Raw genomic sequence first — 41,181 nt, forward strand, 5'->3', positions numbered from 1 at the left:
GGCCCGACCGGAGCAACAGGCCCAACCGGAATAACAGGCCCAACCGGAGAAACGGGACCGACCGGAGCAACAGGCCCGACTGGAATAACGGGGCCGACCGGAGAAACGGGGCCAACCGGAATAACAGGCCCAACCGGAGCAACAGGCCCTACTGGGGGTATTGGTCCTATCACAACAACCAATTTGTTATATTATACTTTTGCAGATGGAGAGAAACTTATATATACAGATGCCGATGGGATACCTCAATATGGTACAACGAATATATTATCGCCTAGTGAAGTTTCATATATTAATTTATTTATTAATGGAATAATGCAACCACAGCCATTATATGAGGTGAGTACTGGTAAATTAACTTTATTGGATACTCAACCTCCATCGCAAGGATCTTCAATTATATTACAATTTATCATTATTAATTAAAAGGACAGATCCTTAATGAAAAGGAATCTGTCTTTTTTTGTTTTATATTTAAATAGTTAAAATTAAGTGAAGGTACATTCAATTTCTAGCTGTCATAAATGGTTGAATGATAGGAATTTTAACTTCAATCCTTTTCACAGTGTATTGGAATAAAATATAAAATGAATTTTTCAATATATTATATGAGAGTTCTCTATAATACAAACGGCTTCATGCTTAAAAAGAGAACACAATCTTAGTAAAGAAATAATGTATATTTATATAAAAAAATAGCACTGTTAATTGTTGAGTATATTCAAATTAATATGTGTATTTAAACCTAAGAGATAAACGTGGAAAAATAAAATAAACCCGTAAGTTTAGGTATTTAATCTAAGCAGTCAATTATTAAAAACATATAATTAATATGTGAGTCATGAACATAATTAAATAGCGTTTGTAAGTTTAATTATATTTCATGTTTCCTATTTTAAGTCAATATATAACATATTTTTTTACAACTTTATGATCCTTATAATAGGAAAAACTCAAATATAAAACAAGTAAGGAGGACATAAATGACAAACAATAATTGTTTTGGTCATAACCACTGCAATAATCCGATTGTTTTCACTCCAGATTGCTGTAACAATCCACAAACAGTTCCAATTACTAGTGAGCAATTAGGTAGATTAATTACTTTACTAAACTCTTTAATAGCGGCTATTGCAGCGTTTTTTGCAAATCCAAGTGATGCAAACAGATTAGCTTTACTCAATTTGTTTACTCAACTATTGAACTTACTAAATGAATTAGCACCTTCCCCAGAAGGGAATTTCTTAAAACAATTAATTCAAAGTATTATTAATTTACTACAATCTCCTAACCCAAATCTAAGTCAATTACTTTCTTTATTACAACAATTCTACAGTGCTCTTGCACCATTCTTCTTCTCTTTAATTATTGACCCTGCAAGTTTACAACTTTTATTAAACTTATTAACTCAATTAATTGGTGCTACTCCAGGAGGCGGAGCAACAGGTCCAACAGGTCCAACAGGTCCAGGAGGCGGAGCGACAGGTCCAACAGGCCCAACAGGAGCGACAGGTCCAGCAGGTACTGGTGGAGCAACAGGTTTAACAGGAGCAACAGGCTTAACAGGAGCGACAGGCCCAACGGGAGCAACAGGTTTAACAGGAGCAACAGGCTTAACAGGAGCGACAGGTCCAACAGGAGCAACAGGTTTAACAGGAGCAACTGGTGCAACTGGTGGCGGAGCTATTATTCCATTTGCTTCAGGTACAACACCATCTGCGTTAGTTAACGCGTTAATAGCTAATACAGGAACTCTTCTTGGATTTGGATTTAGTCAGCCTGGTGTAGCTTTAACTGGTGGAACAAGTATCACATTAGCATTAGGTGTAGGTGATTATGCATTTGTAGCACCACGCGCAGGGGTTATTACGTCATTAGCTGGTTTCTTTAGTGCAACAGCTGCATTAGCTCCATTATCACCTGTTCAAGTGCAAATACAAATATTAACTGCACCTGCAGCAAGCAATACGTTTACAGTACAAGGCGCACCTCTTTTATTAACACCAGCATTTGCCGCAATAGCGATTGGTTCTACAGCATCAGGAATCATACCTGAAGCTATTCCAGTAGCAGCTGGGGATAAAATACTGTTATATGTTTCATTAACAGCAGCAAGTCCAATAGCTGCAGTTGCTGGATTTGTAAGTGCAGGTATTAATATCGTTTAATTTGTTACAATGTTTAGTAGGAAATTAAACAGGGGTTTGCATATAGTCCTTCCTAATAAATTTAGGAAGGACTATATTTTTTGAGGAAATAAGTAATAAATCAATTGAATAATTACTCTTTATTAAGTTCGTATAAAAAAGTATAATTTACCCTTTCTCATTTAAGGCATAAGTTATGTAACTTTAAAAATTTCCGATCAGCAAAAAAAGATGAATTCTTTTAAAAAAGAATTCATCCATAAAATAAACTATTTATTTTTATTGCAGTTACATCCTTTTTTCTTTACATAGCCTTGCTCGGCTAAGTCTCTTTGCGATTGGGAATTGGAAGATTGAGAATTGGAAGATTGAGAGGATGCTGAAGAGCTACTATTTTTATTATAAGAGTAGTTTTTTCGATAGTTATAATTACTCATAGTACTATCACCTCCAATTTAATATATAAATATTATATGTATGTACACTATCAATTGTTACTATTTTTAATAGGAAGAGAAGATACAATAAAAAAATCTCCTCGGTATTTTCCTAGGAGATAAACTGTGTTTTTTTGAAAATTTACAAATTAATAGCCCCAGTAAAGAGGAAAGTAATAAGAATCTTGGTGATGCGGATTATGTTGTTGAGCGAGGGGCTGGGTTGGATAATTTTTCGTTTCACGGTTTTGATTGCAGTTTGCCGGAGGACCAATTACAGTAGTTGATTGAATAGGGGAAACCGCTTGTTTCCATTGTTGTTCATTGAGGCAGTAAGTATGGGCCATCATATGAGCCGGAGTTAATCTTAAAATATCAGAACTGAAAATAACTTCTGGCGCTGGGGCATTGAAAATAGCTAATAAATGAGTATTATCTGCTGTAGCAATTTCATAATGCCACCACGCTTGTGGAATGTTGGCAACTTGCCCCGGTTTTATCGGTAAGTTTAAAATTTGATTCGTAAATGGATTAAGTAAAGAAACAACAGCAGACCCTGAAATACAATAAACAAGTTCAGCTGCATTTTGATGAATATGTGGTTCTACAACATTTCCTGTACTTAAATAAATATCTAATAAAGAAGTATTTTCTAAAGTATTTAATTGTTTAATACCGAGTACATTTATATAATTTTGGGCATCTTTCCGAAAAAAATTACTTTTATTTACATCATAAGTAAAATTGGTTGAGGGAGAGGTATAGTCGATGTTGGCAGTCAATTGTATTACCCGCCTTTCTATAGGGAAGTTAGGTTACAAAATTAGGATATGAGTCTAGTCTTTGTTTTGTGCTGTTGTCGGCAGCTTAATAAATTCACTTATTTCATAAAGAATAAGGTGTTAATACTAAACTATATTCGTATTCCCATTCATACTTTGGATTGATGGAAAAAAGTAATGAAAATGTTAATTTAAAAGTACATCAATCATTTATAAGGAGTGAATGTTCATGTCATTTAGTGAAATGATTAGAAATGAAGTACTCAGCTGGGCGGGTGTTTCTGAAAAACCGCATCGATTTGGTGGTATTGAAATAAATTATGGTAAGAAAGAACTTGGCCATCTTCATGGTGATAAATTAGCTGATTTACCATTTCCGAAGTTAAAGCGAGATGAATTAGTGAAGCAAGGATTGGTAAAACCACATCACGTATTACCTGAATCAGGATGGATCAGTTATTATATAAAGAGTGAAGAGGATATTCCATTTGCAATTGAGTTATTTCGTATGCAATATGACCGAATTAAAAAGTAATGAAATAAAGTAGGGTAATAAAAATTTATTTTCATGTCACATCCCTCCTTAATCGTTCGTCTTGTATGTAGAACGATAAGGAGGGATTTTATTATGAATACATTTGATGTAGCAATTATTGGCGGTGGGCTTGCTGGATTAACTGCATCTATATATTTAGCGAAAGCTGGAAAGAAAGTGATTGTATTAGAAAAATCCAGTCAATTCGGTGGCCGAGGGATGACTATAAATAAAAATGGAATCTGCATGAATCTTGGTGCACATGCTTTATATAGAGGCGGAGCAGCGTTTATAACTTTTAATGAGCTCGGTTTGAATCTTCCAGGTGGAATACCATCTACAAAAGCACATGGAATATGGAAAGGGGATATATTCACCATCCCAACAGATTTTCGCTCAATTTTATCAACACCACTACTTTCGTGGTCTGCAAAAGTACAATTCTCACGTCTTATGATTCGTTTAGGAAATTTAGATGTAGGAGAAGTTCCGAAAATGAGTCTAACTACATGGGCAGAAAATGAAATAAAAGATCCAATGGTTCGCAATATATTTTATGCGCTATGCCGGACAACAACATATACGTTTGCTCCTACAATACAATTAGCATCATCTGTACTAAAGCAAATACAGCTTTCTATAAAAGCAGGAGTGCTTTATGTAGATGGTGGTTGGGAGACGATAATAACAAAATTAAGAGATTTAGCGAATGATGTCGGGGTAAAATTTTTGGCTAAAAAGCATGTTTTGGAAATAGAGCATTATGAAGATAAACAAAGAATACATTGTGTTGATGATGAGGTTTTTGAAGTAGGTACAGTCATCGTGACGACTCCGCCAAAAGAGGCTTGTAAAATAATAAAAGGTGCAGAAGGAACAAGTTTGCATAGATGGAGTGAACAATCGGTACCGGTTACTGTTGCTGCATTAGATATTGGCTTGAGACAATTACCCAATCCTACACATCAATTTGTATTAGGATTAGATCAACCTATATTTTTCACAAATCAATCGAGAGCAGCTAAATTAAGTGAAGATGGATCAATTGCAGTGAGTCTAATTAAGTACCATAATCCTATGCTAGAGATGAATCATATTCATGAAGATAAAGAACAGTTGGAAAGTACGATGGAGTTGTTACATCCAAATTGGAAAAGAGAAGTTGTTGCACAGCAATATTTACCGAAAATAACAGTAGTACATGATTTTCCTCATATTGACCGTGTTGAAAAGCCGGGTCCTAATATACCTGAAATGCCAGGTGTTTATGTTGCAGGAGATTGGGCAGGGCATGATGAAATATTAGCTGATGCTGCGGTAGCAAGCGGGAAACGTGCAGCGTTACACATTTTAAAGCAATATGAAAGTGAGGCAGTTCATCATGGAAACGGAGCAGTTATATGAAGCGTATCAACCATTATTATTTTCGTTAGTATACAGAATCCTTGGGAGTGTTATGGATGCTGAGGATATCGTTCAGGATGTATTTATCTCGCTAAATAATATAGAAGATCCTCAATCTATAGAAAATATGAAAGCATATTTATGTAAGATGGCGACAAATCGTTCAATTGATAAATTACGATCGGCAGCGCATAAACGTAACGTGTATGTAGGGATGTGGTTGCCAGAGCCAATTGTAGAAGAGAGTGATGAGCCATCAAAGTCATTTATAATGAAAGAATCCCTTTCCACCGCATATTTATTACTTTTACAACAATTATCTGAGGTAGAAAGGATTGTTTTCATATTAAGAGAGGTTTTCAGTTATGAATACGAAGAAATAGCTTCAATTGTTGATAAGAGTAGTGTGAACTGCAGGAAAATCTTTCAACGTGCTCGAAAAAGCATGTTGGAGAAACCGAAGCAATCAAAATTAAGCACGGAGAAAATGGCTTCTTATGTTGAAAAGTTTGTATCATCATTACAGTGTGGGGATGCGGAAGGTATGTTAGAAGTATTAAAAACAGATGCTATACTCAAAGCTGATGGTGGTGGTAAAGTTACGACTGCTATTAACCCGATTTATTCTGCGGATCGAATTATACGTTTGTTCTTTGGGATTGCACAACGATTGACAGAAGAGTACACTGTTGATTTCAAAATGGTCAATGGTATACCAGGAGTTATAGTTACAATAAATAATAAAGTAACTTATGTTCTTTCGTTTGCATTTGAGGATGAGAAAATTTCAAATATTTATATGATGGTTAACCCTGAAAAACTTATGCATTTAAATGTAAAAATATAAAAAAGCGCATTTCTTCAGAAATGCGTTTTTTTATTATTTTTCTAACATTTCAAGAGGTACATCTTTTTCGCCAGCTACCTCAAATTTAATTTCCCCGTCCTCTTCATAAATACGTGTAATAATCGGTATAGTAATCATTAATTTTTTATGCTGCTTTCGTTTTCGAGCAGCATCTAAGCTAATCACGTTCATTTGTAAGCATCCTTTCTTCTGGAAATATATAAACAAAGAAAATGCGTCCGAAAAGGGCGCTTAATTGAATTTGAAATACCGATTCATTTAAATGGGGTTTATATAATTTAATAACTGCAATTTTAATATGAAATAATATGAATGGAATAATTGCACGTAGAAATTAACTTTACCAAAAAACGAAACAATATGCTATAAAAAATTATAAATCTTTGTCATATAACAGGAAAAAGGTTTTTGTTTCGCATATAATAAAAAGTAGACGGGCAGCAAGAGCTTTTTCATCATATTGCTTTGGAAAGGCGATGAAAAAAATGGATACGTTAGATTCATTATTATTTCAACTTGAACAATATGGAGAAGAGCATGATCGAAATAAAAAAACACGGGAAGAAAAATTACGGAATATTACTCGTGAGATGGGGCAATTTTTATCAATTTTAGTAAAAGGGTGTAGCGCAAAAAACATTTTAGAAATCGGAACTTCTAATGGCTATTCTACATTGTGGTTAGCTAATACGGTAGAAGAAACAAATGGAAATGTAACAACTGTAGAGCTTTCTTCAGAACGAGTTGGAGAGGCACTTGTCAATTTTGAAAAGGCAAACCTTTTACAAAGGATTGATGTTCATAATCAAGAAGCAGGGGCATTTTTAGATGCGCAATTAGATCATTCATTTGATTTTATTTTCCTAGATTCAGAGCGTACGCAATACATGTGGTGGCTTGAGCATATAAAACGCATTTTACAACCAAAGGGTTTTCTTGTTGTTGATAACGCAACCTCTCATGCGAGTGAATTAGATGAGTTTATAAAAATGATAGAAGAAGATGAAATGTTTGAAACGGTTTTATTGGCATTTCAAAATGGAGCATTTGTAGCGCATAAGAAGAAATAGGGTATAGCGTAATATAATTATCACATTGAAAAAGGGTGTATGTCAAAAGATTGAGTACAGAAGGATAGAAGAACATAATTTATATACGTAACATACGAAGAATCCGCCTTCAGCATGTCGTTCTCTAGGTCTTAAGTCTGAGGAAAATTATGTTGATTACAGGTATACTTATAGTAAGAAACAGGGAATGACTGCATAAACAGGCATTTCTAAAAAAATCGATTTCAAGCAGTCAGAATGTATATGAAATACGATATAATTGATGAAATATAGTGCATATAAATTCGCACATATAAATAAAGGAGCGATTTTGTTGACTGAATTCGAGAAAAAAGAACCTGTATCGATCGTGAAAGATAATAATGTAGAAGTAGTGGTTGATACAGTTATAAAAGATGCAGAATTAGAGGAACTGAATAAAGAAGCTGATCTTTATGTACAAAAGTTAAATAGCGAGCAAAATACAGATTTATCAAAAGTATTGTCTCAGCTAGGAGATTTAGGAGATAAAGAGCAACAAGCAGCAGGACAAACGTTGTCAGCATTAAAACGTCCTGTAACAGCGATGATGAATGGAAAAAACGAAGAAATTCCAAATACATTGTTAGAATTACGAAAAGTGGTATCAGAACTTGATCCGAATTCATTAAAAGCAAGTGGTATGAAGAAAATTATGTTTAAAGTATTCAAGAAAAACCTACTTGAAACATACGTGCATAAATATCAATCTATAGATAAGCAAATTGAGGAGATTATAAGATCCCTTCTAATTGGTCGTGACAACTTACAAGAAGATACAGTTGGTCTTGAAATGCTTAAAGAGCAATCGCATGATAAAATTCACGCTCTTGATAAGCAAGTATACTTAGGGAGAAAACTTGCTGGCATGCTGGAAGCTGAGAAACAAAATCCAGAACGTCAAAGAGATATTCCATTAATTAACGATGCGTTAGAAAAGATACTTGTACGTACACGTAATATGCAGCAAGCGAAAAGTGTTTTATTACAATCTATCGCATCTGTAGACATTATTAAGAAAAATAATGAAAAGTTAACAGAGGCAATTCGTAATGCAATTACGATGACGCAAAACGTTGTAACGGTTTCAGCTGCTATTCAGTTAGCGTTAACAAATCAACGGAAAACAATCGATGCAGTGAATGCGACAAATGAAGCAATTGAATCGATGGTATTAAGTAATTCTCAAGCGTTAAAACAAAATACAGAAGAAACGACAAAATTGCTTGAAAACCCTGCTATTAGCATGGATAAATTACGTGAATCATTCCAAAATGTGTTCGCTGCAATTGAAGCATCTGAAAAATCGTCAGAACGTATTATCGAGTCAAGTAAGAAGTTCGTTATTGAACTAGACACATTTAATGATGAGATGAAGCAGAAACTCATTCAGCGTCCAAGGAAATAACGGATTATTAGAGGAGGTGAACAAATGAGTTTCATTCAAACAGTATTATTACTACTCGGTACATTGCTTTTAATAGCATTTACTGTCGTTGTTTTAGTGGTATATTTCGGACGGAAGCTGTATTTTTCATGGACGAAGCCATATAAAAGAGCGCAAGATTCTTTAGACAAGTTATCAAACAAATCAATACCGTTTCTACAAGAATTTACACAACATCCACTGTTTTATCGTTGGATTCACACTGAAGGAAAGAAAGAACAAAATACATTAAATACTCTATTTTGTGCATCAGGTCAACGTACGAGAGAACAAGTCTTCTCGATGTTACCGAAGGAAAAGCAGAAAAAAGTGCATGTAATGGCAAAAACTACGAAAAAGCTTACGAATGAAGATATTGATGTAGCTGCGATGAAAGTGAAAGATTTCTTAAGACAAGAAACACAGCAAACTGTAAAACCGACAGACTTATCATTTTACAAATTGTATTTTTATGACCGTTATCCAGACGCATTAAATACAATTCAAGCGTATAAACGCTCAATAAATCCTTCATTACAAAGAACGGTTGATGATATTACAATTTCAGTATTGAATGCACTTCCGTACTATCAAGAGCAACGCATGTTTGAACAACAACATAAACTTGAAACGTTCTTAATGAAAGATTTAACGGCCATGTTATCGTTGGTAGTACAATTACCACCTTCACAAAGACCAGAGAAGGAAGAAGAACTGAAAATCTACTTGGAAAATTTCCAAAAAGAAATGGAAGTAGTAGAGCGAGATATTCGCGACTCAATTGATCACGATTTAAATGTGAAGATGAGAGCAGCGACTGAGAAGTTTAAGAATAAATAGAAGAGATCGCCTAAAAAGTTGAATGTTTCAGCTTTTAGGCGTTTTTTTTGAATTGAGGGAGTGTAATCTTTTGTGAAATTGTATATACAAACGTTAATAAATGGTAAAATATAGAGTGTTTTTTTATACTTTGTGTAAACAATTATTATAAAAGGGGTATGATATTGTGCTATTTGAGTTAGTCATACTATTTGTAATTCTATTTTTATTTCTTGGCTACCCTATTAGTAAAGCTTGGGATAGTTTCCAATCGAAGAAGGAGAATTCCTCAAGTATACTAAAGTTCGAGCCGCAGGAAATATTATCAATGGGTTTGAGTTATTTTATCTTTGGTTTAGGTATTATGTGGAATGCAAATGATGTAAGAGCAGGAATACCATTACATAAATTTGAAAAGAACGGAATGATGTCTGATCAATATGCTTCTTTAGCCCATGACTACATTGCGATAGTAGTTCTCTTAGTTATTTTAGGTGGAGTTTCGTATTGGAGATTAACAACAGGATTAATAAAACTTTCACCAATATTTTATATTTTTTATAGTACTTTAATGATAGTAAACATTGTATATACATTCATCTATATTACCCATACAGGCTTTGCCTTTTATACGGAATTAGGAGGATTGAGATACATTCCAGTCTTTTGTATTCAAGTTGGAATGCTTGCCTTTAGTCTATTATTCTTAGCTAAATTAAGAAATACATTAGGTTATTTCATACAATCTCAGAATGAGAAAGATTATACGCAGAGCAACAGAATTATATTATTGCTGTATCGTATTTCTTTTGGATATCAAAAAATGGCTACAGTCTGGATGATAAGTTTATTTCCTGTCTTGTTAATTGTTCAATTTATTTTAATACTGTTTGGCCAAAAACCAGATAGTTTTATAAGAGTGTTTATGGAAACAAGTAGTTTTAATTATTCTAAGATTCCTGCCCCAAGTCCTCAAATTGTCTCCGGCGATGGGCATTATTTATGTACAGTTTCTGTGAAAGGCCATAAAAACATCGTTAAGCCATTACGAGCAGGAATTAGGCATGGGGAAAGAATTACAGTTAATCGACAGTTATTAATTGCGAACGCTTTTGAAAATGTAATTGAGGAGCGGGTACCAAAATGTCATAAAGTTATTCGTAATTTTTATGATAAATACGGTTATCCGATTAGTAAACATATTAATACGAAATGGTCGGCTGATTTTGTTTATATTTTAATGAAGCCACTAGAATGGTTCTTCTTATTTGTACTTTACACAGTAGATAAAAACCCTGAGAATAGAATTCATATTCAATATAGTGAACTACGAAAATAAAAGTAAGAGCCCGCATTCAAAAAAATGGGGGCTTTTACTTTTATTTTGCTTGAATAGTAGATTTACTAGAAGCCACACTTTCATTATGCAATCGATCAACTGCAGTTACGACATACGTATACGTTTCTCCAGAAATAACTGTTTTATCTACATAAATTTCTCCAAGTTTTGTTTTTCTTACAGTAGTAAGTAAATTTTTCGGATTTTGTATATCCACTTCATTTTTCCCATTCGCGCGGTAAATAGCGTAATAAGCAGAATCATTATCTCTATTGTCAATGATACCGATTGCAATACCTTCATCTCTTGGAATGGCGCCTTTTAAAGTCGGTTGTTTTGGTGGATCATGATCAAGCCAAGGCATAGGCGGGATTAATGCAGGATATTTATATATGTCTTTTGAGAGTCTATCTTTAACTCCAAGTGGATTGTTATTAATATCTTTTAAGCTAAAATGCATACTACCTTTTATTTCAGGATATAGCCGGTTTAATGCAATTTGTCTTGGATATTCTTCTGGATCAGACCAAGCAGGGACGGAGTTATTATTAATTTTATAGGCCGCTTGACCGATGTATAGGTGAATCGGTTTGTTATTTGTTTCTTTAACCCACCAATCTACTAATATGTCATATGCAGCTGGGGTGAAACCTATATTCCAATATATTTGCGGTGTAATGTAGTCAATATATCCTTTTTGTATCCACTCACGTGTGTCAGCATAAAGGTCATCATAGTTTCTTTGGCCTGCGGTTGTGTTAGAGCCAGTCGGATCGTCAGCTATATTTCTCCATACGCCGAACGGACTAATGCCAAACTTTACATATGATTTTTCTTGTTTTATAGCAGTATTTAAATCTTTTACAAGTTCATTTACATTGTTACGTCGCCAATCTTCTATATTTGTAAATCTACCGTTATTATATGTTTCGTACGTTTTCTGATCTGGAAATTCTTCACCGGCTACTTTATATGGATAAAAATAATCATCCATATGCAGCGCATCAATATCGTAATTTTGCACGATTTCTAAAGCACCTTCTGTTATAAATTTTTTCACTTCTGGAATACCGGGATTGTAATATAACTTTCCGCCATAAGAGACAACCCAATTGGGATGTTGCCTTGCAGGGTGATTATTCGATAATCGATTTATATCGGTGTGATTCATCGTTATTCGGTATGGGTTAATCCAAGCGTGGAATTCTATATTTCTTTTATGAGTTTCTTCAATCATAAATGCAAGCGGGTCATAACCAGGATCTTTTCCTTGTGTTCCTGTAATGTATTCAGACCAAGGACCGTAATTTGAAGGATAGAAAGCATCAGCGGTTGGTTTAATTTGTACAACAACTGCATTCATACCAGTGCTTTTTACATCGTCTAATAATCTTATAAATTCTTGTTTCTGTTTTTCAATGGGTAAGCCAGTTTTTGAGGGCCAATCAATATTCAGAACAGATGCAATCCATACAGCACGTAATTCATGTTTTTTGTATGCAGTATTTACTTCAGCATAAGTAGAGTGAGGGGGAATGAAAGAGAAAGGGATGAACAAGATGACGATACAACATATCATTAATAAACGTTTAACGATCATTTATACGCCTCCCTATCATATGGTTATTTAAAATAATATAGGAGGCGAGGTTGACTTTGCAATAGAGAAAATTGCATATTGAAACATTAATTTAATAGGAAAAATATTTTTAATGAAATTTACTTTCATTATAACTAAATTCATTTACTACTTCATATGCTTGTTAGTAAAGTGAAACTTCCTTTCATTTGAAGGGTAATAAATTATAAGTATAGGAGGATTAATAAATGAAAGTTTTGTTCGTCTGTTCTGGAGGAATGTCCAGTGCAATTGTTGTAAACGCTTTAAAAAAAGAAGCGGAGAAAAATGGTGTGAACATGGAAGTGCATGCAATTGGAACGAATGAGGTAGAGGAAGAAGTAAAGAATGACTGGGATGTCGTAATGGTGGCACCTCAAATAAGACACCGATTTGACTCTGTAAAAAAATTTGCAGAGGAGGAATCTATTCCGTGTGGCATCATTCCACCGCAAGCGTACACGCCACTTGGAGGCCCGACTTTATTAAAAACTGTAAATGAATTAATTAGTTAGGGGGAAGCGTTATGAATAAGTTTGTCACGTTTCTTGATAAAAACTTATCTGGCCCGATGGCAAGGCTTTCTGAGCAGAGGCATCTACAAGCAATCCGTGATGGAGTTATTTCGGCGTTACCATTTATTATAGTAGGAAGCTTTTTTTTAATAGTAGCATTTCCACCACTGCCGAAAGATAGTTTCATATCGGTTTGGGCATTAAAGAATCAAACAAGTATATTGATACCATATCGTTTAACTATGTTTATTATGTCCTTATATATAGCATTTGGAATAGGATATAATTTAGCGAAAAGTTATAAATTAGATGCTTTATCAGGAGCACAGCTTGCGGTATGTTCACTACTTTTAACATTAACGCCTGAGTTAATTGATAAAAAAGGATTCATGCTTCCGATGACAAATCTTGGAGGTCATGGATTATTTGTGACGATGATCGTCTCTATTTTATCAGTTGAGATTTTAAGATTTTGTAAGAAGAATAACGTAACGATAAAAATGCCAGAACAAGTACCACCGTCAGTATCACGTTCATTTGAAGCACTTATACCTGCAGCATTCGTTATTATTATTATGAGTCTTATTACAGTCGTTTTTAAAGTTGATTTACATTACGTTGTAGATAAACTAGCCGCACCGTTAGTAAAAGCTGGTGATAGTTACTTTGGCGTTATTATACCTGTATTTTTAATTACGTTTTTCTGGTCTTTCGGGATACACGGAGTATCAGTTGTAGGTACTGTGGCAAGGCCACTTTGGGATGTGTATTTAGGAAAGAACGGTGAAGCTGTAGCAAGTGGAGCGAGTCATTTTCCGTTTATTGCACCAGAACCGTTTTATCAATGGTTTATTTGGATTGGTGGTTCGGGTGCAACGTTAGGGCTTGTGTTAGCTATGATTGTATTTGGTCGATCAAAATATTCGAAAGCATTATCGAGAACATGTATTGTCCCTGGGATTTTTAATATAAATGAACCGGTTATATTCGGTTTGCCGATCGTATTAAATCCAATTTTAATTATTCCTTTCGTCATTACACCGTTAGTAACAGCTACTATAGCGTATGCTGCAACCGCAATGGGATTTGTAACACCAACGCATATTATGCCGCCATGGACATTACCTGCTCCAATCGGTGCATATTTAGCAACAGGTGGAGATTGGCGTGCGATTGTATTAGTTTTTATAAATATAGCAATATCGTTCCTTATTTATTTACCATTCTTTAAAATGTACGACAAAAATATGCTTGAAATTGAAAAGAATGGTGACGGAGAGTCGGTTAATCCTTAATCTGCATGCTGTTATTTTGAGTGATAGACTTTTTGTCTATCACTTCTTTCACATTAAAATTAGAAAGGGGGAAATTGAATGAATATAAAATTTAGTTATAAAGGTGTGTTTTTATTATTATTTGGAGTGATTTGTGCAAATTTACTTTTTGTCCCTTTATTAGGCATGCTAAATTTATCACAAATGCATAGTATCTGGCTCGTTACAAGTATTGCGGCAAGCGTTTTGCTTACGGTAGTTGTTTCTTTCATTGATGGATCGTTTGCATCGAAAGCTCAGTTGTTTTTTAGATTTATATTGTTTTCGATTGGTTGTACGTTGGTTACTTACATGATTGTTTTTTAGTAAATAGGAGGTCATGCACGTTATGTATATTGCAGGGGTAATGTCTGGTACTTCATTAGATGGAATAGATGTAGCGCTCGTTCATATAGAAGGAAGTGGTGTAGATTCTAAAATCGAACTCATCCATTTTACTACTGTTCCATTTTGTAATGATATGAAAAATGAGATCCGACAAGCGTTATCAATTGAAACTTCGAATGTCCAACTTATATGTAGCTTGAATTTTAAACTTGGTTTATGCTTCGCCAATGCTGTAAAGGAAGTTTGTAAAGAGGCCAATTTTCCTTTGAGACAATTAGATTTAATAGGCTCTCACGGACAAACGATTTATCATCAGTCAAAGCAAGAAGAAAATATTATTTCTTCAACATTGCAAATTGGGGAACCAGCAGTAATAGCATATGAAACAAACACGACGGTTATCTCGAATTTCCGAACGATGGACATGGCGGCAGGGGGACAAGGTGCACCACTTGTACCATATTCAGAGGTTATTTTATATCGGCATCAAACTAAAAATAGACTACTACAAAATATTGGCGGGATTGGTAATGTTACAGTTGTTCCAAGTAAACGAAGTAAAGAGAGTGTTATTGCTTTCGATACTGGACCAGGCAACATGGTAATCGATGAAGTATGTCAAAGATTATTTCATGTACCATATGATCAAAATGGTTGGATTGCAAAGGAGGGGGTAGTTGTAGATGAAATTTTAACATACTGCATGAACCATCCATTTTTGAACATGAAACCACCAAAATCAACAGGTAGAGAACAGTTTGGAGAAGCGTTTGTGACTGAATTATTGAATCGATTTAAAAAGCATAGTAAAGAAAATAAATTGGCAACTGTCACGATGTTTACAGCATGTTCAATTGTTCATCATTATAAGGCGTTTATTTTGCCGTATTATGAAATTGATGAGGTGATTTTAGGTGGTGGTGGAAGTTATAATAATACACTTGTTGAAATGTTACGGAATGGATTAAGAGAAGAGAAATGTAGCATATGTATACAAGAAGATATTGGTCATTCTTCAGCAGCGAAAGAAGCAATTGCATTTGCTATTTTAGCAAACGAAACGTATCATCGTAATCCGAGTAATGTGCCGAGCGCAACAGGTGCTAAGAATTCCGTAATTTTAGGGAATATAACATTCCCTCCATACGCAGATGAAAATGAGGCGAACATATGAAGTATATGATTGGAGTAGATGGCGGGGGAACGAAGACCGAGGCAATCGCATTTGATCAAGATGGAAATGAAGTTGTAAGAGGTACGAGCAGATTTGGAAATGTATTAATAGATTTTGATCAGGCACTTTTGCATATTATGGAAGCAATTAATCAATGCCAGAAGAGTTTAATAAATGAGCATTGCGTTTGTATTTGTTTAGGGTTAGCTGGTATAAGCGGAGCGAATACAAATGAATTAACATTACGTTTAAAAAAGAAATACGGAACAAAAATTGAAATTTTTAATGATGCAATGATCGCACATGCAGCTGCTTTAAAAGGTAAGGATGGAATATTAACTATAGGTGGTACAGGTGCAATTTGTATCGGAAAGAAAGGAGAAGTATATCAGTATAGCGGTGGATGGGGACATATTTTAGGAGATGAGGGGAGCGGATATTGGATTGCATTACAAGCTTTAAAGAAAATGACAATTCAGTTCGATCAAGGAATCAGTCTTTGTCCATTGAGTTTGAACATTCAAAGGCAGTTTCAACTTTTGACACCGTCTCATATAAAAAGCTTAGTATATACTTCTTCTAAAGATAAAATTGCAGCAATCGCGCCATTAGTTATTCAGGAAGCGAGAAATGGCAATGATGATGCGCATGAAATTATGATGCAAGCTGGAAAGGAATTAGCAAGGATTACAGTAAATGTTTATAACAAGTTGAACTTTAAGTACTCAACGCCAATTGCAGTAAGTGGCAGTATATTGCGTTTAGTTCCTGAAATATTTGCTGTATTTAAGAAATGCTGTGAAGAAAGTATGAAAGAAATTACATTCGTATCACAAGCAGAAATGGCAGTGAAAGGAACATATTATTTAATGAGGGATATATATTTTTAAAAATAGTGTATGAGAATTTTTGTATGATTTGTAAAAATATGATGTTAAAATGTATAAAGGGATGTATGTTAAAAACGTACAATATACGTAGTAATTGAATATTGTATATGTAATCCCATGTAGAAAGTGAATGATTACATGATTAATAGTATGCAGTTTTTGTATTTGGTGGCTTCTTATTTAATTGGAAACATATTGATCGCTTATATAGTAACAAAATTGAGACATAACGTTGATATTAGGGATGAAGGAAGCGGAAATCCTGGCGCAAGAAATATGGGGCGCGTATATGGAAAAGGGTATTTCATCGCTACATTTTTAGGTGATGCGATTAAGGGGGCAATCGTTGTTGCTGTAGCAAAATATCTTTTTGAAGATCCTACATTCGTAATGTTAACATTATTGGCCGTTATTATTGGACATATTTATCCAGTTTTATTTAAAGGCAAGGGCGGTAAAGGTATTTCAACATTTATAGGAGGACTAATCGCATTTGATTATTTGATAGCGCTTACCCTCTTAGGCATTTTTATTGTATTTTATTTAATATTTAAAGGGTTTACGAAGCCAGGACTAATTACAATTGCTTGTTTACCAATTTGTATGATTCTTTATTCTTATTCTATTGTTACCACTATATTAAGTGGAATGATTATTGTACTTATTCTATATGTGAATCGAGAATAAAATGAATGTTTAATAAGTGGGGATAATCTCCACTTATCATTTTTTATTAAATAGATAAAGGAGATAAGGCATGGGGTTAATTTATAAAGTTGCTGATCAAGATTGGGAATTTGAAAGTATACATAAATTAAATTATAAAACTTTTGTAGAAGAGATACCACAACATGAAGAAACGAAAGACCGCTTTCGTATAGATCGGTTTCATAAAGAAAATACATATTTAATTTGTATAGATGAGGATAGATTAGTAGGTATGGTCGCAGTGCGGGGAAAACGACCATTCTCGTTAGATTATAAAATCTCAAATTTAGATGTTTATTTGCAAGAGCATGGAGAAAAAGTGAATGAAATTCGTTTACTTTCAGTAGAACGTGAATATAGAAATGGAAGAGCGTTGTTAGGATTAATTCGTTTTCTACATCGTTATTTGCTTCTAAACGGATATGAATTAGCGCTCATTTCTGCAACAACACGTGAACTAGCTTTATATGAGCAAATGGGATTCAAATCTTTCCATACGTTAGTTGGTACAGAAGAAGCAGCCTTCCAGCCAATGTATGTTACCCCTGCTATGTTTGAAGAGTCGAGTGTTGGGGGGATTATGACGAAAGAATATACGTTTTTACCGGGTCCAGTAGATATTGAAGAGAACGTTCGAAAGGCATTTTCTACGAGGCCTATTTCGCATCGCTTTAAGTCATTTCAAGTGATGATGGACAATGTAAAAAAACGGTTATTTCACATGACAAAAGCAAAACATGTACAGCTTATGTTAGGAACAGGGACGTTAGCAAATGATGCGATTGCTTTACAGTTACGTTCTTTAAAAGGGAAAGGACTAGTATTAACAAATGGAGAATTTGGAAATAGATTAGTTGGACATGCAAAACGAGCACGGTTACATTTTGATACTTATAAAAAAGAAATGGGAGAGCCGTTTATTTATAACGAATTAGAAGAAATAATAACAACTGGAAATTATGAATGGATTTGGTTTGTTCATCATGAAACATCTACTGGAATGTTAAACGATTTAAACGAGCTAAATACTCTTTGTAACGAGAATCAAATGAAACTATGTGTAGATTGCATAAGCTCAATTGGAGCAATACCATTAGACTTGAAGGATGTGTATTTTGCAAGTGGTGTTAGCGGTAAAGCAATTAAATCATATACAGGAATTTCTTTCGTTTTTCATAACCACATTGTAAAAATAAACGAGGCTGTGCCGGCCTATATGGACATTGGCATGTATGAAGAAAATGAAAGTATTCCATACTCACAATCATGGAATTTAATTTATGCATTGCAAGAAGCGTTGAAGAGATTTGAAGATGAAAAGGCATTTGTAAAAATTAAAGAGACATTCGATTATGTTGAAGAAGTTATTACTGATATGGGTTTAAAGCTTGTTTCACCTAAAGAACATGCCGGGCCAATTATACTTACTATTGTATTGAGCGAAGATCATTCTTCTAAAGTAGTAGGCGATGCATTAGCATTACAAGGATACATCGTTCATTATGAGTCATCTTATTTACAAAAGAATAATTGGATTCAAATTGCATGTTTAAATCATTATAAAGAACGTGATATGAAGAGAATGTTAAATTGTTTGCAAATGTGTTTATTTCAGAGTGGGGTACATATATAAAGACTTTTTCTTTTCGTATAAAGGAGCTACGACTTACGAAAACTTAGAAATAGAACAGTGGAAGAGGTGTCAGTATGATAACTAGAAAACTACGATTACATATAGACGATATTAAAAAAGCTCACAAAATTCTAGATAGAAATGCTCGTAAAACGCCATTAGTAAAATCTTTTTACTTGACTAGTAAAACGGGCGGAGAAATTCATTTGAAATTAGAAAATATGCAATTAACGGGTTCGTTTAAATTCGGTGGCGCATTTAATAAAATGTCGCGGCTCACGGATCAAGAAAAAGAAAGAGGTGTAATTGCATGTTCAGCAGGTAATCATGCACAAGGAGTTGCATTATCTGCTCATTTACTCGGTATTAAGAGTAAAATTGTTATGCCAATTTCTGCACCGCAGGCGAAAGTTGAAGCAACAAAAGGATATGGATCTGAAGTGATTTTACATGGTGAAACCTTTGATGATGCAAAGGCAAAATGTGAAGAAATTATAAAGGAAACAGGTGAAACATACTTACATCCATATGATGATGTAGAGGTAATGGCTGGTCAAGGTACAATTGGATTAGACATTCTTGATGATATGTGGGATGTAGATACTGTCATTGTACCAATAGGTGGAGGCGGAATTATTTCTGGTATTTCTGTAGCATTGAAATCTTTTAATCCATCCATTAATATAATTGGTGTCCAAGCAGATAATGTTCATGGAATGAAGGCATCTTACGATAAAGGCGCAATCGTAGAACATTATGAGGCGCCTACTATTGCAGATGGTTGCGCAGTTAAAATACCAGGAGAATTAACATTTGAAATTGTAAAAGAATTAGTAGATGATATTGTAACTGTATCAGAAAAAGAGCTGGAAGTAGCGATGAAAGATTTATTACAACGTGGGAAAGCTGTTGTAGAAGGTGCAGGTGCATTAGCAACTGCTGCACTTCTTGCAGGAAAAGTTGATAGCTATATAAAAGGAAAAAAAGTAGTAGCGGTTATATCTGGTGGGAACGTAGACTTACAGCGCATATCAAGTGTATGTGAGCACTTTTTTGTCGCTAATGAAGTGAAATAGCTTTATAAAAGAAGAGCTAAGAGAAATAGTCTTAGCTCTTACTTTTTGCCTACTGTTTACTGTAAGTAGCAATAAAATTGCAAAATTTGCTGTTTAAAAATTATTTTATTTAAGCGCCTATTTTTACACATATCTTTAATGTTACAATAATTATTTCAATATTGTCGAAACGTAAGCAGAAATTTAATATAATAGTTTTAATGTGCTAATGAGCGGTGAGGAGGGCAGGTCATGAATAAAGAAGAACAGGTCATGAACGGTTTCAGGGAATTATATAATAAGCTGGTTTGGCTTAATAAAGATAAGATGGAAGAAGGTCTTAAAGGTTTTAAGTCTTCTGAAGTCCACTGCATTGAATATATTGAAAACAATGCAGATTCTAACGTGACGCAACTCGCAGAGGCTTTTTATGTGACTCGCGGTGCTATAAGTAGAATGACTAAGAAGCTCATACAAAAAGGCCTTGTTGAAAGCTACCAAAAGTCAGAAAATAAGAAAGAAATTTATTTTAGGCTTACCGAACAAGGGAAAGAAATTTATAAAATCCATGAAGATCTGCACAAAGAGTTTCAAGAGCGGGATAAAGCTGTATTTGAACAAGTAACTGAAGAAGAATTCAACAGTATAATTAGCTTTGTGGAAAAGTATAGTAGACATTTGGATGTAGAAATAAAGAAACAAGGTATACATATTAAATCGTAAAACATTTTAAGAATAAATGGCAGCCTTACTCTAATATGAGAATAGGCTGCTTTTTTATCATTTCATTTTTGTTGACTAATCAACAAAACGGAGTTATCATTTTGTTGACAAAGCAACAAAACATTTTAAGGAGAGAAGTTAAATGTCTATATTTAGAACACAAAATGAAAGGGAAACTGAAAAAAGCATAGATAAACATGCTTTACTATTCGGACTTATTTCTGTATTTCTTTGTGGTATAGGTTTCAGTATCATCATGCCTGTAGTCCCATTCTTAGTACAGACATATACAAGTAATCCGGAAGAACAAGCATTAGTTGTTACACTACTAACTTCCGTATATGCGGCCTGCGTGTTTTTAGCTGCTCCAGCACTCGGGGTTTTAAGCGATAAGTATGGCCGTCGTCCATTACTTTTAATATGCTTATTTGGTTCTGCAATTGGGTACTTAGTTTTTGGCATAGGAGGAGCTTTATGGGTATTATTTGCTGGACGGATAATAGAAGGTATAACAGGTGGGAGCATAAGTACTATCTTCGCATATTTTGCAGACATCATTCCGAAAGAGCAGAGAACGAAATACTTTGGATGGGTGAGTGCAGTTGTAGGTGCGGGAACTATTATTGGACCAACTCTTGGGGGCTTACTTGCAAAGTTTGGTCATTCTGTACCTTTATACTTTGGAGCGTTCATAACTTTATTAAATGTTTTATATGGTATGAAATACATGCCTGAGAGTCTTGACAAAAATAACAGGTTAAAAGAGATTACTTTTGTAAGGTTAAATCCTTTTGCACAGCTAGCAAATATACTTTCCATGAAAAATTTAAAATGGTTACTTGTCTCAGCGTTTTTACTTTGGATACCTAACGGATCTTTACAAGCAATTTTCACGCAATTTACAATGGATACTTTCAGTTGGAAACCTGCATTAATCGGACTTATGTTTTCAATTTTGGGCTTTCAAGATATTGTTTCACAAAGTTTTATAATGCCAAAGCTTTTAATCAAGCTTAGTGATAAACAAATGGCAATTCTTGGGGTGGTTTCGGAGATTATAGGATACAGTTTTATTGCAGCATCAGCTGTATTTTCACTCTCTCCACTACTTATCGTTGGAATGCTAATGTTTGGTTTTGGGGATTCAATTTTCGGTCCTTCATTCAACGGGATGCTTTCAAAGTCTGTCAGTTCTAATGAACAAGGAAGGATTCAAGGTGGAAGCCAATCTATTCAAGCTTTAGCAAGAATGATTGGTCCGATTATTGGAGGACAAATCTATGTATCATTTGGTCATGCCGCACCTGCTTTTATGGGTATGATTCTTATAGTAGCGGCAATGTCAGTTTTGTATAAGGGAATGCATGCAACTGTATAACAGATAGATATAAGAACAAATAAAAGGGAGTCAGAACTTAGGGACAAGTGCTGATTCCCGATTTGTTTACGGTTTGAGAGCTAAGAGAAATGCTTTTGTTTAGGAATTTATTCTGCTATGCTCTCATGGTGAAGGGTAATATTCAGTGAGGTGGAACTATCATTAATTACAGTTAGCTTTATTTGAAAGTAAAAAGGTAGGTAAATGACTAGATAATTTCATTATGCTTGTGCTGAAGTAAATAATGACTCCATCTTTACTTTGCTCTTTTCTCGAATTTCAGCATCTGCGTGTCTCATAACGTATTTATGCGCTACAGCGATTGCTAAAACATCATCTAATAAGCCAATCCCAATAATAGCAGCTATATCTGGAATGAAATCGATTGTTAATACGTAATAAGATAAAGCGGCTAATATTATGAATTTCGCCTTAGTAGGTAATTCTTTCTTTTTCATTGTGTAGAATAAAATAATACTTTCATATACGCTAGATTTACCGAGGTTTACAGAGCTTTTTTTGAACTTTTTCCAAAGTGTCTGTTTCTCCATATAAACACTCCTTTTACAAAAACATAGATTTTTTAAAAGGATGGACAAAGAAGTGAGAGATTAATCAATTTTATTGTTTTTCTTAATTATATATTTCCATAAAAATAGGGGATTACCTGTTTAAAATAATATAATGTGGATTATACAATGATTCACAGTGTTCCGTTACAGAGTATATATATTGTAAGGTGTATGTGGATGATTTAGTTATTATTATGCATTTTATAAGCGGTATGGGGGAAGCAAAATGAAAATAATAGAACTACCAATTGAATTCGAATTTAACGGGCAAAAACAATGTGTTTATCCAAGTTTAATTATAGTACATAATGAATTAACATTAGTCGATACAGGATATACAAGTTTTTTACCTTTAATTGAAAATGCAATATTAAAACATGGATATGAGATGAAAAACTTAAAAAATATAATTATTACTCATTATGATGATGATCATCTAGGGGCTTTATATGATTTCAAAGTGAAATATCCTCACATTAATATTATTGCTAGTGAAATTGAATCTAACTATATTAGTGGTGATATAAAATCAGAGAGGTTAGTTCAAGCTGAAGAAATGTTAGAACGTATGCCAAATGAAGAAAAAGAATTTGGTAAATGGTTTATACAACAGTTAAAAAATATAAAACATATTTCCGTCGATGAAAAAGTGCATGATGGTCAAATGATTTTGAATAATGAATGTCAAATAGTAGCGACGCCAGGACATACTTCGGGGCATATTTCATTATATTTTCCGAATTTAGATTGTGTAATTACGGGAGATGCGGCTGTTCAAGAGAATCGTGAGTTAGTAATAGCTAATCCGGATTTTTGCTTAGATATAGAAAAAGCGGAAGAGTCATTAAATAAGATTAAAAGTCTTAAAGCAGCAGAGTATTATTGCTACCATGGAGGAAAACTTACTGTATAAAATAATGAAAACCGGTCTTTCCTAAATCGAAAAGATCGGTTTTTTAGTTCATATATTTTGCGATTTCAACTAAATTAGTAACATTATATTTCGGTAAAATTGAAATATATATGTAAAGAAGAATATATAATTTGAGCAAGAGTATAGGGGGGAGAAAATGGGTTCGTTATTTGATATAATAGCAGATATCATTTTATTTTATCCTCGAAATGACATGAAATTGAAACACCATATCGCAAAATTAAGTGAATTAGAGTGGTTTCGAAATCTACATGAAGATCCGAAGTATACAAGTTTAATTTGGAGTAATAGAAAAATTAAAAAGCATATTTTGACTTCTATAAATATGGAAACATTAATAAAATCCGAGAAAAACCAAAAAGAATTTGTCCATCTAGTACACGATGAATATAAAAAAAGAAGATAAGAATTTTTTTATTTTTCATATTTAGTGAAACAAATGGTACAATGAAAGCTAATGTGAAAAATAAGGAAAAGAAGTGGTCTATTTGAAAAACTTTTTAGAATTAGGAATTAGTGAAACTTTTAATCATACATTACGTGAAAATGGAATTACAGAAGCAACACCAATTCAAGAGAAGGCAATTCCTGTTATTATGTCAGGTAAAGATATTATTGGGCAGGCGAAAACAGGAACGGGTAAAACGTTAGCATTCGTGTTACCGATTTTAGAAAAAATCGATCCAGAGTCTAGTGATGTTCAGGCTTTAATTGTTGCACCAACAAGGGAGCTAGCACTGCAAATTACAGCTGAAATTTAAAAAATGCTTGTTCAAAGAGAAGATATTAATGTACTAGCGATTTATGGTGGACAAGATGTAGCGCAACAGTTAAGAAAATTAAAAGGTAATACACATATTGTTGTAGCGACACCGGGGCGATTATTAGATCATATACGACGTGAAACAATTGATTTAAGTAATCTTTCAACGATTGTATTAGATGAAGCGGATCAAATGCTTTATTTTGGTTTCTTATATGATATTGAAGATATTTTAGATGAGACACCTGATAGTAAACAAACGATGTTATTCTCAGCAACGATGCCAAAAGATATTAAAAAATTGGCGAAGCGTTATATGGACGAGCCGCAAATGATTCAAGTACAAAGTGAAGAAGTAACGGTAGATACAATTGAGCAGCGTGTCATTGAGACGACAGATCGTGCAAAGCCAGATGCACTTCGTTTTGTTATGGATCGTGATCAGCCATTTTTAGCTGTTATTTTCTGCCGTACAAAGCTTAGAGTAAGTAAACTTTATGATAATTTAAAAGGACTAGGTTATAATTGTGCTGAACTTCATGGTGATATACCTCAAGCGAAACGTGAAAGAGTTATGAAGAGTTTCCGCGAAGCTAAAATTCAGTACTTAATCGCAACGGATGTAGCAGCTCGTGGACTTGATGTAGATGGTGTAACGCACGTATTTAACTTTGATATCCCTGAAGATGTAGAAAGTTATATTCACCGCATTGGCCGAACAGGACGTGCAGGTGGATCAGGTCTTGCAATTACGTTCGTTGCAGCGAAAGATGAAAAACATTTAGAAGAAATTGAAAAAACGTTTGGTGCACCACTGCAAAGAGAAATAATCGAACAACCGAAGATAAAACGTGTAGATGAAAATGGAAAACCGGTACCAAAGCCGGCTCCGAAGAAATCAGGTCAAAATCGTCAAAGAGATAGCCGCGAAGGTTCAAGAAGTGAATCAAGACGTGATTCGAGAAATAGCTCGAGAAGTGATTCAAGAAATAGTTCTAGAAATGAAAATAACCGATCATTTAATAAACCAAGTAATAAAAAAGGTAGTACAAAGCAAGGTCAGCAAAGACGTGGTCGTTAAATAGTTATAATTGTAAAAGAGTCGCAAAATATTGTGGCTCTTTTTTTGTTTGTATACAACAAGGATGATGGCAAGAAAAAACAAAAATTTCATTCACCGTATTTGAAATTTATAAAGGAAATTTTATAGTCCAAAACCAGTAGAGCAAGGGTATTACTACCATGTTGTCATTCAAGAACAAGTGCAACTTATGCATGAAAAATATTTAAGCGGAAAAATCGAGAGAAAGCAATTTGTAACATATTCAAACGGTACGGGAATGTTATGCAGTAGCAAAAGAGAACGGAACTTATTATGTCTACTATTTCGGCAGAACACTTTGGTTGAAAGAAAAGGTATTAAAGTGAGCGAGTATTTTCATTACACGTTCCGCAATTATCGAAAGGGAACAAGAGAAGTTTATGAAGGATTAAACTCGTATTGGTTTACGATCGTTGGAAACTGGAAAACTAATTTGTTAGTTTTGATCAATGAGGAAATCGAGAAGCACCACTGCCATCCTTATGGGGAAATTGCTTATGACGATGAAGGTAATGTAGTGATAATATGCGAAATAAGAAAAAAGGACTAGCAGTCGTACCTGCCGTCCTTTAATAGGAGAAAAAGTAATCTTGTTTAGAACTACGCATAAACAGAAAATCTGCTTGTAATTAGTTTTACCCTAAATATACATGTCTATACAAAAAAGGGATAAGTAAAAGATACTTATCCCCGGAAGGGAAATCCCAAGCACCAAAATGGCTCGTATTGGTCTGCAGGTTCAAAAGTAGTATATGTAAAACGAAAAATCTCATACAAAAAGCAGACAACGATTTTGGTTGTCTGCCAGTGAGTTCAATGAGTTAGCTAATTGTGATAATTTGCATCCCCATTGCGAGAAGAGTGAAGCTGCTAGTTCAAACAGCTTGTTGGTATTATTTTCGATTTCTTAAAAAATATACAGAGAAAGCAGATAAGTGAAGAACCTACCTGCTTTTGCTGTAACAAAAGAAAGAGGTATTAGCCGTGGACACGGCGGCTTGAAAATAGTATGTATTTTTATTTGAAAAATATTCACGGGGTGAAGAAACGTGGAATGTTTGATAAAGGTGTTTGTGAAATTAATCAGCTAATTAGTAAAACAAAATAGTTATTTGGAAGAAAAGGAAAATGAATATGAGATGAATTGAAGCTGTTGAAGAATTACTTGAAGTGATGAAAGAATGCTTTTGGAACGGAACATCTTTAAAGGGTGAAGCTAATGATTTTAATATTGTATCTTGGCTGATTGAAGAAGCGACGCGTAAAACAAAATAAAGATTTCATTTTGTAGCAATGGAGAATAGATATGTGTACTTATTGGGGGAAAGTAGATAAAGAGTTCTTTAAGAGGCAAGAACCGGAACAAAATAAAAGAGCGGCTAGCAAAAGCTAACTGCTCAATACAAGGAGATACAGAGAAGACTACTTTAAATGAATGTTGGCATACAGCCTACATACAGTATTGACCGAATATTTATTTTAAATTCAATTTATTTAAAGTAAACATCCCAACAGATAAAATGGTTGCGCCTGCTACAGAACCTAGCCAGTCTCTACAGCCTAATGTATTTAAAGATGCATCTGCTAAATCCGTAATTAAGAAGATAGCAAACATTAATACACCAAATGCTAAGCATCCCCAAAATGTTTGCAAATATTTAATCATCTTCTTTCGGAACTTGCTCATATAAATCACCCTTATTAATAATTTATATTTTTATAAATAAATTATCGCATGTGCAAAAATTAAAAGTGCAAAATATGCAATATTACATATTGGAACTCAACAAAATACTCCATTGATAAGTACATAGATCGAACGGAGGGGAACCGTATCGTATGAATCAATTGTCATTTTTTGAAGTCATCGATGTAAAGGAGATGCGCTGACTTGTGGTGAAGGAGCTGAAAAACTACAAAGTATTGTGCGTCTGGATAAAGAATCGAGAAAAATAGGATCAAGCGGAGGGCATCGTTCTTTTCCTAAAATGAAAGGTGACGATAAGAAACATGAGATACGTTTTAAACAAATTGAGCGGACGTTAAAAAATAAAAATTTATAAAGGAAATAGAAAGTATGGTGTTGTATATGTACGATAATAGGAAACTTTTTGCAAACTAAACATATAATTTTAATAGACCGACAGTCGGTCTGGTGGGAAGGAGAACTTGAATGCGAATTGTAAAGGAGTATGAGGAGCGTAGAAAGGAAATTTTAGAAACAGCTGAGCGTTTGTTTCTTACGAAAGGTTATACGAAAACAACCGTGAATGATATTTTAAAAGAAATTGGTATAGCAAAGGGGACGTTTTATCATTATTTTAAGTCGAAGGAGGAAGTAATGGATGAAATCATTATGAGGATTATTAAAGAGGATGTCACTAAGGCGAAAAGGATTGTCTCCAATCCCGATATCCCCGTTTTAGATAAGTTATTTAAAATTTTAATGGAACAATCACCAAAATCAGGAGATGTAAAAGAAAAAATGATCCAACAATTTCATCAACCAAATAATGCAGAAATGCATCAGAAAAGTTTAGTGCAATCCATTATACATTTATCTCCTGTATTAACGGAAGTTTTAGAGCAAGGAATAGAAGAAGGCATATTTTCTACTCCATACCCACAAGAAACAATTGAATTATTACTCTCTTCAGCACAAGTCATATTTGATGATGGTTTATTCCAGTGGAAAACGGAAGAAATGATGAGAAGAGCTAAGGCTTATATTAAAATGATGGAAGTATCTGTTGGAGCGAAAGAAGGGTCCTTTAATTATATGATCGAAGTTTTAATGAAACAGAAATAGCTTTTTTCTGTTTGGGTATTATAGACCGGCAGTCGGTCTAGGCTAAATGAAGGATGTGATGAGGATGCCAGCAAGTATTCAATCTTCCTTGAAAGATTTTCACTTAATGGTAAGTGGTCAAATTATTACTATTTTAGGTTCAACACTATTACGTTTTGCACTGTCTTTATATGTGCTAGATATAACAGGACGTGCCGATATATTTGCAGGGTTATATGCCATAACGAGTATCCCGTTTTTGTTAGCTCCTCTTGGCGGAGCGATAGCAGATCGTTTCAACCGCCGTAATGTAATGGTCATTTTGGATTTTATAAACGCTGCTATTGTATTAAGTTTTATAGTTTTGTTATTAACTGAATCGGTATCTATTTTATGGATTGGAACAATTATGTTTTTACTAGCAGTTGTTAGTGCAATGTACGCACCAGTTGTTATGGCAAGTATTCCGCAATTAGTTCCAGAGAAAAAGTTAGAACAAGCAAACGGTATCATAAATGGTGTGCAAGCATTATCTAATATAGTTGCTCCTGTATTAGGAGGAATATTATATGGCATAATTGGTTTGAAAATGCTCGTAATAACAAGTTGTCTTGCTTTCTTTTTATCTGCGATTTTAGAAATGTTTATTACAATACCATTTATAAAAAGAATACAGGAAGGCCATATCGTACCTACAATTGTAAAAGATATGAAAGAAGGTTTTCTTTATGTTTTAAAGCAACCTTTTATTTTGAAGGCTATGTTACTAGCAGCTTTACTAAACTTAATTTTGACACCGTTATTTGTTGTTGGGGGACCTATTATGTTACGAGTAACTATGCAGAGTAGCGATACGATGTATGGAATTGGAATGGGATTAATTGATTTCGCAACCGTATTAGGGGCATTGTCAATCGGTTTCTTTGCTAAAAAGTTACAGATGAAAACATTATATAATTGGATGCTTATCATAGCTTTATTAGTAATGCCAGTGGCACTATCAGTTACACCGTTTATTCTTAATTTAGGATACTATCCACCATTTATCCTCTTTATACTTTCTTCTCTTCTAATCGCAATGATTATGACAATTGTATCCATCTATGTGATTACTGTAGTCCAAAAGAAAACACCAAATGAAAATCTAGGAAAAGTGATGGCAATTATAGCAGCGGTATCTCAATGTATGGCACCAATTGGGCAAGTCGTATATGGTTTTATGTTCGAAGGATTCAGTACGAAAATTTATTTACCTATATTTGCTATTAGTTTCATAATGACAATAATAGCTATATTGACGAAGAAAATATTAAGAAATGAAGGGAACTAGCTTCATATGCTTAGAGTATTAGCGAAACCCAACCCTAATCAATTCTTCATCATTTATTTCAATTACGAATCTATATTCTTTGTCTAATAGCCAGTAATAAAAACTGACTGCATCAACGTCAACTAGTGATTGGAATACTTTATCAAGATTTGTACTTACTACAGGGATTTCATAGTTATCCCATATTATAAAAATCTGTTCGTCAAAATCTAGTTGGTTTGCTCTAATAAGGGAAATTAGTTGTTCTTTGTTCGAAGCTATGAATTGATTATCTATCTGTTCCCAATCTATTCTTCCCGATACAGTTATAGGAAATGAATTCATTAAAATAGTAGCAATCTGCTGGCTTTTTTCTTGGGAGAAAATGAGAGTTTCGTTTCCTAGGGATTCAAGGTATTCACTAAACAAAGGGTTTGTGTCATTGTTGTTTTTGGTTTTCAGTGCTCTTAACTTTTGTCGCAATTTCCATTGTCTTGACGATTTATCATCCATTTTTAACATTCCTTATACAATTATTTAAGAATGAGTATAGCATATAAGGGAAGTCTTTATGAAAAGGAACTTTTTAAATATAAATTAAACAAAAGCGTTATTTGAAAAAAAAGCCTTTTAAGGAAAGATAAGAGGCCATCAAAAAATATAACAACATGAAAATTTTATATTATGTATATACAATTTAAAGAGTTAGTGGAAATAAAAAAATGTATAAAATTCTTATAAAAAAGCCCTAGGATTAGGGGATCTAGGGCTTCCTCTGTTGGTATATCTCACACGACATTATAAAAAGAAAAGAACTTAATGAAGATAACACATGAATGTTTCGTAAATGTATCAAAAAAGTGAACAAAAGCGTTATTTTATTAGAAAAGTATGATTATATGAAATATCATGCATGAAAGAAGAGGCGTTAGCAAAAATATCCATTAACGAAATCAGCTTTATTTTTCAGCAAAGTAACCTTCTTAAGTGACTCATATTGTAAAGGTAGCAGCGAAAACAGAAAGAGTTCTTTTTATGGCGGACGGAGAAGTTGTTAGTGAAATACAACTAGGCAAGTTTAGGAATGATGATTTAAAAGCGCGAGAAGAGAAGTTGTTAAAATGGTTAGCTGTACTCGGATTTTAAAGACAAAAACTCCTATTGAATATAGGAGTTTTTTCTTTGTTTGAAAGTTCAAAAAGATATATAATAATTTTCTAACTATTAATTCGTGGAGGGGTGTTAATGAAAAATGAAATGTTACACACACAAGAAGACATTTTAAAAATGCTTGATTCATTATTAAGACCTGCAGAACCATTTTGGAATGAGTTTTATGAGAATAGAGAAAAGGATGTTCCGTTTTTTGAAAATGTTCCAGATGAGAATCTAGTTTCGTATATACAAAAAGAGAGAGTTTCAAAAGGGAAGGTATTAGAACTTGGATGTGGTCCAGGTAGAAATGCCATTTATTTAGCGACTCAAGGATTTGATGTAACAGCAGTGGATTTATCTGTAGAAGGCATTAATTGGGCTAAAGAAAGGGCATTGGCAAAAGAGGTAAAAATTCATTTTATTTGTGATTCAATTTTTAATTTAGAGGTTCAAAACGAATTTGATTTTGTATATGATTCGGGCTGTTTGCATCACATTCCACCGCATAGAAGAATAAATTATGTGGATTTAATTAAAAATTCATTAAAATCGGGTGGTTATTTCGGATTAACATGTTTTGCGGCAGGCGATTTAGATGAGCGAAATGGATCGGAAATAACAGATTGGGACGTATATAGAGGGTGGAGTCTACAAGGTGGTCTTGCATACTCGGAAGAAAAGTTAAGAGAGATATTTAAAGAATTTGAGGTAATTGAGATTAGAAGGATGAAACAAATGAAACAACCGAAAGAAATGTTTGGAGAATCATTTCTTTGGACAGCATTATTTAAGAAGAAATAATAAAGTAGATAATTGACAAACTCATCGTTTTTATAGACAATATATTAAAAGGAACATACGTTTGTTTTTTGGTGGCGTATGTTTTACATAAATACATAGCAAGGGGCTGTCTCCATATGAGTAACGCAAATCAAAAAATTACTACATTTTTAATGTTTGAGGGCAAAGCTGAGGAAGCGATGAATTTTTATACGTCGCTATTTGATCAATCAGAAATTGTAAGTATTTCTCGCTACGATGAAAATGGACCTGGTAAAGAGGGAACTGTAATTCATGCAACTTTTACGCTAAATGGCCAAGAGTTTATGTGTATTGATAGTTATGTAAATCATAATTTCACATTCACTCCAGCTATGTCTCTTTATGTAACTTGTGAGACAGAAGAAGAAATTGAAATGGTCTTTCATAAATTAGCGCAGGATGGAGCGATTCTTATGCCTTTAGGTTCTTATCCGTTTAGTAAAAAGTTTGGCTGGTTAAATGATAAGTATGGTGTATCTTGGCAGTTAACTCTTGCTGAATAAAAAAAGAAAAAGCGTAGCTTATTTGTTTGTAAAAGATGTTCATCTTGTATGGAATGAAGTTTCTAGGGTTTTAAAGAATAAAGGTGTTCTTATTGCTGGATTTACAAATCCGTTACTATGGATTTTTGATGATAACCAAGAGCAAAAAGGTATTCTGGATGTTAAACATTCAATTCCTTCATCAACATTGGATTATTTACCAGAGGATGAAGTTCAAGATTACATCGATTCAAATCAAACAATAGAATATGCGCATACTTTAGAAGACCAAATCCAAGGTCAAATTGAAGCTGGTTTTGCTATAACAGGTTTTTATGAGGATGATTTTGGTGGAACAAGGATATTAGATAAGCATATTAAAACATTTATTGCGACAAAAGCTATAAAGTTAAAGATGGATTAAGAATTTTTGCTTGTCACACGGGGCGTTAGTCGAAGAAGGCTCTTAAAATAGAAAAGGATGGTGCTTTCCATCCTTTTCCTTATGTATTTTGAGTGTCGAAACTATTCTCAAAACAAGCTTTACACTACTAGTTGTATAATTAGGTTATGCTTTTATATTAAGAATTTTGCTGACCGAATCTTTTCCCGAGTTTAGCTAACAATTCAGGTTGATCGCTTTGGCTCATTATAACTTCAATAAAGATAAGTTGATTCTTATTAAAAGTTATATTTGCTAAGGTTTCTGCTAATTCTGCTTCATTTTCTACTTTAAATGTTAGACTTTTTTCTTCTGATCCAAATATCATTGATAGTTTATTGTAATCCCACATCTGTATGTCATTATAAGGTTGGTTTTGGCCGTGAATGGCACGTTCAACAGTGTATCCGTTGTTATTGATTAAAAATATAATCGGTTTTAAATTTTGACGTAGTATAGTTGATAACTCTTGGGCAGTTACTTGGAAAGAACCATCACCAATAATTAAAATGTTGCGCCGTGATAAATTGGCGAGCTGTGTACCAAGTAGAGCGGGCAGTGTATATCCGATAGATCCCCATAACGGTTGTCCTACATATGCAGTGTTATTAGGTAGAGGGATAGCAGCGCTACCAAAGAAAGGTGTTCCTTGCTCTACAATTAAGACGTCGTTTTCTTGTAAGAAATGGTATATATGCTGCCAAAAACGTTTTTGTGTGACCATTTGTGCTTTTGGATTGAACTCTTCAGTAAAAGGTGATGATTCTAAAATAAATGGCTTAATGTCAAGGGTATTTTTATTACGATGCTCAATTAAATCACTTAAATGTTGTAAAACATCCTGCATTGCAACTGGACCGTATTTTTTATCTATAATTTTCACAGTGTAGGGATGGATTTCTATCACTTGTTCTTTTGTAAAACCTTGTGTGAAGCCGCCTGTAATAGTATCAGTTAACTTCACACCAATACTAATAATACAATCAGACTCATCAATTCTTTTTCGCAAGTACGGAGAACTTACATCACCAGTATAAACACCTATAAATTGAGGGTGTTTTTCTGGGAATATTCCTTTTCCCATACTTAACGTCGCGATGGGAAACCCAGTTTTTTCTACGAATTGATGTAAATTTTCTTTAGCGTGAAATCGATCTACTTCAAAATCAGCTAAAATAACAGGTTTTTTGGCGTTTTTTATTTTTGAAGTGGCATGTAGAAGCATTTTATCCAACGCTTCTTTATTACTTAAAATCGGTTTATATAAAATTGGTTCCGTAGGTTTATTAATTGGTTTATTATACACATCAATCGGCAAATTAATATGAACAGGGCGTTTTTCATTCCAACATGCACGTAAAACACGGTCAATTTCCTCAACAGCATGCTCAGGTGTTACATTTGTTTGTGCCACAGTGATTTCTCGATACATATTGGAAAAGTGGTCGAACTTTCCATCGCCTAACGTATGATGAACGATTGCTCCATTTTCCATTACTTTTGTTGGTGGCGTACCCGTGATTTTTATAACTGGTACGTTTTCTGCATATGAGCCAGCAATGCCGTTAATGGCGCTTAATTCTCCGACACCGAAAGTAGTAATAAGAGCAGCGATTCCTTTTATGCGAGCGTACCCATCTGCTGCATATGCAGCATTTAATTCATTACAATTGCCAATCCATTTTAAACTTTTATGTGCTATCACATCATCTAAAAAGGCAAGATTATAATCACCAGGAACCCCAAATATATGTTCAATTCCTAATTCGTGTAGTCTATCCAATAAATATGTACTTACAGTATATTGTTTTTTCAAATGAATCATCTCCTAATTATGCAATGAATGTTTCAATAGACTAAAGAAGTTCTAATGCGTTGATTAAAATATTCATTACTAGATTGTGGTATAATTTACATACAGGGGGAAAGTAGATGACACAACATAAAGAAGAGCAGATGAATGAGGCATTAGCATTATTTTATTTTGCATATAAAACATTTACTGAAAAGCCAGATGAAATTATAAAAGAATATGGCATTCAACGAGTACATCATCGAATTTTATTTTTTATCGCACGTTTTCCAGGGATAAGTGTAAATGAGTTATTATCACTATTAGAAATAAGTAAACAAGCTCTCCACGGGCCGCTACGTCAACTTGTGGAAAAGGGCTTAATTGAGAGTAATGAAGCTATGCATGATCGACGTGTAAAACAGTTGTCTTTAACAGAAAAAGGTACAGATTTAGAGAAAAAACTGAGTGATGTACAAAGACAACAAATGGGTGCTATTTTTTCAAAATTTGGTGAATCATGTGAGGACAATTGGCACCAAGTTATGAATGAAATGGCAAATAGCCGATCAGGTTTTGATGCTTGGATATCGAAACGGGAAATACCAGTCGATCAAAAATAATGAAAAAGCTTCTGTTTTTATCGTTTGAAAAAGAACAAATTTTATCCATACATTTGGCAACTATCGATTGGTCATAGGGTGAATGGATAAAAAGATACATTACTAGATACTTTATACGTGTACGTAATGGAACAATAAAATTCACATTTCCGAAAGGGGAATTATAATGATAAAACTTGTACTTATTCGTCACGGACAAAGTTTATGGAATCTTGAAAATCGCTTTACTGGATGGACAGATGTTGATCTATCAGAGAATGGATTAAGTGAAGCGAGAGAAGCAGGAGCAATATTAAAGAAAAACGGATATACTTTTGATGTGGCTTATACATCTGTATTAAAACGCGCAATTCGGACGTTATGGATTGTACTTCATGAGATGGATCTTACTTGGGTCCCAATACATAAATCTTGGAAGCTAAATGAAAGACATTATGGTGCATTGCAAGGGTTGAATAAAGATGAAACTGCTCAAAAATATGGTGAGGAGCAAGTTCATATTTGGAGAAGAAGTGTTGATGTAAGACCACCGGCTCTTACTGAAGACGATCCTCGATATGAAGCGACCGATCCAAGATATAAAACACTCAAAAAAGGTGAATTTCCATTAACTGAATGTTTAGAGGATACGGAGAAGAGAGTACTTGCTTATTGGCATTCAGAAATTGCGCCGACATTAAAAAGTGATAATAAAGTAATTATTTCATCACACGGTAACACAATTCGCTCGCTAGTAAAATATTTAGACAACCTTTCAAGTGATGGTGTAGTTTCATTAAATATTCCAACTAGCATTCCGCTTGTTTATGAATTAGACGAAAACTTAAGTCCGATTCGTCATTATTATTTAAGTATGGATGGAGAAGTACCTGAAGGGGAAATTCCGAAACATATTTCTTTTTAATACGAAAATTTGAAATGAATGCTTGTCTACATATACAATATAGACTCATGGTAAAGTGGAATTTTAATCAGTGGGGTCTTACTGCCCACAAATAGCAGGATAAAAGACGTGGTACCTTCTAATATATATGCGATGTAGCTAATTTTAGAAGCTTGTCCACGTCTTTTGTCATAAAGAGAGCAGCTTGCGCATGTAATGATATCGTGAGTAGTTTTTGAATGGAGGGTGATGTGATTAATGATCTCTAACATTCGAATTGGCTTATTTGTTTTAGCGATTGTCTTTGTAGTCCTTGTTTTCTTTTATTGGAAAAATGAAGAGTTGTACGAGGAGAAAAAGCAACGTATTAGAAAGACTTGGTATGGTTTGTTTATCATATCTGTCACCGTGTATTTCATGATAAAAGGAATCGATTTAACCCTCTGGAAAAATCTTTTAATGTTTACTGCAATGGTTATTTTTGTAGATATTGCATTCATTTTAACGCCTAATATTTCAGAAATATGGGGTGCGAAATTTAGCGATATTGGCAAGACAGTTCAATCCATAAAAAGATCATTAATTGCATCTAAAGCGAGAGGAGAAATATACACGACAATTATTCAAAATGTTAATCCAGCAGTATTCGGTACGATGGAATGGCATACGGGAGAGGAATATACAAAGAGCTTAAATGCATTTTTAGATTCATACGGGGAAAAGATTGGCGCGAAAACTGTTGTTTTTGAAGCCGCGAAAGAATTAAATACAAACTTTCGTGGTATTCGCTCGCAATTTAGTATTATCGTTCCGTTAGAACATATCGAGCAATTGAATGAGCAGAAAGCGGTGCAAGTAGAAAATGTCGGGGTTATACCAGCAAAAATAGTAAGTGACGTTTTCATTGTTATTGATGGAAAGAAAAATAACCTGCAAGATCGGGATTTTGAAAATGTATATAATTTAACAATACATCATAGTTATTTTAGTAAATAAGGACAGAATCTTTTTCTGTCCTTTTCTTCTATACATAAATTAAAAACAAAATCCGACAAAGTTGAATAAAATTGGACAATCATTCCTACACTAGCATGTAGAGGTGATTGTAGTGGTAAAAGATTATGACAATGATTTTTTTAAAGAAGATAACGAAGATACAACAGATTTCTCTTTAATAAAAGGGGATACGTTGCAGCAAGTAGAAGAATTAGAAGAAGAATTAAAAAGAAAATCATAAGTGTACACTCTTTCTACATTTGCTATATAATATAAATAAAAGGTTGTATCTTTTTGAAAAGGGGGAGAAGAGATGGCTGAAGTCAATGTACAAAAGTCTTCGTTTTTTAAAGAAAAAAAAGAAGAATCCAATACAGATTTCTCTCTTGTGAAAGGTGCATTAACGGAGAATATAAATCGGTTAGAGAAACTGATGAATAATAGTAGTTCAAAATATATACAGGTGAAAAAAACAAAAGAAAATGCATAGAGCATTTTCTTTTGTTTTTTTATTTAATAGTAAACTTATCTTTTACTTTTTCAGGTAAATCTGCTTTCTGAATCTCTTCATAGGACTTTACTTCAATTGATGATATTTCATTTTTGCTATTATCATCTTGATCTACATAAAGGCGTAAAAACGCGTCTTCATTTAATTTATGGTTGTTTTCTTTTTTTGTACTTCTAAATGTAATTTGTTTTTTGACACCATCTTCATCATATGCGGGCAGCGTATAGTTTCGTAAGTTTCTACCATCTACTTTTTCGATAGTTCCTTCGCCTTTTATCTGCATGTAATATACATCCTTACCAATTCTATTTAGTGACGCTCTCTCACAGCCAATAGTAAAACTAAAAAATAATAAACATAGTGTAATAATTGCTAAAAACTTTTTCATTTTCTTTATCTCCTTTAATGTGTTTCTTTAAAAAGAATACGACTATTATTAAATGAGAAAAATCGATATAGCTTACAACGCCCTTACAATATTGTAAGAGTGTTGTACATAAAATGAACAATAAAAGTTAAAAGAAAGGTAAAATAATGAATCATGGTATAATGATAAAAGACTTACATACTATTTTTTCATTTTGAGAGGAGCTTGAAAAATGTATTCTACTTTAGAACAATTAACAAAGCACCCTGTATTTTATCATTTTGCAGAAATTTCAAAGATTCCTAGAGGATCAGGTAATGAAAAGGAAATTAGTGATTATTTAGTGGGCTTTGCAAAAGAGCGTAACTTGGAAGTCATTCAAGATGAAGCATTAAATGTTATTATTAAAAAAGAAGCAACAGCTGGTTATGAAAATGTACCAGCTATTATTATTCAAGGTCATATGGATATGGTTTGCGAAAAAAATCAAGCAACAGTACATGATTTTGAAAAAGATCCAATTGAATTACGAATCATTGGGGACATGTTATATGCAAATCAAACAACTCTAGGTGCTGATAATGGTATTGCAGTTGCGTATGCATTAGCTTTATTAGATTCAAAAGAAATTCCGCATCCAGCACTTGAAGTCGTTATCACTACTGAAGAAGAAACGACAATGGGCGGGGCTTTTGCTATTGATCCAAATCATTTTGAAGGAAAGATATTTATAAATATTGATTCTGAAGAAGATCATAAATTACTTGTAAGTAGTGCAGGTGGTGCGAAAGCTGTTGAAACAATTCCCGTAATTTGGGATGAAACGCCAGCGAATATGGATGCATACCGTCTATATGTTGGTGGTCTAAAAGGCGGCCATTCTGGTATGGAAATTGATAAGCAACGCGGTAATGCGAACAAAGTATTAGGACGAGTATTACGTGATTTATCAGTACATACGGAGTTTTACATAAGTGAAGTTCACGGCGGATTAAAAACGAATGCAATTCCGCGTGAAAGTGTAGCTACAATTTTAATTCGTACAGAAGATGTAGGACAAGTAGAAGAAAAACTAGAATCATGGACACGTGTATTACAAGAAGAAATGCGTGCTGTTGATCCAGATGTTCATGTTACACTGACAAAATTGGATGAAAAAGTTGAAAAAGTATTTGCTAAAGAGACACAAAAGCAGCTTATTTCATCATTATTCTTAATTCCGAATGGCATTCAAAGTATGAGCATGGATATTAAAGGTCTTGTAGAAAGCTCAACAAATTTAGGCGTTATTGAAACGTTGCAAGATGAAATTAAATTACGTAACGAAGTGCGAAGTTCTGTAAGTAGTTTAAAACAACATGTTGCAGAAGAAATCAAATATATTGCTGAATTAGTTGGTGGTACATTTGAAATAGAGTCAGAGTATCCAGAATGGCCATACAATCCAAACTCACAAATTCGTAATTTATTTGAAAAAGTACATCAAGAAAAATACAATAAAGAAATTGAAATCTTCGCTGTACATGCGGGGATTGAGTGTAGCGCATTCGTTCAAAAGATGCCTGAATTAGATGCAATTTCATTCGGACCAGACATTTTCAACGTCCACACTCCAGATGAACATATCAGTATTTCTTCTGTAGTGAATAACTGGGGATTCTTCATTGATGTAATGAAGGGTACGAAAGAATTAGCTAAGTAATAACGACGAAATAAAAAGGAGTCTATAAAAATTTATAGGCTCCTTTTTTGTATTGGAATTTATCCCGCTATTTGCCGGGCAGCCCGATTGGTTTAACTAATAATCAGTGGGGGTGAATAAAACGCACATTGATTATTAGTGAACCATATTTTAATAATTTCTCGTATTGTGGTACAAGTTTGTAAAAGAAACTATAAATCCATATAATTAGTAATTGTAACTATATCAATTTTACATTACATTAAAAGTTGGAAAATATTCTTATACTCATAAAGTGTTACATTTGAGGGAGGAAAGATGGAATTCTACAATCTTGGTATTATTATTAAAGAACTTAGAAAGAAAAAAAACATGTCACAATCTGAATTATGTCATGGAATATGTTCACAAAGTCAAATTAGTAAGATAGAAAAAGGTATTATTTATCCATCTAGCATATTGTTGTATCAATTATCTGAAAGACTTGGTATTGATCCAAATTATATATTCGCACTAACCAAAAATAAAAAAATAAAATATATTGAAAATGTAAAATGTGTAATGAGAGATTGTGTAAAACAAAAACAATATAATGAGCTTTACGAAATAGTAAAAAAAGAGAAAAATGATGATAATTTCCAATCAAAAGAAGATAAACAATTTCTATTATGGCATGAAGCGATTGCTATATATTATGTAAATGGAGCAACAAGTAATGCTTTTGACATTTTAAATAGAGCACTAAAACAAACCTTAAGTAGTACTAACTTTTTATCAGAAAAAGAAATAAGCATAATGAATTCAATTGCTATAATACATGCAGAAAATGAAGAGTATGAGAAAAGTATAAATATATTAAAACAAAGTTTAATTAATTTTAATAAGATAGAATTTCCTAGAGAAAAAGAAATCAAATTAAGACTCATTCATACGTTAACAAAATGTTTACACCTTGCAAATCAATATGAAGAAGCAATAAAGTATAGTGAAATAGGCATAAAATTAGCCATAAATATGAATACTTTATACTTATTAGGTGAATTGTTTTTTGAAAAAGGTGCAATTTTATTGAAAGTTCAGCACTCTAATGAAGTTGGTTTAACAGACATAAAAAAAGCATTATTTATATTTGAACTAACTGAAAGAAAACAATATATAAAAATGATCAAGGAAAAATATATTAAAAATCAAGAATAAACAAGAAAGAATTTTAACATAAACTATTCCTAATTGTTATTTATTTCTAAAAAAAGTACTGTAATACGAACTATTCCTAATTGTTGTTTATTGCTAAAATGAATACCGTAATATTAGATAAATATAAAGGGTGGCATTTTATGAAATCAAGAGGAATTACTCGTAAAGCAGATAGTATGGGGCGTATTGTTATTCCAATGGAAATAAGACGGAGTTTAGGAATTGTAGAAAAAGATTCTCTTGAAATGTTTATAGAAGAGGATCAGATTATTTTACGAAAATATCAATCTCCAAGAGCTTGTGCACTTACAGGAGATATTTCAGACAGCAATATTTCGTTAGCGAATGGGAAGATTATTGTAAGTCCAAACGGGATGGAACTGTTAATAAAGAAGTTACAGCAATATCTTTTAAAGTAAAAGGTAAGTAAGAACTTTAAAATAGAATATACTTGGAAAAAGTCCTCTATCATTTGAACTGAACCCAAAAAATTAGACAAATATATTAAGCAGCTACTAAGGATTGAACTCTGTATTGCACAGGGGACAATCCTTTTAGTTTT

The 41,181-nt window shown here is 33.5% G+C and carries 41 protein-coding genes and 3 pseudogenes; 36 read left to right on the forward strand and 8 right to left on the reverse strand.

Going from position 1 to position 41,181, the window contains the following annotated elements; genetic code table 11:
- A partial coding sequence (locus tag MR169_RS22530; protein ID WP_242320059.1) for a DUF4183 domain-containing protein occupies window positions 1-426 on the forward strand: 426 nt, incomplete at its 5' end.
- A 557-nt stretch (window positions 427-983) separates the two neighbouring features.
- Complete coding sequence (locus MR169_RS22535) at window positions 984-2,168, forward strand: exosporium glycoprotein BclB-related protein (protein ID WP_242320060.1); 1,185 nt, start codon at window positions 984-986, stop codon at window positions 2,166-2,168.
- Window positions 2,169-2,733: 565 nt separating this feature from the next.
- Here MR169_RS22535 and MR169_RS22540 read toward each other — a convergent pair.
- Window positions 2,734-3,366 carry a cupin domain-containing protein gene (locus MR169_RS22540; RefSeq protein WP_242320061.1) on the reverse strand — a complete coding sequence of 211 codons (633 nt, stop codon included), beginning with the start codon at window positions 3,364-3,366 and terminating at the stop codon, window positions 2,734-2,736.
- Between the two features lie 229 nt (window positions 3,367-3,595).
- Between MR169_RS22540 and MR169_RS22545 the strand changes: the two genes are divergently transcribed.
- The 3 genes from MR169_RS22545 (at window position 3,596) to MR169_RS22555 (ending at window position 6,152) form a co-directional block, all read left to right on the forward strand.
- On the forward strand, window positions 3,596-3,901 hold the full coding sequence (locus MR169_RS22545) for a luciferase domain-containing protein (protein WP_000010317.1): 306 nt from the start codon (window positions 3,596-3,598) through the stop codon (window positions 3,899-3,901).
- A 93-nt stretch (window positions 3,902-3,994) separates the two neighbouring features.
- Window positions 3,995-5,305, forward strand: a complete 1,311-nt coding sequence (locus tag MR169_RS22550) for a phytoene desaturase family protein (RefSeq protein ID WP_001091200.1) — start codon at window positions 3,995-3,997, stop codon at window positions 5,303-5,305.
- Window positions 5,283-6,152 carry a sigma-70 family RNA polymerase sigma factor gene (locus MR169_RS22555; RefSeq protein WP_242320062.1) on the forward strand — a complete coding sequence of 290 codons (870 nt, stop codon included), beginning with the start codon at window positions 5,283-5,285 and terminating at the stop codon, window positions 6,150-6,152. Before MR169_RS22550 ends, MR169_RS22555 begins: the two co-directional genes overlap by 23 nt.
- 33 nt (window positions 6,153-6,185) lie before the next feature.
- Here the strand turns inward: MR169_RS22555 and MR169_RS22560 are convergent, their stop codons facing one another.
- Window positions 6,186-6,344, reverse strand: coding sequence for a hypothetical protein (locus tag MR169_RS22560; RefSeq protein ID WP_001100984.1), 159 nt, complete (start codon window positions 6,342-6,344; stop codon window positions 6,186-6,188).
- Between the two features lie 305 nt (window positions 6,345-6,649).
- Between MR169_RS22560 and MR169_RS22565 the strand changes: the two genes are divergently transcribed.
- The 4 genes from MR169_RS22565 to MR169_RS22580 all read left to right on the forward strand — a co-directional run bounded on the left by MR169_RS22565 (window position 6,650) and on the right by MR169_RS22580 (window position 10,845).
- Window positions 6,650-7,243 carry an O-methyltransferase gene (locus MR169_RS22565; RefSeq protein ID WP_242320063.1) on the forward strand — a complete coding sequence of 198 codons (594 nt, stop codon included), beginning with the start codon at window positions 6,650-6,652 and terminating at the stop codon, window positions 7,241-7,243.
- 313 nt (window positions 7,244-7,556) lie between these two features.
- Window positions 7,557-8,669, forward strand: coding sequence for a toxic anion resistance protein (locus MR169_RS22570; RefSeq protein ID WP_242320064.1), 1,113 nt, complete (start codon window positions 7,557-7,559; stop codon window positions 8,667-8,669).
- Between the two features lie 24 nt (window positions 8,670-8,693).
- Entirely contained in the window at window positions 8,694-9,527 is an 834-nt protein-coding gene (locus MR169_RS22575; RefSeq protein ID WP_242320065.1) for a DUF3974 domain-containing protein, read from the forward strand.
- Between the two features lie 166 nt (window positions 9,528-9,693).
- Entirely contained in the window at window positions 9,694-10,845 is a 1,152-nt protein-coding gene (locus MR169_RS22580) for a DUF6688 domain-containing protein (protein ID WP_016117914.1), read from the forward strand.
- A gap of 40 nt (window positions 10,846-10,885) precedes the next feature.
- On the opposite strand, the gene MR169_RS22585 is transcribed toward MR169_RS22580, so the two are convergent.
- Window positions 10,886-12,445: a glycoside hydrolase family 10-like protein gene (locus MR169_RS22585; protein ID WP_000636011.1), complete on the reverse strand. Its 1,560-nt coding sequence runs from the start codon at window positions 12,443-12,445 to the stop codon at window positions 10,886-10,888.
- A 227-nt stretch (window positions 12,446-12,672) separates the two neighbouring features.
- Here MR169_RS22585 and MR169_RS22590 point away from each other — a divergent pair, with 227 nt between their 5' ends.
- The 10 genes from MR169_RS22590 (at window position 12,673) to MR169_RS22635 (ending at window position 22,200) form a co-directional block, all read left to right on the forward strand.
- Window positions 12,673-12,978 (forward strand): PTS sugar transporter subunit IIB, encoded by a 306-nt coding sequence (locus MR169_RS22590; protein WP_000865905.1) that lies wholly within the window; start codon window positions 12,673-12,675, stop codon window positions 12,976-12,978.
- Window positions 12,979-12,989: 11 nt separating this feature from the next.
- The gene (locus tag MR169_RS22595; protein WP_001032289.1) at window positions 12,990-14,273 is read left to right on the forward strand and encodes a PTS sugar transporter subunit IIC; all 1,284 of its coding nucleotides are present in this window, start codon (window positions 12,990-12,992) and stop codon (window positions 14,271-14,273) included.
- A 78-nt stretch (window positions 14,274-14,351) separates the two neighbouring features.
- Window positions 14,352-14,618 carry a hypothetical protein gene (locus MR169_RS22600; RefSeq protein ID WP_001021966.1) on the forward strand — a complete coding sequence of 89 codons (267 nt, stop codon included), beginning with the start codon at window positions 14,352-14,354 and terminating at the stop codon, window positions 14,616-14,618.
- A 22-nt stretch (window positions 14,619-14,640) separates the two neighbouring features.
- Entirely contained in the window at window positions 14,641-15,813 is a 1,173-nt protein-coding gene (anmK, locus tag MR169_RS22605) for an anhydro-N-acetylmuramic acid kinase AnmK (protein WP_242320066.1), read from the forward strand.
- The gene (locus MR169_RS22610; protein ID WP_242320067.1) at window positions 15,810-16,703 is read left to right on the forward strand and encodes a BadF/BadG/BcrA/BcrD ATPase family protein; all 894 of its coding nucleotides are present in this window, start codon (window positions 15,810-15,812) and stop codon (window positions 16,701-16,703) included. The genes anmK and MR169_RS22610 overlap by 4 nt, the downstream gene beginning before the upstream one ends.
- Window positions 16,704-16,841: 138 nt before the next feature.
- The gene (gene plsY / locus MR169_RS22615; RefSeq protein ID WP_242320068.1) at window positions 16,842-17,390 is read left to right on the forward strand and encodes a glycerol-3-phosphate 1-O-acyltransferase PlsY; all 549 of its coding nucleotides are present in this window, start codon (window positions 16,842-16,844) and stop codon (window positions 17,388-17,390) included.
- A gap of 70 nt (window positions 17,391-17,460) precedes the next feature.
- A complete protein-coding gene (locus tag MR169_RS22620; protein ID WP_242320069.1) occupies window positions 17,461-19,044 on the forward strand; it encodes an aminotransferase class V-fold PLP-dependent enzyme in 1,584 nt (527 codons plus the stop codon).
- Window positions 19,045-19,118: 74 nt separating this feature from the next.
- On the forward strand, window positions 19,119-20,120 hold the full coding sequence (gene tdcB / locus MR169_RS22625) for a bifunctional threonine ammonia-lyase/L-serine ammonia-lyase TdcB (RefSeq protein WP_242320070.1): 1,002 nt from the start codon (window positions 19,119-19,121) through the stop codon (window positions 20,118-20,120).
- 231 nt (window positions 20,121-20,351) lie between these two features.
- A complete protein-coding gene (locus tag MR169_RS22630; RefSeq protein ID WP_001030903.1) occupies window positions 20,352-20,822 on the forward strand; it encodes a MarR family transcriptional regulator in 471 nt (156 codons plus the stop codon).
- Window positions 20,823-20,964: 142 nt separating this feature from the next.
- Window positions 20,965-22,200: an MFS transporter gene (locus MR169_RS22635; RefSeq protein ID WP_242320071.1), complete on the forward strand. Its 1,236-nt coding sequence runs from the start codon at window positions 20,965-20,967 to the stop codon at window positions 22,198-22,200.
- Window positions 22,201-22,421: 221 nt separating this feature from the next.
- Here the strand turns inward: MR169_RS22635 and MR169_RS22640 are convergent, their stop codons facing one another.
- A complete protein-coding gene (locus MR169_RS22640; protein ID WP_000415089.1) occupies window positions 22,422-22,751 on the reverse strand; it encodes a YkvA family protein in 330 nt (109 codons plus the stop codon).
- A 247-nt stretch (window positions 22,752-22,998) separates the two neighbouring features.
- On the opposite strand from MR169_RS22640, the gene MR169_RS22645 reads away from it, so the two are divergent.
- The 3 genes and pseudogenes from MR169_RS22645 (at window position 22,999) to MR169_RS22655 (ending at window position 25,550) form a co-directional block, all read left to right on the forward strand.
- The gene (locus tag MR169_RS22645; RefSeq protein WP_061664839.1) at window positions 22,999-23,685 is read left to right on the forward strand and encodes an MBL fold metallo-hydrolase; all 687 of its coding nucleotides are present in this window, start codon (window positions 22,999-23,001) and stop codon (window positions 23,683-23,685) included.
- 157 nt (window positions 23,686-23,842) lie between these two features.
- The gene (locus tag MR169_RS22650; RefSeq protein ID WP_016117919.1) at window positions 23,843-24,112 is read left to right on the forward strand and encodes a hypothetical protein; all 270 of its coding nucleotides are present in this window, start codon (window positions 23,843-23,845) and stop codon (window positions 24,110-24,112) included.
- Between the two features lie 73 nt (window positions 24,113-24,185).
- Window positions 24,186-25,550, forward strand: a pseudogene (locus tag MR169_RS22655) (DEAD/DEAH box helicase).
- A 1,495-nt stretch (window positions 25,551-27,045) separates the two neighbouring features.
- On the opposite strand, the gene MR169_RS22660 reads toward MR169_RS22655, so the two are convergent.
- Complete coding sequence (locus MR169_RS22660) at window positions 27,046-27,258, reverse strand: hypothetical protein (protein ID WP_061664877.1); 213 nt, start codon at window positions 27,256-27,258, stop codon at window positions 27,046-27,048.
- Between the two features lie 486 nt (window positions 27,259-27,744).
- Between MR169_RS22660 and MR169_RS22665 the strand changes: the two genes are divergently transcribed.
- A complete protein-coding gene (locus tag MR169_RS22665; RefSeq protein WP_086408716.1) occupies window positions 27,745-28,380 on the forward strand; it encodes a TetR/AcrR family transcriptional regulator in 636 nt (211 codons plus the stop codon).
- 64 nt (window positions 28,381-28,444) lie between these two features.
- Window positions 28,445-29,689, forward strand: coding sequence for an MFS transporter (locus MR169_RS22670; RefSeq protein ID WP_242320072.1), 1,245 nt, complete (start codon window positions 28,445-28,447; stop codon window positions 29,687-29,689).
- 18 nt (window positions 29,690-29,707) lie between these two features.
- Here the strand turns inward: MR169_RS22670 and MR169_RS22675 are convergent, their stop codons facing one another.
- On the reverse strand, window positions 29,708-30,181 hold the full coding sequence (locus MR169_RS22675; protein ID WP_242320073.1) for a CDI toxin immunity protein: 474 nt from the start codon (window positions 30,179-30,181) through the stop codon (window positions 29,708-29,710).
- Window positions 30,182-30,655: 474 nt separating this feature from the next.
- On the opposite strand from MR169_RS22675, the pseudogene MR169_RS28535 reads away from it, so the two are divergent.
- From MR169_RS28535 to MR169_RS22695, 4 genes and pseudogenes are all read left to right on the forward strand, one after another.
- Window positions 30,656-30,814 (forward strand): annotated as a pseudogene (locus MR169_RS28535) (ABC transporter ATP-binding protein); the annotation flags it as partial.
- 99 nt (window positions 30,815-30,913) lie between these two features.
- Window positions 30,914-31,624, forward strand: coding sequence for a class I SAM-dependent methyltransferase (locus MR169_RS22685; RefSeq protein WP_242320074.1), 711 nt, complete (start codon window positions 30,914-30,916; stop codon window positions 31,622-31,624).
- Window positions 31,625-31,740: 116 nt separating this feature from the next.
- Window positions 31,741-32,148: a VOC family protein gene (locus tag MR169_RS22690; RefSeq protein ID WP_000063588.1), complete on the forward strand. Its 408-nt coding sequence runs from the start codon at window positions 31,741-31,743 to the stop codon at window positions 32,146-32,148.
- A 13-nt stretch (window positions 32,149-32,161) separates the two neighbouring features.
- A pseudogene (locus MR169_RS22695) lies at window positions 32,162-32,551 on the forward strand (SAM-dependent methyltransferase); the annotation flags it as partial.
- Window positions 32,552-32,708: 157 nt separating this feature from the next.
- Here the strand turns inward: MR169_RS22695 and MR169_RS22700 are convergent.
- Window positions 32,709-34,394, reverse strand: a complete 1,686-nt coding sequence (locus MR169_RS22700) for an alpha-keto acid decarboxylase family protein (protein WP_242320075.1) — start codon at window positions 34,392-34,394, stop codon at window positions 32,709-32,711.
- A gap of 107 nt (window positions 34,395-34,501) precedes the next feature.
- On the opposite strand from MR169_RS22700, the gene MR169_RS22705 reads away from it, so the two are divergent.
- The 5 genes from MR169_RS22705 to spoIISB all read left to right on the forward strand — a co-directional run bounded on the left by MR169_RS22705 (window position 34,502) and on the right by spoIISB (window position 37,353).
- Window positions 34,502-34,984, forward strand: a complete 483-nt coding sequence (locus MR169_RS22705; RefSeq protein ID WP_000191888.1) for a MarR family winged helix-turn-helix transcriptional regulator — start codon at window positions 34,502-34,504, stop codon at window positions 34,982-34,984.
- Between the two features lie 166 nt (window positions 34,985-35,150).
- Window positions 35,151-35,888 (forward strand): 2,3-diphosphoglycerate-dependent phosphoglycerate mutase, encoded by a 738-nt coding sequence (gpmA, locus tag MR169_RS22710; protein WP_109140287.1) that lies wholly within the window; start codon window positions 35,151-35,153, stop codon window positions 35,886-35,888.
- Between the two features lie 237 nt (window positions 35,889-36,125).
- Window positions 36,126-36,863, forward strand: a complete 738-nt coding sequence (locus MR169_RS22715) for a type II toxin-antitoxin system SpoIISA family toxin (protein WP_242320076.1) — start codon at window positions 36,126-36,128, stop codon at window positions 36,861-36,863.
- A gap of 112 nt (window positions 36,864-36,975) precedes the next feature.
- A complete protein-coding gene (locus MR169_RS22720) occupies window positions 36,976-37,104 on the forward strand; it encodes a hypothetical protein (protein ID WP_000237818.1) in 129 nt (42 codons plus the stop codon).
- A gap of 72 nt (window positions 37,105-37,176) precedes the next feature.
- Window positions 37,177-37,353, forward strand: a complete 177-nt coding sequence (spoIISB, locus tag MR169_RS22725) for a stage II sporulation protein SB (RefSeq protein WP_000852627.1) — start codon at window positions 37,177-37,179, stop codon at window positions 37,351-37,353.
- Between the two features lie 19 nt (window positions 37,354-37,372).
- Here spoIISB and MR169_RS22730 read toward each other — a convergent pair whose 3' ends face one another.
- On the reverse strand, window positions 37,373-37,762 hold the full coding sequence (locus tag MR169_RS22730) for a YxeA family protein (RefSeq protein ID WP_000713864.1): 390 nt from the start codon (window positions 37,760-37,762) through the stop codon (window positions 37,373-37,375).
- 211 nt (window positions 37,763-37,973) lie between these two features.
- On the opposite strand from MR169_RS22730, the gene pepD reads away from it, so the two are divergent.
- The 3 genes from pepD (at window position 37,974) to MR169_RS22745 (ending at window position 41,038) form a co-directional block, all read left to right on the forward strand.
- Window positions 37,974-39,443 (forward strand): beta-Ala-His dipeptidase, encoded by a 1,470-nt coding sequence (gene pepD, locus MR169_RS22735; RefSeq protein ID WP_242320077.1) that lies wholly within the window; start codon window positions 37,974-37,976, stop codon window positions 39,441-39,443.
- A 297-nt stretch (window positions 39,444-39,740) separates the two neighbouring features.
- Window positions 39,741-40,619: a helix-turn-helix domain-containing protein gene (locus MR169_RS22740; protein ID WP_000397983.1), complete on the forward strand. Its 879-nt coding sequence runs from the start codon at window positions 39,741-39,743 to the stop codon at window positions 40,617-40,619.
- Window positions 40,620-40,759: 140 nt separating this feature from the next.
- Entirely contained in the window at window positions 40,760-41,038 is a 279-nt protein-coding gene (locus tag MR169_RS22745) for an AbrB/MazE/SpoVT family DNA-binding domain-containing protein (RefSeq protein ID WP_000842216.1), read from the forward strand.
- Window positions 41,039-41,181: the final 143 nt, after the last annotated feature.

It is taken from the genome of Bacillus cereus group sp. BfR-BA-01349, assembly GCF_022663795.1.
Classification (GTDB): domain Bacteria; phylum Bacillota; class Bacilli; order Bacillales; family Bacillaceae_G; genus Bacillus_A; species Bacillus_A cereus.

What these genes read in the sequence shown, in the direction of transcription:
- MR169_RS22535 (WP_242320060.1), top strand. Translation starts at nt 984, where the DNA reads ATGACAAACAATAATTGTTTTGGTCATAACCACTGCAATAATCCGATT.
- MR169_RS22545 (WP_000010317.1), top strand. Translation starts at nt 3,596, where the DNA reads ATGTCATTTAGTGAAATGATTAGAAATGAAGTACTCAGCTGGGCGGGT.
- MR169_RS22550 (WP_001091200.1), top strand. Translation starts at nt 3,995, where the DNA reads ATGAATACATTTGATGTAGCAATTATTGGCGGTGGGCTTGCTGGATTA.
- MR169_RS22555 (WP_242320062.1), top strand. Translation starts at nt 5,283, where the DNA reads ATGGAAACGGAGCAGTTATATGAAGCGTATCAACCATTATTATTTTCG.
- MR169_RS22560 (WP_001100984.1), bottom strand. Translation starts at nt 6,344, where the DNA reads ATGAACGTGATTAGCTTAGATGCTGCTCGAAAACGAAAGCAGCATAAA.
- MR169_RS22565 (WP_242320063.1), top strand. Translation starts at nt 6,650, where the DNA reads ATGAAAAAAATGGATACGTTAGATTCATTATTATTTCAACTTGAACAA.
- MR169_RS22575 (WP_242320065.1), top strand. Translation starts at nt 8,694, where the DNA reads ATGAGTTTCATTCAAACAGTATTATTACTACTCGGTACATTGCTTTTA.
- MR169_RS22585 (WP_000636011.1), bottom strand. Translation starts at nt 12,445, where the DNA reads ATGATCGTTAAACGTTTATTAATGATATGTTGTATCGTCATCTTGTTC.
- MR169_RS22590 (WP_000865905.1), top strand. Translation starts at nt 12,673, where the DNA reads ATGAAAGTTTTGTTCGTCTGTTCTGGAGGAATGTCCAGTGCAATTGTT.
- MR169_RS22595 (WP_001032289.1), top strand. Translation starts at nt 12,990, where the DNA reads ATGAATAAGTTTGTCACGTTTCTTGATAAAAACTTATCTGGCCCGATG.
- MR169_RS22600 (WP_001021966.1), top strand. Translation starts at nt 14,352, where the DNA reads ATGAATATAAAATTTAGTTATAAAGGTGTGTTTTTATTATTATTTGGA.
- anmK (WP_242320066.1), top strand. Translation starts at nt 14,641, where the DNA reads ATGTATATTGCAGGGGTAATGTCTGGTACTTCATTAGATGGAATAGAT.
- MR169_RS22610 (WP_242320067.1), top strand. Translation starts at nt 15,810, where the DNA reads ATGAAGTATATGATTGGAGTAGATGGCGGGGGAACGAAGACCGAGGCA.
- plsY (WP_242320068.1), top strand. Translation starts at nt 16,842, where the DNA reads ATGATTAATAGTATGCAGTTTTTGTATTTGGTGGCTTCTTATTTAATT.
- MR169_RS22620 (WP_242320069.1), top strand. Translation starts at nt 17,461, where the DNA reads ATGGGGTTAATTTATAAAGTTGCTGATCAAGATTGGGAATTTGAAAGT.
- tdcB (WP_242320070.1), top strand. Translation starts at nt 19,119, where the DNA reads ATGATAACTAGAAAACTACGATTACATATAGACGATATTAAAAAAGCT.
- MR169_RS22630 (WP_001030903.1), top strand. Translation starts at nt 20,352, where the DNA reads ATGAATAAAGAAGAACAGGTCATGAACGGTTTCAGGGAATTATATAAT.
- MR169_RS22635 (WP_242320071.1), top strand. Translation starts at nt 20,965, where the DNA reads ATGTCTATATTTAGAACACAAAATGAAAGGGAAACTGAAAAAAGCATA.
- MR169_RS22640 (WP_000415089.1), bottom strand. Translation starts at nt 22,751, where the DNA reads ATGGAGAAACAGACACTTTGGAAAAAGTTCAAAAAAAGCTCTGTAAAC.
- MR169_RS22645 (WP_061664839.1), top strand. Translation starts at nt 22,999, where the DNA reads ATGAAAATAATAGAACTACCAATTGAATTCGAATTTAACGGGCAAAAA.
- MR169_RS22650 (WP_016117919.1), top strand. Translation starts at nt 23,843, where the DNA reads ATGGGTTCGTTATTTGATATAATAGCAGATATCATTTTATTTTATCCT.
- MR169_RS22660 (WP_061664877.1), bottom strand. Translation starts at nt 27,258, where the DNA reads ATGAGCAAGTTCCGAAAGAAGATGATTAAATATTTGCAAACATTTTGG.
- MR169_RS22665 (WP_086408716.1), top strand. Translation starts at nt 27,745, where the DNA reads ATGCGAATTGTAAAGGAGTATGAGGAGCGTAGAAAGGAAATTTTAGAA.
- MR169_RS22670 (WP_242320072.1), top strand. Translation starts at nt 28,445, where the DNA reads ATGCCAGCAAGTATTCAATCTTCCTTGAAAGATTTTCACTTAATGGTA.
- MR169_RS22675 (WP_242320073.1), bottom strand. Translation starts at nt 30,181, where the DNA reads ATGGATGATAAATCGTCAAGACAATGGAAATTGCGACAAAAGTTAAGA.
- MR169_RS22685 (WP_242320074.1), top strand. Translation starts at nt 30,914, where the DNA reads ATGAAAAATGAAATGTTACACACACAAGAAGACATTTTAAAAATGCTT.
- MR169_RS22690 (WP_000063588.1), top strand. Translation starts at nt 31,741, where the DNA reads ATGAGTAACGCAAATCAAAAAATTACTACATTTTTAATGTTTGAGGGC.
- MR169_RS22700 (WP_242320075.1), bottom strand. Translation starts at nt 34,394, where the DNA reads ATGATTCATTTGAAAAAACAATATACTGTAAGTACATATTTATTGGAT.
- MR169_RS22705 (WP_000191888.1), top strand. Translation starts at nt 34,502, where the DNA reads ATGACACAACATAAAGAAGAGCAGATGAATGAGGCATTAGCATTATTT.
- gpmA (WP_109140287.1), top strand. Translation starts at nt 35,151, where the DNA reads ATGATAAAACTTGTACTTATTCGTCACGGACAAAGTTTATGGAATCTT.
- MR169_RS22715 (WP_242320076.1), top strand. Translation starts at nt 36,126, where the DNA reads ATGATCTCTAACATTCGAATTGGCTTATTTGTTTTAGCGATTGTCTTT.
- spoIISB (WP_000852627.1), top strand. Translation starts at nt 37,177, where the DNA reads ATGGCTGAAGTCAATGTACAAAAGTCTTCGTTTTTTAAAGAAAAAAAA.
- MR169_RS22730 (WP_000713864.1), bottom strand. Translation starts at nt 37,762, where the DNA reads ATGAAAAAGTTTTTAGCAATTATTACACTATGTTTATTATTTTTTAGT.
- pepD (WP_242320077.1), top strand. Translation starts at nt 37,974, where the DNA reads ATGTATTCTACTTTAGAACAATTAACAAAGCACCCTGTATTTTATCAT.
- MR169_RS22740 (WP_000397983.1), top strand. Translation starts at nt 39,741, where the DNA reads ATGGAATTCTACAATCTTGGTATTATTATTAAAGAACTTAGAAAGAAA.
- MR169_RS22745 (WP_000842216.1), top strand. Translation starts at nt 40,760, where the DNA reads ATGAAATCAAGAGGAATTACTCGTAAAGCAGATAGTATGGGGCGTATT.